This is a genomic window from Streptomyces sp. NRRL S-37 (assembly GCF_000721605.1).
Taxonomy (GTDB): Bacteria; Actinomycetota; Actinomycetes; order Streptomycetales; family Streptomycetaceae; genus Streptomyces.
The window spans coordinates 1-42,108 of sequence record NZ_JOIZ01000034.1 but is presented as its reverse complement, the minus strand read 5'-3'; the positions used below and the strand labels follow the sequence as shown (position 1 = coordinate 42,108).

General features: G+C 72.2%; 40 protein-coding genes. 23 read left to right on the top strand and 17 right to left on the bottom strand.

Translation table 11 applies throughout. From position 1 onward, the window contains the following. Positions 1-586 precede the first annotated feature (586 nt). A complete protein-coding gene (locus IH50_RS0134610; protein WP_234328307.1) occupies positions 587-2,050 on the bottom strand; it encodes an endo-1,4-beta-xylanase in 1,464 nt (487 codons plus the stop codon). Positions 2,051-2,584: 534 nt separating this feature from the next. After that, complete coding sequence (locus IH50_RS0134605) at positions 2,585-2,995, bottom strand: FKBP-type peptidyl-prolyl cis-trans isomerase (RefSeq protein ID WP_037873434.1); 411 nt, start codon at positions 2,993-2,995, stop codon at positions 2,585-2,587. Positions 2,996-3,500: 505 nt separating this feature from the next. Here IH50_RS0134605 and IH50_RS0134600 point away from each other — a divergent pair. Both IH50_RS0134600 and IH50_RS0134595 read left to right on the top strand, forming a co-directional pair. Further along, the gene (locus IH50_RS0134600; RefSeq protein WP_030871679.1) at positions 3,501-3,863 is read left to right on the top strand and encodes a hypothetical protein; all 363 of its coding nucleotides are present in this window, start codon (positions 3,501-3,503) and stop codon (positions 3,861-3,863) included. Further along, positions 3,860-4,519 (top strand): nucleotidyl transferase AbiEii/AbiGii toxin family protein, encoded by a 660-nt coding sequence (locus IH50_RS0134595; RefSeq protein WP_030871677.1) that lies wholly within the window; start codon positions 3,860-3,862, stop codon positions 4,517-4,519. The genes IH50_RS0134600 and IH50_RS0134595 overlap by 4 nt, the downstream gene beginning before the upstream one ends. Positions 4,520-4,955: 436 nt before the next feature. Here IH50_RS0134595 and IH50_RS0134590 read toward each other — a convergent pair whose 3' ends face one another. Beyond that, on the bottom strand, positions 4,956-6,344 hold the full coding sequence (locus IH50_RS0134590) for a hypothetical protein (RefSeq protein WP_037873433.1): 1,389 nt from the start codon (positions 6,342-6,344) through the stop codon (positions 4,956-4,958). A gap of 554 nt (positions 6,345-6,898) precedes the next feature. On the opposite strand from IH50_RS0134590, the gene panD reads away from it, so the two are divergent. The 3 genes from panD to IH50_RS0134575 are packed head-to-tail and all read left to right on the top strand — an operon-like array spanning position 6,899 to position 7,915. Beyond that, positions 6,899-7,321, top strand: coding sequence for an aspartate 1-decarboxylase (panD, locus tag IH50_RS0134585; RefSeq protein WP_030871672.1), 423 nt, complete (start codon positions 6,899-6,901; stop codon positions 7,319-7,321). A 28-nt stretch (positions 7,322-7,349) separates the two neighbouring features. Beyond that, entirely contained in the window at positions 7,350-7,700 is a 351-nt protein-coding gene (locus tag IH50_RS0134580; RefSeq protein ID WP_324617162.1) for a GNAT family N-acetyltransferase, read from the top strand. Positions 7,701-7,705: 5 nt separating this feature from the next. After that, complete coding sequence (locus IH50_RS0134575; protein ID WP_030871667.1) at positions 7,706-7,915, top strand: hypothetical protein; 210 nt, start codon at positions 7,706-7,708, stop codon at positions 7,913-7,915. 386 nt (positions 7,916-8,301) lie between these two features. Here IH50_RS0134575 and gndA read toward each other — a convergent pair whose 3' ends face one another. Next, positions 8,302-9,741, bottom strand: coding sequence for an NADP-dependent phosphogluconate dehydrogenase (gene gndA / locus IH50_RS0134570; RefSeq protein ID WP_030871664.1), 1,440 nt, complete (start codon positions 9,739-9,741; stop codon positions 8,302-8,304). A 366-nt stretch (positions 9,742-10,107) separates the two neighbouring features. Between gndA and IH50_RS0134565 the strand changes: the two genes are divergently transcribed. Further along, positions 10,108-11,382, top strand: a complete 1,275-nt coding sequence (locus IH50_RS0134565; RefSeq protein ID WP_030871661.1) for a transglycosylase family protein — start codon at positions 10,108-10,110, stop codon at positions 11,380-11,382. Here the strand turns inward: IH50_RS0134565 and IH50_RS0134560 are convergent. After that, positions 11,372-12,493 (bottom strand): DMT family transporter, encoded by a 1,122-nt coding sequence (locus IH50_RS0134560; RefSeq protein ID WP_030871658.1) that lies wholly within the window; start codon positions 12,491-12,493, stop codon positions 11,372-11,374. The two genes, IH50_RS0134565 and IH50_RS0134560, sit on opposite strands and share 11 nt — an antisense overlap. Before the next feature lie 210 nt (positions 12,494-12,703). On the opposite strand from IH50_RS0134560, the gene IH50_RS0134555 reads away from it, so the two are divergent. The 7 genes from IH50_RS0134555 to IH50_RS41345 all read left to right on the top strand — a co-directional run bounded on the left by IH50_RS0134555 (position 12,704) and on the right by IH50_RS41345 (position 22,646). Next, the gene (locus IH50_RS0134555; RefSeq protein WP_234328306.1) at positions 12,704-13,459 is read left to right on the top strand and encodes a (2Fe-2S)-binding protein; all 756 of its coding nucleotides are present in this window, start codon (positions 12,704-12,706) and stop codon (positions 13,457-13,459) included. Positions 13,460-13,498: 39 nt separating this feature from the next. Beyond that, positions 13,499-14,650, top strand: a complete 1,152-nt coding sequence (gene glgA / locus IH50_RS0134550) for a glycogen synthase (RefSeq protein WP_030871653.1) — start codon at positions 13,499-13,501, stop codon at positions 14,648-14,650. A gap of 51 nt (positions 14,651-14,701) precedes the next feature. Continuing rightward, positions 14,702-15,922 (top strand): glucose-1-phosphate adenylyltransferase, encoded by a 1,221-nt coding sequence (gene glgC, locus IH50_RS0134545; protein WP_030871650.1) that lies wholly within the window; start codon positions 14,702-14,704, stop codon positions 15,920-15,922. Positions 15,923-16,128: 206 nt separating this feature from the next. Next, positions 16,129-18,759 carry a glycoside hydrolase family 2 gene (locus tag IH50_RS0134540; RefSeq protein WP_030871646.1) on the top strand — a complete coding sequence of 877 codons (2,631 nt, stop codon included), beginning with the start codon at positions 16,129-16,131 and terminating at the stop codon, positions 18,757-18,759. Positions 18,760-18,993: 234 nt separating this feature from the next. Continuing rightward, positions 18,994-20,421, top strand: a complete 1,428-nt coding sequence (locus IH50_RS0134535) for a wax ester/triacylglycerol synthase family O-acyltransferase (protein WP_030871644.1) — start codon at positions 18,994-18,996, stop codon at positions 20,419-20,421. A 106-nt stretch (positions 20,422-20,527) separates the two neighbouring features. Next, positions 20,528-22,021 carry an SDR family NAD(P)-dependent oxidoreductase gene (locus IH50_RS0134530; protein ID WP_030871642.1) on the top strand — a complete coding sequence of 498 codons (1,494 nt, stop codon included), beginning with the start codon at positions 20,528-20,530 and terminating at the stop codon, positions 22,019-22,021. A gap of 451 nt (positions 22,022-22,472) precedes the next feature. Then, positions 22,473-22,646, top strand: coding sequence for a hypothetical protein (locus IH50_RS41345; protein WP_107062220.1), 174 nt, complete (start codon positions 22,473-22,475; stop codon positions 22,644-22,646). A gap of 29 nt (positions 22,647-22,675) precedes the next feature. Here the strand turns inward: IH50_RS41345 and IH50_RS0134520 are convergent, their stop codons facing one another. Together IH50_RS0134520 and IH50_RS0134515 are read right to left on the bottom strand one after the other, a co-directional pair. Then, positions 22,676-23,071, bottom strand: coding sequence for a VOC family protein (locus IH50_RS0134520; protein ID WP_030871639.1), 396 nt, complete (start codon positions 23,069-23,071; stop codon positions 22,676-22,678). A 207-nt stretch (positions 23,072-23,278) separates the two neighbouring features. Beyond that, positions 23,279-23,926 carry a MerR family transcriptional regulator gene (locus IH50_RS0134515; RefSeq protein WP_030871637.1) on the bottom strand — a complete coding sequence of 216 codons (648 nt, stop codon included), beginning with the start codon at positions 23,924-23,926 and terminating at the stop codon, positions 23,279-23,281. An 87-nt stretch (positions 23,927-24,013) separates the two neighbouring features. On the opposite strand from IH50_RS0134515, the gene IH50_RS0134510 reads away from it, so the two are divergent. Next, positions 24,014-24,448: a DUF3291 domain-containing protein gene (locus IH50_RS0134510; RefSeq protein ID WP_030871635.1), complete on the top strand. Its 435-nt coding sequence runs from the start codon at positions 24,014-24,016 to the stop codon at positions 24,446-24,448. A 103-nt stretch (positions 24,449-24,551) separates the two neighbouring features. On the opposite strand, the gene IH50_RS0134505 is transcribed toward IH50_RS0134510, so the two are convergent. Then, a complete protein-coding gene (locus IH50_RS0134505) occupies positions 24,552-25,253 on the bottom strand; it encodes a FadR/GntR family transcriptional regulator (protein ID WP_030871632.1) in 702 nt (233 codons plus the stop codon). 121 nt (positions 25,254-25,374) lie between these two features. Here IH50_RS0134505 and IH50_RS0134500 point away from each other — a divergent pair, with 121 nt between their 5' ends. The 4 genes from IH50_RS0134500 to IH50_RS0134485 are packed head-to-tail and all read left to right on the top strand — an operon-like array spanning position 25,375 to position 29,343. Next, the gene (locus IH50_RS0134500) at positions 25,375-26,775 is read left to right on the top strand and encodes an enolase C-terminal domain-like protein (protein ID WP_051767566.1); all 1,401 of its coding nucleotides are present in this window, start codon (positions 25,375-25,377) and stop codon (positions 26,773-26,775) included. After that, complete coding sequence (locus IH50_RS0134495; protein WP_030871626.1) at positions 26,772-27,527, top strand: SDR family NAD(P)-dependent oxidoreductase; 756 nt, start codon at positions 26,772-26,774, stop codon at positions 27,525-27,527. The genes IH50_RS0134500 and IH50_RS0134495 overlap by 4 nt, the downstream gene beginning before the upstream one ends. Beyond that, entirely contained in the window at positions 27,524-28,504 is a 981-nt protein-coding gene (locus IH50_RS0134490) for an aldo/keto reductase (RefSeq protein WP_030871622.1), read from the top strand. The genes IH50_RS0134495 and IH50_RS0134490 overlap by 4 nt, the downstream gene beginning before the upstream one ends. After that, positions 28,501-29,343: an amidohydrolase family protein gene (locus tag IH50_RS0134485; protein ID WP_030871620.1), complete on the top strand. Its 843-nt coding sequence runs from the start codon at positions 28,501-28,503 to the stop codon at positions 29,341-29,343. Before IH50_RS0134490 ends, IH50_RS0134485 begins: the two co-directional genes overlap by 4 nt. On the opposite strand, the gene IH50_RS0134480 is transcribed toward IH50_RS0134485, so the two are convergent. Next, positions 29,331-30,752, bottom strand: a complete 1,422-nt coding sequence (locus tag IH50_RS0134480; protein WP_030871617.1) for a lipase maturation factor family protein — start codon at positions 30,750-30,752, stop codon at positions 29,331-29,333. The two genes, IH50_RS0134485 and IH50_RS0134480, sit on opposite strands and share 13 nt — an antisense overlap. Positions 30,753-30,886: 134 nt before the next feature. Between IH50_RS0134480 and IH50_RS0134475 the strand changes: the two genes are divergently transcribed. After that, a complete protein-coding gene (locus tag IH50_RS0134475; RefSeq protein WP_030871614.1) occupies positions 30,887-32,983 on the top strand; it encodes a SpoIIE family protein phosphatase in 2,097 nt (698 codons plus the stop codon). A 188-nt stretch (positions 32,984-33,171) separates the two neighbouring features. Here IH50_RS0134475 and IH50_RS0134470 read toward each other — a convergent pair whose 3' ends face one another. The 3 genes from IH50_RS0134470 to IH50_RS0134460 all read right to left on the bottom strand — a co-directional run bounded on the left by IH50_RS0134470 (position 33,172) and on the right by IH50_RS0134460 (position 35,180). After that, on the bottom strand, positions 33,172-33,825 hold the full coding sequence (locus IH50_RS0134470; RefSeq protein WP_030871611.1) for a zf-HC2 domain-containing protein: 654 nt from the start codon (positions 33,823-33,825) through the stop codon (positions 33,172-33,174). A gap of 151 nt (positions 33,826-33,976) precedes the next feature. Next, positions 33,977-34,498: a hypothetical protein gene (locus IH50_RS0134465; protein WP_030871608.1), complete on the bottom strand. Its 522-nt coding sequence runs from the start codon at positions 34,496-34,498 to the stop codon at positions 33,977-33,979. Positions 34,499-34,634: 136 nt separating this feature from the next. Beyond that, entirely contained in the window at positions 34,635-35,180 is a 546-nt protein-coding gene (locus tag IH50_RS0134460) for a sigma-70 family RNA polymerase sigma factor (RefSeq protein ID WP_030871605.1), read from the bottom strand. A 211-nt stretch (positions 35,181-35,391) separates the two neighbouring features. Between IH50_RS0134460 and IH50_RS0134455 the strand changes: the two genes are divergently transcribed. Beyond that, on the top strand, positions 35,392-36,546 hold the full coding sequence (locus tag IH50_RS0134455) for a CapA family protein (protein ID WP_030871604.1): 1,155 nt from the start codon (positions 35,392-35,394) through the stop codon (positions 36,544-36,546). A gap of 6 nt (positions 36,547-36,552) precedes the next feature. Here the strand turns inward: IH50_RS0134455 and IH50_RS0134450 are convergent, their stop codons facing one another. Next, on the bottom strand, positions 36,553-37,026 hold the full coding sequence (locus tag IH50_RS0134450) for a MarR family winged helix-turn-helix transcriptional regulator (protein WP_030871600.1): 474 nt from the start codon (positions 37,024-37,026) through the stop codon (positions 36,553-36,555). Between the two features lie 57 nt (positions 37,027-37,083). On the opposite strand from IH50_RS0134450, the gene IH50_RS0134445 reads away from it, so the two are divergent. Continuing rightward, positions 37,084-37,908, top strand: a complete 825-nt coding sequence (locus IH50_RS0134445) for an alpha/beta fold hydrolase (RefSeq protein ID WP_030871596.1) — start codon at positions 37,084-37,086, stop codon at positions 37,906-37,908. A 33-nt stretch (positions 37,909-37,941) separates the two neighbouring features. Here the strand turns inward: IH50_RS0134445 and IH50_RS0134440 are convergent, their stop codons facing one another. Next, positions 37,942-38,403 carry a universal stress protein gene (locus IH50_RS0134440; protein WP_030871593.1) on the bottom strand — a complete coding sequence of 154 codons (462 nt, stop codon included), beginning with the start codon at positions 38,401-38,403 and terminating at the stop codon, positions 37,942-37,944. A gap of 146 nt (positions 38,404-38,549) precedes the next feature. Here IH50_RS0134440 and IH50_RS0134435 point away from each other — a divergent pair, with 146 nt between their 5' ends. Then, complete coding sequence (locus tag IH50_RS0134435) at positions 38,550-39,392, top strand: polysaccharide deacetylase family protein (protein ID WP_030871590.1); 843 nt, start codon at positions 38,550-38,552, stop codon at positions 39,390-39,392. 30 nt (positions 39,393-39,422) lie between these two features. Here IH50_RS0134435 and IH50_RS0134430 read toward each other — a convergent pair whose 3' ends face one another. Further along, positions 39,423-40,091: a class F sortase gene (locus IH50_RS0134430; RefSeq protein WP_030871587.1), complete on the bottom strand. Its 669-nt coding sequence runs from the start codon at positions 40,089-40,091 to the stop codon at positions 39,423-39,425. 334 nt (positions 40,092-40,425) lie between these two features. Here IH50_RS0134430 and IH50_RS0134425 point away from each other — a divergent pair, with 334 nt between their 5' ends. Next, the gene (locus tag IH50_RS0134425; RefSeq protein WP_030871584.1) at positions 40,426-40,923 is read left to right on the top strand and encodes a hypothetical protein; all 498 of its coding nucleotides are present in this window, start codon (positions 40,426-40,428) and stop codon (positions 40,921-40,923) included. A 101-nt stretch (positions 40,924-41,024) separates the two neighbouring features. On the opposite strand, the gene IH50_RS0134420 is transcribed toward IH50_RS0134425, so the two are convergent. Both IH50_RS0134420 and IH50_RS43235 read right to left on the bottom strand, forming a co-directional pair. Beyond that, entirely contained in the window at positions 41,025-41,789 is a 765-nt protein-coding gene (locus IH50_RS0134420; protein ID WP_107062217.1) for a DUF4239 domain-containing protein, read from the bottom strand. A 36-nt stretch (positions 41,790-41,825) separates the two neighbouring features. Further along, positions 41,826-41,954, bottom strand: a complete 129-nt coding sequence (locus IH50_RS43235) for a hypothetical protein (RefSeq protein ID WP_037873435.1) — start codon at positions 41,952-41,954, stop codon at positions 41,826-41,828. Positions 41,955-42,108: the final 154 nt, after the last annotated feature.

The following is a 42,108-nucleotide window of genomic DNA, read 5'->3' as shown; positions in this document are numbered from 1 at the left end:
ACCGCCCCCTCACGGAACTCGGCGTCGTAGATGCGCTTCCTGGATGCCATGACCCCCAACTATCCCTCCGGTCACGGTCTCCACAGTAGGAGGGGAGATACAGGAAGCAGGGGCCACGCAACGGAGCCGACAGCCCGCAGCGCTGGGACGGGGTGTCGGACTACAAGTCCAACGGCTGCATCAAGCTCCACCCCCACCACATCGCCCAGCTGTTCAGCTACATGAACAAGCACGGGCGCGCCGCCCTGCTCACGGTGCGCTGATCCGCGCGCAGCCCACGGCACGGTTCACCGAACGCTCCGTCCCCGGAGGCCTCGACATCCGGGGACGGAACGTCTTGGGTTCGCCCACCTCACGTCCTGGCGCATCCTGACCGAGATCCGCACGAACGCCCGCCACGCGACCACCCTCCTGCGGGCCCTCCTCGTCCTCGCGGACACCGGGTCCAGAGGTGACCGACGATCACCCCCGCAGTGATCATGATGCTGACCGGCAGGAATCCGTCACTCCCAGACCACACCAGCCCCCGCGAACCGCGGAATCAGGATGAAACGGTCCCCTTGGTCGTCCGCGGTGTTCGCCGTACCTATCCAGTACCTGAGCGGCGAGCGTCGTCCAAGACGTCACGCAGTGCCCAGTAGGCGGGTTTCACCTCGTACGCCGCGTCCCAGGGAAGAGCGTTTCCCGGACTCGGGGGATAGTGCCGCAGGTCGGCCGTGGAGCCGTACTTGTCGGTGAAACCCCAGGTCGAGAACGAGGTGCAGTTGGGTTCTTCGACGCAGACCGCGAGTTTCCCCGCCAACTGGCGGGCCTGGATGTCCTCTTCGTCCTCGTCGACGAGGACGTCCGCCTCCGAGACCCGGGCCTTCAGGCCGAGCCCGGCCAGAGCCCGGACCTTGCGCCGGAAGACCTCGGGATCGGTACGGTCGCCGACGGCGTACTCGTGGTCCTGGAAACCGACGCCATCGATCGGAACGCCCCGCTCCTTCAACCGGATCAGCAGCGCGTAGAGGGCATCCCAGCGTGGACCGTCCTCCTCCACCCCGTACTCGTTGAGGTACAGCACCGCGTGCGGGTCGGCCTCGCGGGCCGCGTGGAAGGCGATGTCGATGTACTGCTCACCCATCGCTTCGAACCACAACTGCGGCCGCACGCCCCGGTTGCCGTTGGAGTAGTCCTCGTCCTCGTCGGACATGGGCTCGTTCACCACGTCCCATTCCGCCACCTTCCCCCGGAAGTGGCCCGCCACCGCGCGTATGTGCTCCACCATGACGCGCCTGCGCTGCTCGTGTGTCATCTCGGCGCGCATCCATGCGGGCAGGGCTTCGAACCAGACGAGGGTGTGGGCGTGCACCTTCATCCTGTTGGCCTCGGCGAAGTCCACCAAGACATCGCCTTCCGCGAACGCGAACACGCCGCGTCGAGGCTGGACGAACTGCGGCTTGAAGTCGTTCTCCGGCGTGAGCATGGAGAACTCCTCACCCGCCGTCCGGCGGTAGGCGCTGTCGGTCAGCAAGGGGCCCGCGGCCAGGGCGGTTCCCATACGGATCGGGCGTGGGAGAACCGCCGCCAGATCACGCATCGCATCGCTGGACCGGGGCACTCGCAGGCCAGGCGCGTCCACGACGGACATCCGGCCCCGTCCCAGTGACCGCGCGTGGAGATCGCTGAGGATCCAGCCCTTCCCGCGGGCTCCCGCATCCGCGCCGAACCAGATGCGGCCGCTGCCGAAGACGTCCCGCGCGGGAACGGTCCCCACGACCCTGCCGTCGGCCTCCAGCACAAGCCTGTCCGCGCGGACCTCGACGGCGAGGCGGACTTCGCGCCCCAGGCCGCTCCCGAAGGTCCGGGTCGCCGCGGGTCTGTCGGAGTCCCCGTCCCAGCGGTCGATCCGGAGCCTCCCGCCGACCACGCCGATGCGCACGCCGCGCCGTTCGTAGCGCCATTCGTCGTAGACGACCGGCGTCTCACCGTACAGATGCAGATAGGCATCCGTGTCATCCGTGCGCCGCAGGCCGGCTTCGATCCGGACATCCCCTCGGAACACCATGTGGGGACCGCGCAGGTTCACCGGTGGGTTCGGCTGTCCGCCGGTGCCGTCCTGGTGTGTGATGCGCCGGTCGAGGGGTGTGATCCGTACCCCTGTGTGCGTGGGCTTCCCGCCGGCGAAGTGAGCCCAGTCCCTGCCGTTCAGGAGGTCCTCCACAGGTCCCCCCGCGGGCGCGGAGGTGCCGGCACGGTCCCCCGAGACACCAGCGACCAAGGCACACGCGACCGCGATGACAGCGCTCTTCCGAAACCGCATGAACAGCAGCACTCCGTATCCTCAGCCCGTCCTCCGACGGCATCGCCGCCCTCGGCCACACCGTCGCCGAGCACCGCCCTCCCCAGCCGCGGCAGGAACGGCGCGCAGTCGATCGCGCCGCCCCGCTGTGACTGATCGTCATTGTTTCAGCTCGAAGACCTCCGGGGCCGGCTCGCCGACGCGGACTGGTACGAGGACGAGGGCTGCACCGCGTACGGGCCCACCTCCCGGCAGATCGAAGAACTCGAGGCGAGGGTGCGGAGACAGGAACGGTCCGGGTCAGCGGGCGTTGCTCCAGCCGCCTGTGCCGGCGGAGTACGAGTCGAGCAGGTCCACCACGAAGACCAGGGTCGAGCCCGCCGGTATCAACGGCGAGGGCGACTGGTTGCCGTAGCCGAGACGCGGGGGAACGACGATCTCACGCCGACCGCCGACCTTCATCCCCCTCAACCCCCGGTCCCAGCCCTTGATGACCCTGCCGCTGCCCAGGGCGAACTTGAACGGCTGGTCACGGTCCCAGGAGGAGTCGAACTCCTTCCCCGTCCCAAAGGTCACCCCGACGTAGTGGACCTTGACCACCGTGCCCGGCTTCACCTCGGCCCCGTCCCCGACGACCAGGTCCCGGACGGTCAGCTCGGCAGGCGCGGCACCCTCCGGGACGTCGACCTCGGGCTTCGTCAGTTCACTCATCGCAGTTCCGTCACTCTCCGTCGCAGACCCTCGTGCGGGCCGACCCGGCCCATGGACACTCCATGCGGCAGGGGATCACGCTAACGCGCATGCCGGTTTCCGGAGCGCACCGGATCAGCGGCCGCGCACGGCGGTCCGCCGCACGGCCGGCGCACGAGCCCCTGCCTCGCACAGAAGCCCAGGCGGGAAGCCTGCTCGGTACGGTGCACGATGTTCTGCGAGGTCTTCGACCGGGAGGCGTGCCCGTGTACGGTGAAGACCGCCCTTGACTTGCACAAAGCAGGCAGGGAGCCGTCTTTCGGGAGTCCGACATGCTGCGCACCATGTTCAAGTCCAAGATCTAGCCTTCGGGCGTTTCCGCAGGTCAGAGGCTTAATGGTCCCACTCGGGTCAGCAAACGGTCAGCGTCGGGCGCGGGAGCGCCCCAGCTTGCTGACCAGGCGACCGCCATGATGGGGAGTCCGTATCCGCCATGCCGTCGCCTCCCAGCAGCGATACTGGATGCATGGACACGACGATCACCGCACCCCGCGCCGAGGTGCTGCGGGACCGCTACCGCAGCCGACTGCCCGAGCGCTTGCAGGAGCTGGCCGGCCCCGTCGAGGGCAACGTGGACCTGCCGCTCCACATCGTCTGGTCCGGGCGGACGAGCTACAGCCTGGACCGTCCGAAGTCCCGCATGACGATCTACCGGACCGTCCTCGCCGAAGGACTGAGTGAGGACCTGGTGACCCTTCTGCACCACCGGCTGCTCACCGAGCAGTGGCCCGTGCTGCGGCGCCTGATCAGTCCCTACATCCGCGAGGTCTGGGAGGACGCCTTCCCCGAGCTGCTCCGTACCGATACGACCAGCGCGACCGCCGCGTGAAGCTCACTCCGCTCCACGAGCGTCTCCTCGCCGACATCCTCGACCTCGGCTCCCCCTACCCTCTGGTCCTCACTGGCGGATACGCCGTGCAGGCCCACGGTCTGGTCGACCGCTTCAGCCGTGACCTCGACGTCGCCACCGAGAACCCCGCCCCGATGCAGGAGATCGTCGCCTCACTCACAGCAGGGCTCAGCGCGCGCGGATGGCGGATCACGCATGTCCAGACCGATCCGCTCAGCGGCCGGTTCCTCGTCACCGATCCGGACACCGGCGAGGAGTGCGAGGTCGACGTTCTCAAGGAGGCGTTCTGGGCTCCGCCTGCCCAGACCCCCTACGGCCCCGTTCTTTCCCTCGACGACGTGATCGGCACCAAGGTCCGTGCCCTCGCCGACCGCGGCACCGTCCGCGACCTCATCGACGTCCAGGCCGCCTCCCGCCACCGCTCCACCGCCGATCTCGAATCCCTGGGTCGCCGTCGCGCCTACGACGAGTTCAGCCTCGAAGACCTCCGGGACCGGCTGATCGGCGCGGACTGGTATGAGGATGAGGACTACACCGCGTACGGGCTCACCTCCCGGCAGATCGAAGAACTCAAGGCGTGGGCGCTGGAGTGGGCGGAGGATCTGGGTGCGCGGATCCATGACGAGAACGCCTGAGAGGCGGTCGTCGCGTCCATCCCCTCTACCGCCGTTGCAACCAGAGGATGCGGTGTGGCCAGCAGGTTCCAACCCGGATTCGTCCACGGTGGGTGGCTGCCCTGCACGACGGATGTGCATGGCGGCCGCGCGATACCCCGCAGTGGACTCACGGCGAAACCGGGCTGCGGTAACGGTCAAACACTGCATCCCGCTCCCACTCCCAGGTCCAGTCCGGGCTTCAACGGTGGAACTCGGTAACGGCCACCTTGAAGAATTGGTCGGAAGGCTTCCGGCTGGATCCGCTGCCGTCCTTCGGGGCGGGTGAGCAAGACTATGCTCTGCATCGCCCGCTCCTACACCGTCACCGAGAGTCGAGGCCCACGCTGCTGGCCGTCATGTGGTTTGGTCGTCCGCCCAGAGGCCGTCTGGACGGAACTGTCGTCTCGGCGGTGCGTCAGCGAGACGAGCACGCGCAGGGTTCCTCGTTCTGCCCCGGCAACAGCCGCAGGGCGAAGACAGAGCCGTCGGCGTGGACGGAGACCGGACCGCCCCAGTCCTCGTCGAAGGTGAGGCGGGGGCGGACGTGGCGGCTCGCGTGGACGAGGGCGCGGTACTGCTCGATGTCGCCCCTGGCGAGAAGTCGGAAGACCCCCTCGTCCACACCGGAGAACGCCTCGACGCGGGGGCCGTTGAGGCGGAAGACGTGGTCGGTGCCGACGTACTCGTTGCCGAAGAGGGTGTGGGCGGCGTCCTGGATGCTCATGCTGGCCGCGTGTTCGAGACCGGTGAAGCGTTTGCGGCCCTGCCGGTCGGTCAGGTGGCGGGCGGTTGCGTGGCCCGAGCCGGTGAAGGTCATGAGGCCCGCTGCCGTGGTGTGGGCCAGGGTCTCCTGGAACCAGGCGTAGTCCTTCGGCTGCACGTGGCAGCCCCGTACGGGCTCCGGTGTCACCAGGCCCTCGGCCGGCGGGTGGATGTCCGGCATCACGTTCGCCTGGAACGGCGGGGCGTTCAGGTTCGCTTCCCGGCCCTCTGCCGGGGACAGCCGACCGCCACTGCCCGGCGCCTGGAGGGCGTGGACGGTCATTGTGCTGCCGTCTGTTGGGAGCTGCGTGCTGAACAGCAGGCTGGGGGTCTCGTTCCACGCGCCGATGTGGACCGCTTCGGCGTGGGCCGAGGCGGAGGCCAGTTGCTCGGCGGAGGTGGCGGATTCGCCGTGGTTGCCCTTGCAAGCGAGGGGGATGGCAAGGGACGGCTCGCCCGGCCGCCAGACCTCGGCGAAGTACTGCGGACGATAGCGGTACTTCACCTTCTCGCCCTTGTCCCTGCTGGTGAGGGCCCAGCCAGCGCGTAACGCCGTGTCGGCGGGGACGATCGTCACCGAATGGTCGGGGAAACGGCTGCGCAGCATGTGCTCGGTGAGCGTGAGCGCGAAGCCGATGCCGAGCTCGCCGGACTGCAGCGACTTGTAGTGGTCCGCGATGCGGTGGCCTTCGTCGGTGAGGCCGAGGAAGGAGTCCCGACCGCCGGCCAGGGCCTGGGTGTACTTGAGTGCGCCCCAGTGCTCCGCCAGCCCCCGGCCCGCACCACGCCACGACAGGGCAGTGGCCCGGGCGAGGGTGTGGAGCACGTCCCAGAGGGTCACTTCGAACTGCCGGGGCAGCTCCCTCGGCAGGATCGGGACGAGGGTGGGCTTCCGGCGGAGCGGCTCGTCCTCATTCTCCTTCCGCTTCTCGTCGTCCGCCGCGATGGCGGCCCTCACCTTCCCGACGAGCGCGTCGTCGGAGTTGACGGAGACGTTCGAGGGCTGGGTCAGGTCCTGGAGCACTTCCTCGGTCGGCTTCAACAGCTCTCCTTGACGGTGTGCGAGGGCGGTTCGCCATCGGCTGGACCGTACGGAGGGGAGGAGCGGCGCACACAAGTGCGCAGGGGCGCGTGACCTGGGCTTCGGCCCGGGCGGGCCGGTGTCGGCGCCTTGACCCCGCCTCGCTCGTGAGTTCCACGCTGTCAAGGAGCCCTGGACGGGCGGCAGGCAGCGAGCCGGCTTCCGGGGCGTCGACCGGCCTGATGGCAAGGGGCCGTGTTCCATGAACCGGAGTGCTGTCGGTGTTCGACAGGTCAGTGGTGCGTGGACGCACGTCGTCCGTGTGTACAGAGAGGGTTCCCACATGTTGATGGCTCATCAGGCAAGTCAGCATCCGGTCAGCATGAGTCGCCGGGCCTTCCCGAGGGACTTCCTGTACAGGAGCCGATGACGGAGCGAAAGCCCAGGCAGGAAGTCGTCTCGCCTGACCGGAGCGATGTTCTTCACAAACATCGAGTGGGGGTGTCGGTGTAAGGTCGAGAGGGCCCTTGACCTGCAAAAAGCAGGCAGGGAGCAAACAAAACAGGAGTTTGTCCATGCTGCGCACCATGTTCAAGTCCAAGATCCACCGCGCCACCGTCACCCAGGCCGACCTGCACTACGTGGGATCCGTGACGATCGACGCCGAGCTGCTCGATGCCGCCGATCTGCTGCCCGGTGAACTCGTGCACATCGTCGACATCACCAACGGGGCGCGGCTGGAGACGTACGTCATCGAGGGGGAGCGCGGGTCCGGGGTGATCGGGATCAACGGGGCCGCCGCCCATCTCGTCCAGCCCGGTGATCTGGTGATCATCATCAGTTACGCTCAGGTGACCGACGCCGAGGCGCGGGCGCTGGAACCCCGGGTGGTGCACGTGGACGGTGACAACCGCATCGTGTCCCTGGGGGCCGACCCGTCCGAACCGGTGCCGGGGTCGGACCAGGAGCGCAGCCCGGGGGCCGTCACCACGGCCTGACCGGCGCGGACCGAGGCAGGAGCGTGACGTGGCCATGGGTGACATCGAGATCCGTGACGACCGGGCGGCGGGCCGGCTCGAGGCGGTGGCGGACGGCGAAGTCGTCGGGCGGATCGAGTACTTCGTCCTCGACGCCCCCGAGCGCGCGCTCGTGCCGGTGCACACCGTCGTGGAGCCCGCCCACGAGGGCAAGGGCATCGCGGGCTCCCTCGCCCGCGAGCTCTACGCCGTCGCCGCCCGCGAGGACAGCGCCGTCGCCCCGCTCTGCCCGTACGTCGCCGCGTGGACCGAGCGCCACGCCGACGACGCTCCGGCGGCCGGGCCGGAGCTGATCCGGGCGGCGAAGGAGTGGCTGACGGCGCATCCCGAGCGGTTCTGAGGACCGTGCCCGCACCGCCGCACACCTCGCCCGTCCACGTGCCCGTCCTCGACGCGCCGCGCGACGAGGATCACCCCGGGCCGGAGTCGCGGCACCCCGTCGCCGAGGACGTGTCGGAGCGCACCCGCTCCGACGGCCACGCGGCGGCCCGCCTGTGCCACCCGGCCCCGCTCCGGTCACCCGGGCGGGTGACTGGAGCGGCGGCCGCCGGGTAGGCGGGGGAGTAGTCCAGAGCCGACGTCGACCGACAGGCCGGAGGACACGCGCCATGACGAACCCGTACCCGGACCCCGTTCCGCCGGGCCCCACACCGGGACCCACCCCCGGCCCGGACCCCTCGCACCCCGAGCCCTACCCGGACCCCACCCCTGTGCCCCCGCCGCCGGGACCGGGCCCGGAGCCGACCCCGCCCCCGCCGGGCCCGGGACCGCAGCCGCCCCCGCCGCACCCGGTTCCCCCCGAGCCGTCCCCCTCGCCGATCCCGCCGGGCCCCGAGCCGGTGCCGAACCCGGAACCCGGCCCGCCGCTGAGCTGACCGGACGCGGCACGGAACAGGGCGGTGGACGACCGAAGGCCGCCCACCGCCCTGTCCTGCGGGGTGTTACGCCGTCACCTCCGAGCGGTCCCCGCCCCACAGCGTGTGGAACGAGCCGTCGCGGTCCGTGCGCCGGTAGGTGTGCGCGCCGAAGTAGTCGCGCTGCCCCTGGGTGAGCGCGGCCGGCAGACGCTCCGCGCGCAGGGCGTCGTAGTAGGCGAGGGCCGCGGCGAAGCCGGGGGCCGGCACGCCCTGGCGGGTCGCCGCGATCAGCACCTCGCGCCAGTCGTCCTGGGCGTCGGCGATCTCCCGCGCGAACGTCTCGTCCGACAGCAGGCTGGGCAGGTCCGCGCGGGCGTCGTAGGCGGCGCGGATGCGGTCCAGGAAGGCCGCGCGGATGATGCAGCCGCCGCGCCAGATCGCGGAGACCGCGCCGAGGTCGATGTCCCAGCCGTACTCCTCGCTGCCGGCCGCGACCTCGTGGAAGCCCTGCGTGTACGACACGATCTTCGACGCGTACAGCGCCTGCTCCACCCGGTCGGCGAACGCCGCCGCCTCCGCCTCGCCCAGCGGCGCCGCCTTCGGACCGGCCAGGGAGCGCGACGCCTCGCGCAGCGCCGCGTGACCGGACAGGGAGCGCGCGAAGACGGCCTCGGCGATGCCGGACACCGGCACGCCCAGGTCGAGCGCGATCTGCACGGTCCAGCGGCCCGTGCCCTTCTGCTCCGCCTGGTCCACCACCACGTCCACGAACGGCTTGCCCGTGGCGGCGTCCACGTGCGACAGCACCTCGGCGGTGATCTCGATCAGGTAGGAGTCCAGCCGGCCGGTGTTCCAGGTGCGGAAGATCTCCGCGATCCGCGCGGGGGAGTACCCGGCGACATCGCGCAGCAGCTGGTACGCCTCACCGATCAGCTGCATGTCGGCGTACTCGATGCCGTTGTGCACCATCTTCACGAAGTGTCCGGCGCCGTCCGGGCCGACGTGCGTGACGCAGGGGGAGCCGTCCTTCGCCTTCGCGGAGATCTTCTCCAGCATCGGGCCGAGCGAGTCGTACGACTCCTTCGGGCCGCCCGGCATGATGCTCGGCCCGTTCAGCGCGCCCTCCTCGCCGCCGGAGACGCCCATGCCGACGAAGTGGATGCCCTGCTCCCGCAGCGCCTTCTCCCGGCGGCGGGTGTCCGCGAAGTGCGCGTTGCCGCCGTCGATGATCATGTCGCCGGGCTCCAGCAGGGGCGCGAACTCCTCGATCACGGCGTCCGTCGGCTCACCCGCCTTCACCATCACGACCAGCCGCCGCGGCCGCTCCAGCGCCGCCACGAACTCCTTGGCCGTTTCGGCCGCCACGAAGCTCCCCTCGTGCCCGAACTCCTCCACCAGCGCGTGCGTGCGTGCCGCCGTTCGGTTGTGCACCGCGACCGTGTAGCCGTTGCGGGCGAAGTTGCGCGCGAGGTTGCGGCCCATGACCGCGAGTCCCGTGACGCCGATCTGCGCTGAACTGCTCATTGGGGTGGCTCCTCATGAACGTGGTATCGGTACTGCCGGGGCCCGGTGCTGCCGGTCGGTGCCCGCCAGTCCTGCCGTCGACCATCCTGACGTGCCGCACTCGTGTGCGCACGCGCGGCTCGTCGTGACACTGCTCAGGCACATACGCGCGGATGCCCCTCGCGCACTCAGTGGGCGCACGCCCCCGCACGCCCCCGCGGACGGACACACCCGCCCGCGCACGCTCCCCACGGAGCACCAAGGGGGGCGCAACAGGCGAAAGCTACCGGCCACTTGGCGCATCCGTGCGGCCGATAGCCGTCTTGTCACGGCCAGTTCGCAACGCTTACTTTTGCCCCTCCTGACGCATTGTCGAGGGGGATTTCCATGGCCGTGCGCGGCCGGCACCGCCGGTATCAGCCGAACAGGATCAACCGGGCCTCGCTCACCGTCACCGCGGGCGGCGCCGGAATGGCGCTCCCGCTGCTGGGCGCCGGCTCCGCCCAGGCGGCCGACGTGGAGACCTGGGACAAGGTCGCCGCCTGCGAGTCCACCAACGACTGGGACATCAACACCGGCAACGGGTACTACGGCGGGCTCCAGTTCACCCGGTCGACCTGGGAGGCGTACGGCGGCACCCGGTACGCGCCGCGCGCGGATCTGGCCACCAAGGAGCAGCAGATCGCCGTCGCCGAGAAGGTCCTCGACGGACAGGGACCCGGCGCCTGGCCGGTGTGCTCGGTACGGGCCGGACTGACCCGGGGCGGCGACACCCCTGATATCCGGCCGGCCACCGACAAGCCGGACGGAAACGAGAAGAGCGGCAAGAACGGCAGGGGAGACAAGGGCGGTACGAAGTCCCGCGGGTCCTCCGTCGAGGACGTCGCACCGCAGACCACACCCCAGTCCCGCGCGGGCCGCGCCGAGATGTACACCGTCGTCCGCGGCGACACCCTCTCCGGCATCGCGTCGGGTGAACGGGTCGGCGGCGGCTGGCAGAGGCTGTACGACGCCAACCGCTCCACCATCGGCGGCGACCCCGACCTGATCGTTCCGGGCCAGCGGCTCGCCCTGCCCGACGGGACGACGAAGACGGCCGGGAAACCGGCCGGGCCGGACGGGGGGAAAGCCGGAAAAGCCGAGAAGGCCGAAAAGAAGACCGAGAGGAAAACCGAGAAGAAGACCGGGGAAAAGGCCGAGAGGAAGGCCTCCCCCCAGCGCACCGAGGACCGTGCGGACCGCGCCGCCAAGTCCACCGGCGGCCTGGTCGCCCCGGTCAGCGCCGCGCTCGGCACGCCGTACCACAAGGCCGGATCCGCCTGGTCGAAGGGCTACCACACGGGCGTCGACTTCCCCGTCCCCACCGGCACGGCCGTGAAGTCGGTCGGGGCCGGCACCGTCGTCAGCGCGGGCTGGGAGGGGTCGTTCGGCTACCAGGTGGTGGTCCGGCACGCCGACGGCCGCTACAGCCAGTACGCGCACCTGTCGGCGATCTCGGTGAAGAGCGGGCAGTCCGTCGGCGCGGGCCAGCGCATCGGCCGTTCCGGCTCGACCGGGAACAGCTCGGGCCCGCATCTGCACTTCGAGGTGCGGACGGGGCCCGGTTTCGGATCGGACATCGACCCGGTCGCCTACCTGAGGGCGGGCGGCGTCAGGATGTGACCCGCGTCCCGCGCCGGCCCGCCACCGCCACCACCGGCACGTACGGGCCGCCGTAGAAGGGCGCGTACGACACCAGCGGCACCGGGACGGGACCCGCGTCGTCCGGCGCGCCGCCCGGTGCCGGCACGGGGGCCGGCATCCGAACGTCCTCGGGGAGTTCGAGCGCGGCCAGCAGCCGCTCGGCGGGGTCGGGGGCCGGCAGCTCGCCGGCCCCCGCGGCAACTTCCCCGGGAGCGGGCTCCGGTACGGAGCCCTCCGCCGTCCGCGCCTCCTGGTGCTCGCGTGACAGCCGCTCCGTCGTCAGCAGGATCAGACCGCCGGCCGCCACCACGCCACAGCTCAGCGCGAGCGCCGTGCCCGTCGCGCCGTAACGGAAGGTCTCGCCGAACATCGTGATGCCGACCGCGGCCGCCACCACCGGGTTCACCACCGTCAGCGTGGCCAGCGGGGCCGCGAGGCCGGCGCCCCGGTAGGAGGCCTGGGAGAGCAGCATGCCGGCCGTGGCCAGGACGCCGATCACCGCCAGGGACGGTACGTCCGCCGCCGAGACCCCGCCGGTCCAGTCGACCGCGACGGTCTTGGTGAAGACGGAGGACATGCCGAACGCGACACCGGACGCGGTGGCCAGCAGGATGCTGCGCACCGCCGGATGCCGGTGCGCGGCGCGGGCCGCGGCCATCAGCGCCACGACCGCCCCGGCCGTCCCCAGCGCCGCCGCCACCCGCTGCGCGGTGTCCAGCGACCGCACGTCGGACGCGCCGACCAGGGAGAGCAGCCCCGCGAGGCCCACCGTCGCCATGACGGCGCCGCGCCACGCGGTCGCCCCGGCCTTCCGGCCGACGAACAGCGCGGCCATGGGCAGGGCGAAGACGATGGTCAGCGCGCCCAGGGGCTGGACGAGGCTGAGGGGGCCGTAGGCGAGCGCCACCACGTGGAGCAGTCCGCCGAGGCCGTTGAGCGCGACCGCCGCCCACCAGCCCGGCCGGCGCAGCGGCGCGTACTGCTGCGTGCCGGGCGAGGAGACCGCGACCTGCTCCTGCACGATCGCTCCCCCGGCGTACGCCACGGCGGAGACGAACGACAGCAGCACGGACAACGCGAGGGCGCTCATCGGCTGCTCCTCTGCGTGAGGCCGGGGCGCTGGGCCCGGCACGGCGAACGGTCGGCTTCCATAACCAACACGATGCCGTGTCAGAGTGTTCCCGTCGTCGTCCCTGAGCACTCAATGAGTCCTACTGCCGATGGAGTACGGCGGCGCCCCCGTCATCCCCAGGGTGGGTGCCCCGGGGTGGAGGGCCCCTGGTCCCGCCCCCTAGGGGCCTTGGTACTACTGCACGTCGTGGACCTCGACCCGTCTCTCACCGCCCTTCACCGCCTCGGTGGTTTCTTCGTCCTGCGCACGGCGGGAGCGGCCGACCGCCGCCTGCCCACACTCGCCCAGGCATACGAACCGCGGCCCCCGGATGTTCAGGACGACTTCCTGACCTCGCGGATCCACCGGGTCGCCGGCGCCCTGCGCACCCACGAGGCGAGGGTCGCCGCGTCGGTGGCCCAGCAGGGGCTCGCCGCCCGCCTGTGGTCCGTGGCCCTCGGCTCCGCCGCCCTGTACGGCGCCGTCCCCGACCTCGCCCCGTCGTTGCTGCGCTGGGACCCCGAGGGCAGCGCCCCCGACGACCTGTGGCTGACGGAGGTACGGCCGCTGCCCGGCGACGCGGCGACGATCGCGGAGCTGGTGCCGCACGGCCACCTCGAACCCCTCGCCGCGGCCCTGCGCTCCCGCCACCGCCTCGCACCGGGCCTGCTGCGCGGCAACGCCGCCTCCGCGCTCGTGGGCGCCGCCCGGGAACTGGACCGCTGGGGGCGCCGCCACGGCCGTACGGACGTCGCCGCCCGCGCCGTCTTCCTGGCGGCCGAACTCCTCGCGCACCCCCTGCTCACCGGGACCGGAACCCTCACGGGCACCGCCTTCCGGCGCCGTAGCTGCTGTCTGTACTACCGGGTGCCCGGCGGGGGCGTCTGCGGCGACTGCTGCCTCGTACGGCCGCCCCGCTCTTCCCCGCGCGCCCCGTCCGGGTGACCATGAAGGTCGACGTCCGCTCAGACAGGGGGTTCACGGGTGCGAGTGGGACTGCTGACACGGGAGTACCCCCCGGACGTGTACGGCGGCGCGGGAGTCCATGTGGAATTCCTCGCCCGGGAGCTGCGGCCGCTGGTGGACCTGGAGGTGCACTGCTGGGGCGAGGGCAAGGCGGACGGCGTGCTGCGCCACCGCCCCTGGTCCGCGCTCGACGGCGCCAACGACGCGCTGCGCACCTTCTCCGTGGACCTCGCCATGGCCGCCGCCCTCCAGGGCCGCGACCTCGTCCACTCCCACACCTGGTACGCCAACCTCGGCGGCCACCTCGCCAAGCTGCTGTACGGCGTCCCGCACGTGATGACCGCCCACTCCCTGGAGCCGCTGCGCCCCTGGAAGGCCGAGCAGCTCGGCGGCGGCTACGCCCTGTCGAGCTGGGCCGAGCGCACCGCCGTGGAGGCGGCCGACGGCGTGATCGCCGTCTCCGGCGCCATGCGCGACGACATCCTCGCCTCCTACCCGGCACTGGACCCCGCCCGGGTGCACGTCGTGCACAACGGCATCGACACGGACCTGTACCGTCCCGATCCCGGCACCGACGCGCTGGACCGGATCGGCCTCGACCGTTCCCGCCCGTACGTGCTGTTCGTCGGCCGGATCACCCGGCAGAAGGGCGTGCCCCAGCTGCTGCGGGCGGTGCGCGGCATCGACCCGGCCGCGCAGGTCGTGCTGTGCGCCGGCGCCCCGGACACGCCCGGGATCGACCGGGAGTTCCGCGAGCTGTACGAGGAGCTGAGCCGGGCCCGCGCGGGTGTGCACTGGATCCCGCGGATGCTGCCGCGGCCCGAGGTGATCCAGCTTCTGACGCACGCCGCCGTGTTCGTCTGCCCCTCGGTGTACGAGCCGCTCGGCATCGTCAACCTGGAGGCCATGGCGTGCGGCACCGCCGTGGTCGCCTCCCGGGTCGGCGGGATTCCCGAGGTCGTGGCGGACGGCGACACCGGGGTACTCGTGGACGCGGACGACGACTTCGAGGCGGGCCTCACACGGGCGCTCGACTTGGTCCTCGGCGACCCGGAGGCGGCACGGCGGATGGGAGAGGCGGGCCGGGAGCGCGCGGTCTCGGAGTTCGGCTGGGGCGCGGTGGCCCGCCGTACGGCCGGGCTCTACGAGGAGATCCTCGAACAGGCTTAGTCCCGCCCGTCCGGGGCAGTCTTGGGAAAATTCGGCGTGAGGGGAGCGGCCATGCGTCGTGGTGGTCCTTCGGTCCTGGGAATCGTGCTCGCGGGCGGCGAGGGCAAGCGCCTGATGCCCCTGACGGCGGACCGCGCCAAACCGGCGGTCACCTTCGGCGGCACCTACCGCCTGGTCGACTTCGTGCTGTCCAACCTGGTCAACGGTGACATCCGGCGCATCTGCGTGCTCACGCAGTACAAGTCGCACTCGCTGGACCGGCACATCACCACCACCTGGCGGATGTCCAGCCTGCTCGGCAACTACGTCACCCCGGTCCCCGCCCAGCAGCGCCTCGGCCCGCGCTGGTACCTGGGCAGCGCCGACGCGATCCTGCAGTCCCTGAACCTGATCTACGACGAACGGCCGGAGTACGTGGTCGTGTTCGGCGCCGACCACGTGTACCGCATGGACCCGCGCCAGATGCTCGCCCAGCACATCGAGAGCGGGGCCGGGGTCACGGTGGCGGGGATCAGGGTGCCGCGCTCGGAGTCCGCCTCCTTCGGCGTGATCACGCCGGGCTCGGACGGACGGTCCGTGGAGCGCTTCCTGGAGAAGCCCGCCGACCCGCCCGGACTGGCCGGCGACCCCGAGTGCGTGTTCGCCTCCATGGGGAACTACGTCTTCTCCACCAAGGCGCTCATCGAGGCCCTCCACCGGGACGCCGAGGACGAGGAGTCGGTGCACGACATGGGCGGTTCGATCCTGCCCCAGCTCACCGAGCGGGGCGAGGCCGCGCTGTACGACTTCAGCACCAACCACGTGCCCGGCGAGACCAGCCGCGACCAGGGCTACTGGCGGGACGTCGGCACGCTGGACGCGTACTTCGAGGCGCACATGGACCTGATCGCCGAGCGCCCCGCGTTCAACCTCTACAACCGGCAGTGGCCCATTTACACGCACTCCGGCCAGCTCTCCCCGGCCCGCTTCAACGCGGGCGGCATGGCGAGCGAGTCGATCATCAGCGCCGGCTGTCTGATCCGGGGCCAGGTCACCCGGTCCGTGCTGTCGCCGGGCGTGGTCGTCGATCCGGGGGCGGTGGTGCAGGGCTCGGTGCTGCACGACAACGTGCACATCGGGCGGGGCGCGGTGGTGCGCGGCGCGGTGCTCGACAAGAACGTGGAGGTGCCGCCGGGCGCCACGATCGGCGTCAACCCCGAGCGGGACGCGGAGCTGTACACGGTGTCCAAGGGCGGGGTGATCGCGCTCGGCAAGGGACAGCTCGTGCCGTAGTGACGCGAAGGAGGGCCCCGGTCGGCGTGCGTGACCACCGGGGCCTTTGTCATGTCCCTGGACTCGTGACGGAATCCGTGCTGTTATGCCACGTACTGTTCTTTGACAACGTTGTACTGACGAGTGCAACGCACAGAACAGAACATGCAGAGCCAGAGACACGTACTGAGCAGCGAGCCGTCTCCTTCCTCACCGACGGAGGTTCCGTGCGCACCAGACGACTCAGAAACCGATTCGCGCTTCTGCTGGCCGCTGCGCTGGGAGTCACCGGACTTACCGCCATCGGCCCGGCCGCGACCGCCGCGGAGGACGACCCGGCGGAGATCCACGGCCTGAAGGGCGAGTACTACACCCAGTCCGCCCCCGGCGCCTTCGACTTCCACGAGCTCAAGGCCACCGCCTTCGACTCCGACCTCGACTTCGACAACCTGGAGCCGCGCCTGAACCTCACCACCGGCCGGTCGGACGACGTCAGCGTCCGCTGGACCGGCAAGATCGTGCCGGAGAGGACCGGCGCCCACACCTTCTCGGTCAGCGCCGACAACGGCTTCCGCCTGTGGATCGACGGCGAGATCGCCATCGACCACTGGATCGACGACTGGGACCGCGAACAGACCGCCCAGCCCGTCGAGCTGACCGCCGGCCGCGCCCACGACATCAAGGTCGAGTACTTCGAGCACTACGGCGGCTCCAACTTCCACCTGCGCTGGACCGAGCCCGGCGGCACCAAGGAACCCGTACCGCAGTCCGCGTTCCGCCTCCCCGACGGCTTCGACTACGACGGCGCCCTCGCCGCCACCGTCCTCGCCTCCGGCCGCACCCTCAAGCTGGACTTCCCCCGGCCGCTCGCCGCGCCCCCGGCCGGATTCACCGACCACTTCGACGCGGTGATCGGCGGCGCCGACTGGCCCGTGACGTCGGCGAAGCCCGACCCGGCCGACCCGAAGGCGCTGCTCGTCACGCTCGCCGAGCCCGTCGTCGGCAACAAGACCGGCACGGCCCGCGGCAGCGCCGACATCCGCTACGACGGACAGGGCGGCCTGACCGCCGCCGACGGCGACCCCGTGGACGCCTTCCTGAGCAGCGGCCCCAACCGCTCCACCTACGAACTGAGCACCGAGTGGGCCGACGAGGTCGGCCCGGACAACGCCCTGCCCGAGTACCCGCGCCCGCAGCTCACCCGTGAGCAGTGGCGCAATCTGAACGGCCGCTGGCAGTTCGCCGCCGCCGAGGAGGGCGAGCAGCCGCCCGTCGGGAAGACGCTCAAGGAGCGCATCCTCGTCCCGTACCCGGTGGAGTCCCAGCTCTCCGGCCTCCAGCGGCACGAGGACCGCATGTGGTACCGCCGCACCTTCACCGTGCCCCGCGACTGGCGCATCGGCTCCGCCAAGCGGCTGAAGCTCAACTTCGGCGCCGTCGACTGGCGCTCCGAGGTGTACGTCAACAGCGTCAAGGTCGCCGACCACGAGGGCGGCTACGACAAGTTCAGCGCGGACGTCACCGACGCGCTGAAGCCCGGCCGCACCCAGGAACTCATCGTCGGCGTCTACGACCCGACCGACGCCGCCGACGCCGAGAACCCGCCGCTCGGCAAGCAGCGCCTGGACCCCAGCGGCATCTGGTACACCCCCAGCTCCGGCATCTGGCAGACCGTCTGGATGGAACCCGTCGCCCGCGACCACGTCGACTCCCTCAAGCTGATCCCGGACGTGCCCGGCGAGCGGCTCACCGTGGAGGCGAAGGGCGTCCGGGACGGCGTACCGGTCAGGGCGACCGCGTACGAGGGACGGCGCAAGGTCGCCACGGCCACCGGCCGCACCGGCGAGCCGCTCACCCTCAAGATCCACGACCCGCGCCTGTGGTCGCCCGACGACCCCTTCCTGTACCGGCTGAAGGTCACCGTCGGCGCCGACCGCGTCGGCAGCTACTTCGGCATGCGCTCCATCGCCGTCGAGAACATCGACGGCGTGCCGCGCACGGTCCTCAACGGCGAGCCCGTCTACCTGATGGCCACCCTCGACCAGGGCTTCTGGCCCGACGGACTGCACACCGCGCCCACCGACGAGGCCCTCGCCCACGACCTGAAGGCGCACAAGAAGCTCGGCTTCAACTCCGTGCGCAAGCACATCAAGGTCGAACCGGACCGCTGGTTCTACTGGGCCGACCGGCTCGGACTGCTGGTCTGGCAGGACATGCCCGCCATGACGGCGGGCAAGAACCCGGGCACCGAGGCCCGCGCCCGCTACGAGCGCGAGATGAAGCAGATGATCGACGAGCACATCAGCAGCCCGTCGATCGTCATGTGGGTCACCTTCAACGAGGGCTGGGGCCAGTACGACATCGGCCGGATCGCCGAACAGGCCAAGGCGTGGGACCCCAGCCGGCTGGTCAACAACCAGTCCGGGCTCAACCTGGGAGCCGACGGGAACGCCGGCGACATCATGGACGAGCACGGATACCCCAGCCCCGCGCTGCCGCCCCGCCCGGACGGGAAACGCGCCCTGGTCAGCGGCGAGTACGGCGGCCTCGGCCTCGCGGTGCCCGGACACGCCTGGTCCGTGCAGCAGAGTTACGTCGACGTGGACCCGGCGACCTACACCGACGACTACCTCACCAAGCTCGACGAGGTGCGCGCGCTGATGTGCCGGGGCGGCAACGGCGCCGTCTACACCCAGATCACGGACGTCGAGGGCGAGCTCAACGGTCTGCTCACCTACGACCGGCGCGTGATGAAGCCGGACGTGGCCCGGGTGAAGGCCGCCCACGAGGCCCTGATCCGGGACGCCTCCCGGGCACAGCCCGCGGGCTGCCCGACCGCGGAGGGCGCCGCGCGATGAACCGTTCCGCCGGAGGGTTGCGCCCGTCCGGGTGGCGTCCGTCACCCATGAGGCGCTGATCGCGCCGCACCAGCCCCCTCCGTCACTCCCGTCTTCGCCCCTTCCGCCGCACCGGCGAGAGGGGCGAAGACGTCACATGCTGTTAACTATGTGTAGCCAGATCGTACTTGACCGTAATCGGCCGGGAGCGATTGACTGCTGATCCGTTCCCGTCGTCGACGCGAGGCCCCGCCCATGACCGCAGATCCGCTCGCCCCTCTCGACCTGGCGTTCTGGAACATCGAGTCCGCCGGTCATCCCATGCACCTCGCGGCGCTCGGCGTCTTCTCCGCGGGCTCGCCCTCCGCGGCGGCCCACGCGGCCGACCTGCTGGCGTCCCGCGCCGCCGCCGTGCCGGGGCTGCGCATGCGCATCCGCGACACCTGGGAGCCGCTCACCCTGCGGCGCCCGCTGGCGGCGCTGCGCCGCGCCTGGCCGGCGCCCGGCGAGCCCCTGGCCGCCGCGCTGCGGCAGCCGCTCGCCTCCGCCCTGCGCCGCTCGCTCGCCTTCGGCGGCGCCGCCCGCGAACCCGACCCCGGCTTCGACCCCCTCGACCACGTACGGCTGCACCCCCCGGCCGCCGACTTCCACGCCGCCGCCGGACGCCTCATGGGACGCCCGCTGCGACGCACCCGGCCGCCCTGGGAGGCCCATGTGCTGCCGGGGGAGGACGGCACCTCCTTCGCCGTCCTGTTCAAGTTCCACCACGCGCTCGCCGACGGGCTGCGCGCCCTCACCCTCGCCGCCGCGCTGATGGACCCGATGGACCTCCCCACGCCCCGGCCCCGCCCCGCCGAGCCCCCGCGCGGGCTCCTCCCGGACGTGCGCGAGGTGCCCGGCCTCGTGCGGGAGGCCCTGTCCGACGCCGGCCGGGCCCTGGACATCGGCGCCGCCGTCGCCCGCTCCACCCTCGACGTGCGCTCCTCACCCGCGCTGACCTGCGCGTCCAGCGGCACCCGCCGCACCGCCGGCGCGGTCGTCGACCTCGACGACGTGCACCGGATCCGCAAGAGCGCCGGCGGCACCGTCAACGACGTACTGATCGCGGTCGTCGCGGGCGCCCTGCGCCGCTGGCTCGACGAGCGCGGCGACGGCAGCGAGGGCGTCGTGCCCCGCGCCCTCATCCCCGTCTCCCGGCGCCGGCCGCGCACCGCGCACCCCCAGGGCAACCGGCTCTCCGGGTACGTGACACAGCTCCCCGTCGACCAGCGGGACCCGCTCGTGCGGCTCGCGCTGGTGCGCACCGCCATGGACCGCAACAAGGACGCCGGCCCGCACCGGGGCGCGGGCGCCGTCGCCCTGCTCGCCGAGCATGTGCCGCCGCTCGGCCACCGGCTCGGCGGACCGCTGCTCGGCCAGGCGGCCCGGCTCTGGTTCGACATCCTGGTCACCAGCGTGCCGCTGCCCGGCTTCGGCCTGCGGCTCGGCGGCGACCCGCTCGGCGCCGTCTTCCCGCTCGCGCCGCTGGCCCCCGGCCACTCCCTCGCGGTCGCGGTCTCCACCTACAAGGGGCGCGTCCACTACGGCCTGGTCGCCGACGGCGCGGCCGTCCCGGACCTCGACCGGCTGGCCCGCGCGCTGACCGAGGAGGTGACGGCGCTGACCGCCGTCTGCGACCGCTGACGTATCCGGTTTGGTGCCACGGCCCGCCGCTGAAGTAAAATCCGCCGTTCGAACAGCGTGCGCGAACGGAGCGCCGCGAGAAGCGAAGCGGGAAACGGCAGCGGCGATGACGGTGACACAGGACGGCCCCGAGGCCATGGACGCGGTGGCGCACGGGCCCGGCATCGACCCGGAGCGGCTGGCCGTCTGCCTCGACGTGCTGCGGGAACTCGACGAACTCGACGTCGACCACCCGGACGCGATCCTGGTCCGCCGGGCCACCTCGCACATCTACCGCACGGTCAAGCAGCGCCGCCGCCAGGAGCGCCGGGCCGCCAAGACCGCCCACGACAAGGCCGTCACGGAGGCCACCGCCACCGGCTCCGCCGAGCGCATCGACGACGAGACCGAGGGCATCCTGCCGTCCTCCCGCGTCGAGCCCGGCAGGATCGCGGGGATACTCCAGCGCCCCCGCTCCTGCTACACCTGCAAGACCCGCTACACCGAGGTCGACTACTTCTACCACCAGCTCTGCCCGAAGTGCGCCGCCGAGAACCGCGCCCGGCGCGACGCCCGCGCCGACCTCACCGGCAAGCGGGCGCTGCTCACCGGCGGACGTGCCAAGATCGGCATGTACATCGCGCTGCGGCTGCTGCGCGACGGCGCCCACACCACGATCACCACCCGCTTCCCCAAGGACGCCATCCGCCGCTTCACGGCCATGGACGACTCCGCGGAGTGGATGCACCGCCTGGAGGTCGTCGGCATCGACCTGCGCGACCCCGCCCAGGCCGTCGCGCTGGCCGACCGGGTCGCCGAGCAGGGCCCGCTCGACATCCTGATCAACAACGCCACCCAGACCGTACGCCGGCTGCCGTCCGCGTACGCCGCGCTCGTCGAGGGCGAGGGCGCGCCGCTGCCGGCCGGTGAGCTGCCCGCCCACCACGTCATCGGCGCCTTCAACTCCGGCGCGGTCGACGGACTGGCCGCGCTGCCCGTCGGCGTCAGCGGACTCGAGGCGCAGAAGGTGGCCGACCTCGCCCTGGTCGCGGGCAACGCCAGCGTGGTCCGGCACCGTGAGGGCACCGCCATCGACGCGGGCGGCCTGCTCCCCGACGTCGTCGACACCAACACCTGGGTCCAGACCATCGAGCAGATCTCCCCGGTGGAGCTGCTGGAGACCCAGCTCTGCAACTACACGGCGCCGTTCATCCTGATCAGCAAGCTGCGTCCGGCGATGGCCGAGGCCGCGCGCCGGGCGTCCGCGGGGCGCGCGTACGTCGTCAACGTCTCCGCGATGGAAGGGGTGTTCGACCGCGGCTACAAGGGCGCGGGCCACCCCAACACCAACGCCGCCAAGGCGGCCATGAACATGGTGACGCGGACCAGCGCGCAGGAGATGTTCGACACCGACCGCATCCTGATGACCTCGGTCGACACCGGCTGGATCACCGACGAGCGCCCGCACTTCGACAAGCTGCGCCTCGCCGACGCCGGTTTCCACGCCCCGCTCGACCTGGTCGACGGCGCGGCCCGCGTCTACGACCCCATCGTGCGCGGCGAGGCGGGCGAGGACCTGTACGGCGTCTTCCTGAAGGACTACGCGCCCGGCCGGTGGTGAGGGCGGGCCGCCGGTCGGTCGGCGGCGGACCACGTCGCGTACCGGCCGGCGGGACCTGAACCGCACCCCCGGCCACGCGGCCCGGTCGAAAACGCCGACGCCGCTGTACCGCGAACGGGTGACCACAGTCGGTCACGCTCATCCGGAAATAGGAGTACATTCCGTTCTATTCGGTACCGTCCGACGCGAGATCGTTACCGTCGGTTTTGAGCCCCATCGAGCGAGGGGCCGCTCATTTGGTTACTCTGATCCGGACGGACAGCAGTTCAGGGTTCCACCCGCACCCACGGTCCGTCATGGGACCAGCCGGTTCACCACGGCCCGCTCTCCCTCGAGTCGCCGACGCCACCGCGTCCGAACGGTTTTCCCACAGACCCGAGCGGACGCCGGGCGCCAGGCCCAGGGCCGGCGCGGTACGTCCCGAGGGTGACCGACACATAAGGAGTGCGCGGTGACACCGGAGCAGACGAAAAGCGATCAGCGCCCCGAGGAACGCACGGAACGCGCCGCCCGCCGGCCGGGGGAGCTCGGCATTCTCGACGTGTGGGCCCGTTCGGCCCCGATCCGCCTCGCGGGCTACGAGGACGACCTCGCCGAGCCCCACATCCTCCCCAGCGTCGACTGACGGCACGTGCGGGCGGGCGCGCCCCGTCGCTACGGCCGGGCGTAGGGCCGGGTCATGATCTCCATGTTGTGGCCGTCCGGGTCGTCGAAGTAGGCGCCGCGTCCGCCGAAGAGGTCGTTGACCCGGCCGGGCTCGGTGTGGCCCGGGTCCGCGTAGTAGGTGATCCCGGCCGCCTCCAGGCGCGCGATCATGGCGTCGAACCGCTCCTCGGGCACCAGGAACGCGTAGTGCTGGCCCTGGACCGGCTCGTCCCGCTTCTCGTAGTAGTCGAGGGTCACGCCGTTGCCCAGGTCGACCGGCAGGAACGGGCCGAACGGGGCGCCGACCTCCAGTCCCAGTATCCCGGCGAGGAACTCGGCGGAGTACCGGCGGTCGCTGGCGTAGACGGCGGTGTGGTTCAACTGGACATGCTGTACTGCGGACATGGCTGGATTCGTCTCCGGTGTCGGTTTCGGTGAGGGAAGAGAACACGCGGAGAAGAGGCGGGCCACGGGCGCGCGCGAGCGGGGGCGCGCCCCGCACCGGCCTCACGCCGAGGCCGGGAGCGCCTCACATGAATGGCCCACGGCCGACCCGGCAGTCACCCGGCCGACCCTAGCCCCCTGCGGCCGATCACCGCAATGCCGTCGCGGTCAGGCCGGGGTGTGCCCGTCCCCGCCGTGGCGCGCGGTCGACTCGTTCTCCTGGGCGAGCCGGCGCAGGGCCATCAGCGCCGGTTCCAGGAGGAAGGTCAGCAGCACCGCCCGCTCGGCCTTCTCCAGCGGGTCCGTGACCGTCTCCAGGTGGTCGAGGTCGTACCGGGCCGTCCGTTCCGCGAGCTCGGCATAGGGGAGGAGCGCTTCCCAGTCGTACGCGACGTCCAGTGAGCGCAGGGTCCGCAGCGTCTCGTCGATGACCCGCCGGGCCGGGTTCCGGGCGGAGACCGACCAGCCCATCGCGTCGACCAGGGCGGCGGCCTCGGGGTTCGCCTCGGTGAGGTCCTCGTCCTCGGCCGGTGCGCCGTCGTCGGGCGGCCGGATGCCGAAGGCGATGCCGAGCAACTCGTGCGTGTCGCCCCGGTGTTCGGTCATGGCGTCCAGGACCTGCTTGGCCGAGGCGACGGACAGGCCCCGTACCCCCGTCAGCGCGCGGATCAGGCGGAGTCTTCTGAGGTGGATCTCGTCGTACTCGGCCTGGGTCGCCGCGGTCGCCCGGCCGGGCGGCAGCAGCCCCTCACGCAGGTAGTACTTGATCGTCGCGTTGGGCACCCCGCTGCGGCGGCTGAGTTCCGAGATTCTCACGTGCTTTCCCCTTCTCCCTTTTGCATTGGGTAGTGGCACTGTCTAATATGGATAGCGTCACTACCCAACCATGGAGGCGAGACTACCGTGCCTACTCTTCCCTGGGTCACGCCGAACCCGGTGGGCCCCGACACCACCCACGCCTTCGTCATGGCCTCCCGCTTCGAGGTGCGGTCGCTGAAGGACGTCCCGCGCTTCTTCCGGAAGTCCCTCTCCGCCTGGGGCCAGGTCCGCAAGGCGCCCGGCGCCCTCGGCGCCTCCCTGGAAGCCCGGCCGTTCGGCAAGGTCTTCTACACGCTGTCCGCGTGGGAGAGCCGGGACGCGCTCTACACCTATGCCCGGACCGAACCGCACAAGAGCGTCATGACCGGCATGCGCGAGACGATGCGCGACTCGACGTTCACCTTCTGGGAGGTGCCCGTCGACGGGCTGCCGGTCGACTGGGACGACGCCAAGCGCCGCCTGGAGGCCCAGGCGCGGGCACAGGCCGGTGCCCCGGACGGACACGGCGTCGCCCACTGAACGGCGGCCCGGTGCGGGCGGGCGGTCGCCGGGGTCCGTACCCCCGGTGACCACCCGCCCGCACCTTTGTCCACCTCCGGAAGCCGGGCCGGGCCTGACCGGCTCAGTCCTCCAGGCGGGCGCGCAGCCACTCCTCCACCGCGCCCACGTGCGCGGCCGCCGCCGCCCGCGCCGCCTCCGGGTCGCGGGCGGCCAGGGCGCGGTGGATCGCGGCGTGCTCGCGCCGGGTGCGGGCGAAGGCGCCCTCCTCCTGGTACCCGCGCCGGACCCGGGCCCGGAAGGTGCGCGAGGACAGGCTCTCCAGGATCGCGGCCGTCGTCCCGTTGCCGGCGGCCGCCGCGATCTCGCGGTGGAAAGCCAGGTCGTGGGCGAGGATCTCCTCCGGATCGTCGGTGGCGTTCATCGCCGCCAGATGCTTTTCGACCTCGGCCAGCCGGTCCGGGGTGATCCGGGCGGCGGCCAGGGCGGTCGCGTGCGACTCCAGGACGCGGCGCACCTCCAGCAGCTCGACCAGTTGCCGCCCCCGGGACAGGTCCGCCACCACCCCGAACGTCTCCAGCAGGTCCCCGGCCTCCAGCCGGGTGACGTAGATGCCCGAGCCGTGCCGGGCCTCGACCACCCCCAGCACCGTGAGCGCGCGGATCGCCTCCCGCATCGAACTGCGGGAGATGCCCAGCCGGACGGCGAGCTCCCGCTCGGTGGGCAGCCGCTCACCGGGCTCCAGTTCACCCTCGCGGATCATCGCCGTGATCCGCTCGATGGCGCGCTGCGTCACCGTGCCCTTCTGCGGGGCCGTCTCCTCCACGCACTCCTCCACTCACCGGATGCGCCGCAGTCTAACGACGGAAATGGTCGGACCACATTCGGCGGAAAGACGGGTTCGGTGCGTCCGGAGGGTGTTCCCATCGGTGAGTGGTCTGATAAATATGCGATTTCCGGCCCTCGTCGAAAGGTCCTCCGTGCCCCCGCGACCCGCCCGCATCACCGCCGTCGACACCTACGACGTCCGGTTCCCCACCTCGCGCGAACTCGACGGCTCCGACGCGATGAACCCCGACCCCGACTACTCGGCGGCCTACGTCGTGCTGCGCACCGACGCCGCCGACGGACACGAGGGGCACGGGTTCGCCTTCACCATCGGGCGGGGCAACGACGTCCAGGTCGCCGCGATCGAAGCGCTCCGCGACCATGTGGTCGGACGGTCCGCCGACGAACTCTGCGCCGACCCCTCCCTCCTGAACCGCGACCTGACCGGCGACAGCCAGTTGCGCTGGCTCGGACCCGAGAAGGGCGTGATGCACATGGCGGTCGGGGCCGTCGTCAACGCCCTGTGGGACCTGGCCGCCAAACGCGCGGGCAAGCCGCTGTGGCGGCTGCTCGCCGAGGCCGACCCCGCCTGGCTGGTCCGCCAGATCGACTTCCGCCACCTCACCGACGCCCTCACCCCCGAAGAGGCCCTCACCCTCCTGCGCCGCGGCCGGGAAGGTGCCGAGGAGCGCACCACCCTGCTGCTGGAGCGCGGTTACCCCGCCTACACCACCTCGCCCGGCTGGCTCGGCTACGACGACGGGAAACTCACCCGGCTCGCCACCCGGGCGGTCGCCGACGGCTTCCGCCAGATCAAGCTCAAGGTCGGCGCCGACCTCGACGACGACCTGAGGCGCTGCCGGGCCGCCCGCGCGGCCGTCGGACCGGACGTGCGCATCGCGATCGACGCCAACCAGCGCTGGGACGTGGACGAGGCGATCCGCTGGACCAAGGCCCTCGCGGCGTTCGACCCGTACTGGATCGAGGAACCCACCAGCCCCGACGACATCCTCGGCCACGCGGCGATCCGCCGCGCCGTCGCCCCGGTGAAGGTGGCCACCGGCGAACACGCGCAGAACAGGATCGTCTTCAAGCAGCTCCTCCAGGCCGGCGCCGTCGACATCGTCCAGATCGACGCGGCCCGCGTCGGCGGGGTCCCCGAGAACCTGGCGATCCTGCTGCTCGCCGCCAAGTACGGCGTCCCCGTGTGCCCGCACGCCGGCGGGGTCGGCCTGTGCGAACTCGTCCAGCACCTCTCGATGTTCGACTACGTGGCCCTCACCGGCACCACCGAGGACCGGGTCATCGAGTACGTCGACCATCTGCACGACCACTTCCTCGACCCGGTGGTCATCCGCGACGGCCACTACACGGCACCCCTCGCGCCGGGCTTCTCCGCCGCCGTGCGGCCGGAGTCCCTGGCGCGTTACACCTATCCCGACGGCGGCTTCTGGGCCACCGACCCGGACACGCGGAAGAACAAGGACAAGAACGACAAGGACAAGGAGCAGGCCGTATGAGCGACTTCGAGGGACTGACGGCCCTGGTGACCGGTGGCGCCTCCGGCATCGGCCGGGCCACGGCGGAACTCCTCGCCGAGCGCGGCGCCCGGGTGGCCGTCCTCGACCTCGACCCGTCGACGGTCGGCGAGCCCCTCACCGGGCATCGCGCCGACGTCACCGACGACGCCTCGGTGCGCGCGGCGGTGGCCGCCGCCGTCGACGGCCTGGGCGGCCTCGACGTACTGGTCAACAACGCCGGCATCGGCGCTCAGGGAACGGTGGAGGCCAACTCCGACGAGGAATGGCACCACGTCTTCGACGTCAACGTCCTCGGCATGGTCCGTACCGCCCGCGCCTGTCTGCCGCACCTGCGCGCCTCCGCGCACGCGGCGATCGTCAACACCTGCTCCATCGCCGCCACCGCCGGCCTGCCGCAGCGGGCCCTGTACAGCGCCACCAAGGGCGCCGTGTACTCCCTCACCCTCGCCATGGCCGCCGACCACGTCCGCGAGGGCATCCGCGTCAACTGCGTCAACCCGGGCACCGTCGACACCCCCTGGATCGGCCGGCTGCTGGACGCGGCCGACGACCCGGCCGCCGAACGCGCCGCCCTGGAGGCCCGCCAGCCCACCGGCCGCCTGGTCTCGGCCGCCGAGGTCGCCGGTGCCGTCGCCTACCTGGCGAGCCCGCTGTCCGGCGCCACCACCGGCACGGCCCTCGCGGTCGACGGCGGCATGCAGGGACTGCGGCCGCGCCCGGAGAACCGGTGAACCCCCGCCGGCTCGGCCGCAGCCGCGTCGAGGTCACCGCCCTGGCCTTCGGCGCCTCCGGCGTCGGCAACCTGTACACCGAGGTCGGCGAGGAGGCGGCGTACGAGACGGTGCGGGCCGCCTGGCAGCGCGGCATCCGCTACTTCGACACCGCCCCGCACTACGGCCTCGGCCTGGCCGAGCGCCGCCTCGGCGCGGCCCTGCGGGAGCACCCGCGCGACGCGTACACGGTGTCCACGAAGGTGGGCCGCCGCCTCGAACCCGTCGCGCACACCGGCGGCGACGACCTCGCCCACGGCTTCGCCGTCCCCGCCACCCACCGCCGCGTCTGGGACTTCAGCGCCGACGGCGTACGCCGCACTCTGGAGGCGAGCCTGGAACGCCTCGGCCTGGACCGTGTCGACGTCGTCTACCTCCACGACCCCGACGACCACGCCGAGCAGGCTTTCCGCGAGGGCTACCCGGCCCTGGAACGGCTCCGCGCGGAGGGCGTCGTCGGGGCGATCGGCGCCGGCATGAACCAGACCGCGATGCTCACCCGCTTCGTCCGCGACACCGACGTCGACGTCGTCCTGTGCGCCGGCCGCCACACCCTGCTCGACCAGAGCGCCCTGACCGATCTGCTGCCCGCCGCCCGGGAACACGGCAGATCGGTCGTCGTCGGCGGCGCCTTCAACTCCGGTCTTCTCGCGGACCCGAGGCCGGGGGCCACGTACGACTACACCCGCGCGCCCGCCGACCTGCTGGACCGCGCCCTGCGGCTGAAGGAGGCCGCCGAACGGCACGGCACCACCCTGCGCGCCGCCGCCCTGGCGTTCTGCGCCGCCCATCCGGCGGTCGCGAGCGTCCTCGTCGGCGCCCGCTCGGCCGCCGAAGTCCACGACTGCGCCGACCAGTTCGCCACCCCGGTCCCCGACTCCCTCTGGCGGGAACTGCGCGACACCGGCCTGCTGCCGCCCGAAGGAGAGCCGGCGTGACCGTCGTCGACGCGCACCACCACGTCTGGGACCTCACCGTCCGCGACCAGGACTGGATCACCGGTCCCGGACTCCGCCCGCTGCGGCGGAACTTCACCCTGTCCGACCTCGCGCCCGAGGCGAGGGCGGCCGGAGTCGGCCGTACCGTCCTGGTGCAGACCGTCACGGTCCCCGAGGAGACCCCCGAGCTGCTGGCGCTCGCCGAGGCCCACGCATGGGTCGCCGGGGTCGTCGGCTGGACCGACCTCACCCGCCCCGACGCCGCCGACGAGCTGGCCCGGCTGCGGGAACTGCCCGGCGGACGGTATCTGAAGGGCGTCCGCCACCAGGTCCAGGGCGAACCCGATCCCGAGTGGCTGCTGCGCCCGGACGTACGGCGCGGACTCGCCGCCGTCGCCGACGCGGGCCTGGTCTACGACCTGGTCGTCCTGCCGCACCAGCTGCCGGCCTGCGCGGCGGCGGCCCGGTCGCTGCCCCGGCTCACCTTCGTCCTGGACCACCTGGGCAAGCCGCCCGTCGCCTCGGGCGCGCTCGAACCCTGGGCGTCCGGTGTCCGCGCCCTGGCCGCGCTGCCCAACACGGTGTGCAAGCTCTCCGGCCTGGTCACCGAGGCCGACCGGACCTCCTGGACCGTCGACGACCTGCGCCCGTACGCCGACGTCGTGCTGGACACCTTCGGCCCCGGCCGGCTGATGTTCGGCTCGGACTGGCCGGTGTGCACCCTCGCGGCGGCGTACGGCGACGTCCTCGCCGTCGCGCGGGAGCTGACCGGGGGCCTCGACGCCACCGGACGCCGTCAGCTCTTCGAGACCACCGCCACCCGCGTCTACGGCCTCTGAGCCGGCCCCGTCAGCCGGGTCGGCGGCAGGAACTCCCGCACATACGTCCGCTCCCAGCACGCGCCCGTCTCCCGCAGCTCCCGCCACGTCGTGTAGCGGTAGCGGAAGAGGCGGGCGCGGATGTGCCGGGGCGGCGCGTCCGCGGGGAACGGGGAGCGGCGCAGCAGCCTCAGCGTGTCCCGGTCACCCTCCAGCAGCCGCTCCACCAGCGCGCCGAACCACGGACTCGCGTACGCGGGCGACAGCGCGGCGAACCACATCAGCCAGTCGAGCCGCAGATGGTACGGCGCGAACTGCCGCGGCCAGCGCCGCGGATCGCCCGGCTTGCCCTTGAACTCGTACTCCCGCCAGCCGGCGTCCTTGCGGGGCACCTCGTCCGCCGTCCCCTCCACGACCACCTCGTACCGGATCCGGCTGACGCTGCCGAACGCCCCGTAGGTGTTGACCAGGTGCAGCGGGTCGAAGGAGCGGTTCATCACCTGGCGGCGGGAGAGCATGTTGCGCACCGGCCGATGACTGAGGCCGAGCAGCAGCGCGGACACCGCGAGGACGACCACCACGTACCACAGCGGCGCGCCGGACACCGCCGGCGGATCGGCGGGGAACGCGACCGCCGGCAGGGCCAGCACGATCGTGATCCAGTTCAGCCACGCGAAGTTGCCGGACAGCACCAGCCAGAGCTGGGTGACGATCATCAGCGAGGCGGCCACCGAGGCCACCGGCTGCGGGGTGAACAGCAGGAACGGCACGACGAGCTGGGTGACGTGGTTCGCGGCCACCTCGACGCGGTGCAGCGGCTTCGGCAGATGGTGGAAGAACCAGCTCAGCGGCCCCGGCATCGGCTGGGTCTCGTGATGGTGGTCCAGACAGGTCAGCTTCCGCCAGCACTCGTCGCCGCGCATCTTGATCAGTCCCGCGCCGAACTCCACCCGGAACAGGGTCCACCGCAGCAGGAACAGCACCACGACCGGCGGCGCCACCTCGTCGTTGCCGAGGAACACGGCCAGGAACCCGACCTCCAGGAGCAGCGACTCCCAGCCGAACGCGTACCAGGTCTGCCCCACGTTGACGACCGACAGGTACAGCGCCCACGGCACCAGCCACAGCAGCATCCCGCCCCACAGCGGGAGCAGCGAGTCCAGCCCCGCCAGCAGCGCCGCCGACACCGCGCAGCCCGTCCAGGCGCACCCCGCGAAGAACCGGTCCGAGTAGTACCGGTGGAACAGGCTCGGCGACCTCTTGAACGGCACCCGCTCCACGAAACGCGGCACCGGCAGCATGCCGCGCTCCCCGATCAGCGCACGGAACTGCAGCGCCGCCGTCAGGAACGCGACCAGGTACAGCCCGGCCAGCGCCCGCTGGAAGACCAGCCGGCCCGTCCAGTACTCGGACGCGGTGAACCACTCCACGGCCGCACGCTCCCTCCTGCCTCGTCCCGCCGGAACCTCTGTGACTCTCCGTATACCACCGGGCGGACCGCGCGACCCGCGGGCGGACGGCGCCAGCGGTCGAGGATTCGCGTGAATCCTGGCAAGGTGGGCCCATGGCTGATCGGGGAGCGAGCCCCCCGTCTCTCCCGGACGACTGGCCGGACCACCCGGATCCGATCCTGGCGCTCAACCGCATGGGCAGTTTCGACTGGGACCTGGACGCCGGGGTGATGCAGATGGACGCCCAGGCGCACGAGATCTTCGACCTGCGCCCCGACGAGTACGACGATCACCCCGAGACCCTGGGCGGCCGGGTCCCGCCCGGTGAGGCCCGGCGCCTGGACACCGTCGTGTCGCAGGCGCTGAAGGCCGGCAGCGAGAACTACGGCGCCTACTTCCGCGTCCGCTGCCGCGACGGCTCCCTGCGCTGGACCCACACCCAGGGCTACATCCGCCGGGACGAGTCCGGCCGGCCCCGCCGCATCATCGGCATCGTCCGGGACGCCACCCAGGAGCTCCGCGACAGCGAGGCCCGGCGCGATCAGGCGCTCCAGGAGGACAACCGCCGCCGGCAGACCAACGTCGTCCAGCTCACCACCGCCGCCCTCGCCCACGCCCGCACCGTGCAGGACGTCATCGACGTCCTCAAGGACACCCACGGCCTCACCCATCTGGGTGCGACCAGCCTCGTGATGGGCCTGGTCGAGGCGGGCAGGATCCGGCTCATCGCGGAGGGCCCCGCGGGCAGCTTCGTACCGGGCACCGACGTCACCGGGATCGACGAGCCGTACCCGATGAGCGAGGCGGTGCGCACCCTCAGCCCGCGCTTCATCGAGTCACCGGAGGAGTTCGCCGAGCGCTACCCGGGGCTGTGGCAGGGCATCACCGGGCTGAACATCACCTCGGCGGCCTATCTGCCGCTGATCGTCCAGGCCCGTCCCATCGGCGCGATGGGGCTGCTCTACAGCGACCGGCGCGGCTTCACCGCCGAGGAGCGCAACATCCTCGTCGCCCTGGGCAGCAGCATCTCCCAGAGCCTGCAGCGCGCGATGTTCTACGAGCAGGAGACGGACCTCGCCCAGGGGCTGCAGCAGGCCATGCTGCCGCGCACCATCCCCAGCGTGCCCGGCGCCGGCCTCGCCGTGCGCTACCGCGCCGCCACCATCGGCGGCTCCTTCGGCCGGGACATCGGCGGCGACTGGTACGACCTGATCCCGCTGCCGGGAGGCCGGGTGGGCGCCGTCATCGGAGACGTCCAGGGCCACGACACGCACGCCGCCGCCGTCATGGGCCAGTTGCGCATCGTGCTGCGCGCCTACGCGGCCGAGGGCCACCCGCCGGCCACCGTGATGGCCCGCGCCTCCGTCTTCCTGGACGAACTCGACACCGACCGCTTCGCGACCTGCCTCTACGCCGAGGCCGACCTGTCCACCGGTGTGCTCCAGGTGGTCCGGGCCGGCCACCTCGACCCGCTGGTGCGCCGCACCGACGGCTCCTGCCGGCGCGTTCCCGTCCCCGGCGGGCTGCCGCTCGGCCTGTCCGCGGAGTTCGGGCGGCTCGACTACCCGGTCGGCACGATGGAGCTCGATACCGGCGACACCCTGCTGCTGTGCACCGACGGCCTGGTCGAGCGGCCCGGCGCCGACCTCGACGACGGCATGGAGAGCCTCTCGGCGCTGGTCGCCGCGGGCCCCGACGACGTACACGGTCTCGCCGACCGGCTCATCGACGTGGCCGGGGAACGCGGCGGCGGCGACGACGTGGCGTTGCTCCTGCTGTGCCGCCGTGCCCCGGACGGCGCGCGGCCCGGCGGCCGGCTCAAGCGGCTGGTGACGCCCGGCGACCCGGAGGCGCTCGCCGAGACCCGGCGCATGATCCGCACGGCGGTGGGCGCCTGGGGCGCGGGGGAGCGGGCCGACGAGATCGAGCTGGTCGCCGACGAGATGATCACCAATGTGCTGATGCACACCGAGGGCTCCGCGACCGTCACCCTGCGGGCCCTCACCGGCGGCGAGCGGCGCGTGCGGGTGGAGGTCGAGGACTCCTCCAGCGCCCTGCCGCGCCGCCGGGAGGCGGGCGAGTCGGGTGTCTCCGGGCGGGGTCTGCTCCTGATCGAGACGCTCACGGACGTCTGGGGCGTGGAGGCACGCGGCGGCGGCAAGTGCGTATGGAGCGAGTTCGTGGTGGTGAAGGACCCCGGCCCGGCCTGAGCACGCGGTCACCGCACCGCCGGCGCGGTGCCGGCGGCGTGGGACGGTGCCGTGCCGGGGCGCCCCGTCGCGCCCGCCGCGGTGCCCGGGCGGCCTGACCGCCGGTGCCCCGGACGGCACTCCCGACGTGTGCCGGAACCACTCTCCCGCGACGGCGGACGCCGGCAGCTCAAGGACTCCGCGGGGCCTCAGCGGAGCTTCAGCGTCACCAGGTTGTCGTTCTCCCGCGTACGCACCTCGTAGCGGGCGATGTCCTCGGAGCGCAGGGCGGAGCCGCCGAGCACCGTGTGGGGGCGGGCGTCGAGACGGGGCACGCTCCAGCTGGCCACCGTCTCCTCGGAGCCGTCCCGGCCGATCGCCACCAGACGGCAGGTGTGGGGGCCCGCGCCGTCCTTGACCTCGATCTCCACGGTGCTGCCCCAGGCCTCGTCCTCGGTGGTCACCTGCGCCCACACCCCGGACCGCTCGTCGGTCGCCGAGACGCTCACGGCGCCCCCGCCGTCGTCCCGCGCCAGCACCGTGACCACCGGCGCGGACACCGCGATCACCACCGAGGCGGCCAGCGCCAGCAGCAGCCGACGGCGCCCCGCCCGTTTGCGGGCCGCCACCTGGGACAACAGCCGGTCCAGCATCCTCGGGCCGGGCTCGGCCAGCGGGTGCACCAGCCGCGGAGTGGAACTCCGGTACAGCATCAACTGGCGTGCCGCGGGACCGAATTCGGTCACCTGGACAGCGCACTGGGGGCACTCCATGAGGTGGTCCTCGAAACGGAACGCGTCCGCCTCGTCCAGCACGCCGAGCGCGTAGGCGCCGACGTCGCGATGCCTCTCCAGGGACCTCATGCCGAATCCTCGTGCCGTTGGGTGCGGGTGGGGTTACTCCTTGCTCCCACCGGTACGCACCAAGCGGCCGAATCACTCAAGCCAGGTGCCGAATCGTAACCAAGGGATTCGGAGCGGACCGGCCCCCGGATTGGTCGGATCGGCGAGGAATCTAGAAAAGATGGATGGCGAGGTGACCGAGCGGCAGTCCGAGCTGCCACGCCGGTGTCCACACCTTGGGTCCCTCGTCCTCACCGGTCACCGCGCCGCCGCCCGGCACCGCGTTCAGATCGGGCGCGAGCAGCTCCGTCTCCCGCAGCCAGCGCCAGGCCTCCCGGGCCAGCTCCAGGTCCGGATCCGGCGCGTCCCGGCCGGCCGCGGCGGCGTCCGCGGTCAGGTCCCGCAGGCGCCCCTGCACCCACTCCTGCCACGGCTGGTCGTACGCGGTCAGCGACAGCCAGGTCTCCAGCTGGGTGACCACCCGGATGCCGGACAGCTCGCCGTCGGTGTCGGACAGGAACACGGTCAGTGCCAGCGCGTCCCGGCCCGCGCGGAACTCGAAGGACGTCGGCGGCATCAGATCGCCGCTGCGCAGCAGTTCGTCGGCGATGTACTCGGCGTACAGCCAGGCCATGGGGACGGTCAGTTCACCGTCGCCGGTGCCGTCCGTGTTCTCTCGACCTCTGTGCAGCATCCCTTCCTGCCTTCCTCCGGTGCGTGCGCGTCGCCCGAACCCGGGCCCCCGGTCCGGAACACGGATGAGGACAGCCGATTACTCAACCGGGGTGGTCGGCAAGGCGCTTTGCGAAGGTTTGACTCTGCCTTCGGTTTCATCGCATGTCGGAGGCGTATCCGGGGAGCACCCGGCGCAGGGCGCGCAGGGCGTAGTACGCGCGGGACTTCACGGTACCGGGCGGAATCCCGAGGGCCGTCGCCGCTTCCGCCACACTCGCCCCCTGGAAGTACACGAGCACCAGGACGTCACGGTGCTCGGGAGTGAGTGTCTTCACAGCCTCGCGGACGTCGAGTGCGGCCGCGGCCCGTTCGGCGTGGTCGGAGATCACCCGGGCGTTCTCCAGCACGGCGTCCCCGACCTCGGCCGGCCGGGCCTGCCGGGCCCGTCGCGCGTCGATGGCGAGCCGCCGTCCCACGGTGAGCAGCCAGGGCCGTACGGAGTCGAAGTTCTCGGCGCGCAGGGCCTCGGGGTGCTGCCAGGCGCGCACCAGGGTCTCCTGGACCAGATCCTCCGCGCGCTGCCGGTCCCCGTCGCAGAGCCGGAGCAGCAGCGCGAAGAGGGGCCGGCCGTGCTCGCGCTGCAGTGCGGCGAGCTCGTGCTCGGCGGTCGTCCCGTTCATGAGTGTGGTTCCGGCCGTCATGGCCGTATGGCAGCGCACGGCGCGACGCGGGGACAGGGCGCGCACAGGGGCGTGCGGCGGACGGTCGATCGCGTCGACGAACGGTTCGACGAACGGTCGGGGCGGCCGTTCGCGCACGCCGGACGGCCTAAAAGGCGTGTCGGAACGGCGACGGGCAGGATGCCGCTTCTTACCTGTTTATCCACAAATACGACTAGAACGGGGTGGAGTGATGATCACACGCAGTCGGAAAGTGGCCCTGGTCCTGACCGTCGTCCTCGCCGCGGGCGCCGCCTGCCAGGCCCGTGACCACCGGCCGCCGGAACCGGGGCGTCCGGCCCCTTCCGCCCCGGGGTCCCGCGGCTTCACCCTGGTCGCCTCGGGGGACGTGCTGCCCCATGACTCGGTCATCGAACGCGCCCGCTACGACGCGGGCGGCACCGGGTACGACTTCCGGCCGATGCTCTCCGGCATCCGCTCCGTAGTCGAGTCCGCCGATGTGGCGCTGTGCCACATGGAGACTGTGTACGGCGCAGGCGGCGACTACACCGGCCACCTCCTCTTCAAGTCCCCGCCCGAAGTGGCCGCCGGCCTCGCCGCCACCGGCTACGACGGCTGCTCCACCGCCTCCGACCACTCCCTGGACGACGGCACGGAGGGCATCCGCCGCACCCTGGACGCCCTCGACCGGGCCGGTGTGCGCCACGCCGGCTCGGCACGCACCGAGCGGGAGGCCCGCACGGCGACCGTACTGCGCGCGGGCTCGGCGCGGATCGCCCACCTCGCCTACACCCACGACACCGGCGGCCTCCCGCTGCCGCCGGACGGGCCCTGGGCCGTCAACCTCGTCGACGAGGCGCGGATCGTCGCCGACGCGCGGGCCGCCCGGAGGGCCGGAGCCGACGTCGTCGTGGTCTCGCTGCACTGGGGCACCGCATGGCAGGAGGTCCCCGACGGGCGGCAGACCGCCCTCGCCCGTTCGCTCACCGCCTCGGCCACCGGGGGCCGCCCCGACATCGACCTGATCCTCGGCACCCACGCCCATGTCCCGCAGGCCTACGAGAAGGTCAACGGCACCTGGGTGATCTACGGCATGGGCGACCAGATCGCCGGCGAGACGACCGACCACGAGGGCGTCCGGGACCCGCGCGGCAACCAGTCCACCCTGGGCCGCTTCACCTTCGCCCCGCCGAAGCGCCCCGGCGGACGCTGGGAGGTGACCCGGGCCGAGTTCGTCCCGCAGCTCTTCGACGTGGACGCCGGCCGGGTCGTCAACCTCAACCGGGCGCTCGCCCGGGGTGCCGAGGTGCGGTCCGTACGCGACCGGATCCGGAACGTGGTGCTGAGCCGGGGCGCCGCGCGGGACGGGCTCGTGATGGGGGAGTGAGGACCGTCAGCCGAGGTCGACGTGGTCGAGCGCCGTCAGCAGTTCGCCCAGCACCCGCAGACAGGACGTCACTTCGGCGTCCGTGAGGCCACCGCCGACCTTTCGCAGGAGCAGGTGTTCGCGCTCCAGGACGGCGGAGATCACCGCGGAGCCCTTCTCGGTCGGGCGGATGAGCGACGACCGGCGGTGGGCGGGGTTCGGGACGGCCTCCACCAGGCCCTGCGCCGCGGCGTCGTTCACCATGCGCTGCACGAACTGCCGGCTGATCGCCTGTGCCCTGCCCATCTGCGGCACGGTCATCGGCCCGTTGCGGTGCAGCAGGGTCAGCACGGCACGTACCCCCACGGACAGGCCGTCGTTGTCCAGCCCCTGCTCCACGCTGCGCTGGGCGCGCCGGTAGAGAGGGCCGACCAGGTCGTACACCTCGGTGAGGCGACGGCCGAGCTTGTCCGGGGGGAGGGGGGCGTCGATGTCTGTCACCACCCCATCATGACACCTGAGTTGCCAAATCCGGCTCAGGGTGACACCTTGGTTGTCATGACTGGTGCTTCGGATCTGCGCTTCTTCCCCTCCGCCGACGGCGACCTCGCCTACCTCGACACCGGCTCCGGCGACCCGGTGGTCCTGCTCCACTCCGGCTTCGCCGACCACCGGGTCTTCGACGCCCAGATCCCCGCCCTGGCCGCCGGGTACCGGGTGATCGCACCGGACGTCCGCGGCCACGGCGCCTCGGCCAACGCCACCACGCCGTTCCGCTGGGCCGACGACCTCGCCGCCCTGCTGCGCCACCTGGACACCGGTCCGGCCGTGCTCGTCGGTGTGTCGATGGGCGGCGCCATCGCCACCGACACGGTGCTGGAGTACCCGGAGCTGGTACGCGCGGTGGTGGCCTGCGGTGCGGCCACCAGCGACTTCCGGTACACCGACCCCTGGGTCCGCCAGGTGCTGGCCGAGCAGGCCGCGGCCCTGGGCGCGGGCGACGTGGAGGGCTGGCTCACCGCGTTCCTGCGCTACGTGCCCGGCGAGCACCGCACCGCCGCCGGCATCGACCCGGACATCCTGGGCCGGCTGCGCGGGATGGCCCTGGGCACCCTCGCCAAGCACACCCCGGACGAGGAGGACCACCACGTGCCCATGACCGGCACCTGGGCCCGCGTCCCGAAGGTCGACGTCCCGGTCCTCACCGTCAACGGCGCCCTCGACGCCCCCGACCTGATCGCCGAGGCGGAACGGTTCGCCCGTACCGTCCGCGACGGCCGCTCCGTGATCGTCGACGGCACCGCGCACTACCCCAATCTGGAGCGGCCCGAGGAACTGAACAAGATCCTGCTGGACTTCCTCGGCTCCCTCCGCGCCCGCTGACGGCGGACCGCACCAGGGCCCGCCCGTACAGGACTACGGCACCACCGTCACCGGCCACCGCCCGGCCTTCACCAGCCGCACCGCGACCGACCCGACGAACCGGTGGCCGGCCTGCTCGGAGGCGCCCACGACCACCGCGTCCGCCTTCAGGTCGTCGGCCGCCTTCACCAGCCCGCCGTAGGGGTCGCCGCGGAAGGTGTGGAACTCCCAGCGGACGTCGAAGGTGCCCTTGACCCGCTCCATCGCCTCCCGGACCTGCGCCACCAGGTCCTCGGCCACCTCCTCGGTCGCGTCGGCCACCGGCGCGCCGAGCGCCGCTCCCGCGGCCAGCACCGGCTGCACGTACACGAGGGCGAGCAGCGCCCCCTGGCGGCGTGCCAGGCCGGAGGCGTACGCCGCCGCGCGCAGCGAGGAGTCGGAGCCGTCCACGCCGGCCACGATCACCTTCGGGCCGTCCGTGCCCCGTTCGAACCCTTGGGACCGCTGTTCCGTCACGACGGCGAGGCTATCGGAGCCCGGTGCACGGGCCTTCACGCACCCTCCGGGATCCGCCGCCCCGCACTGCGCCGACCGGGTGAAATCGTGCCGCCGCACCGGTGTCGCCGAGGTGCGTCGGCCCTCCGCGGGGCGACTGATGAGTCATGCAGAAGGATCACTTGCTCACCCGGCGCCGGGCGCTGCTCGCCGGTGCCGTCTCCCTGGGCGCCGCCGGTGTGGCCGCGGCGTTCGTGCCGGGCGCCGGGAACCGCGCCGCCCCCGCGCCGCCCCCGCCGGCCGCCGGCGCCCGGGCGGCCCGCCGCCCGCTCAGACCCTCCGAGTACCGCCTGCGGCCCCTGACCGGCTACGGGCCCCCGCGCACCCCGCGCGGCAGGACGCCCGTACGGCGCGAACCGCTGCTGAGCGTGCCCGGACACGGCCGCACCATGGTGCTGAGCTTCGACGACGGCCCCGACCCCCGCTACACCCCGCACATCCTCGACACCCTGGCCCGGTACGAGGTGCGGGCGATGTTCTTCGTGTGCGGGGAGATGGCGGCCTACAACCGGGACCTGCTGGCCCGGATGGCCGACGAGGGGCACGTGGTCGGCAACCACACCTGGTCCCACCCCCTGCTCACCCGGCTGCGGCGCGCCCGGATCCGCTCCGAGATGGAGCGCACCAGCGACGTCGTCGAGCAGGCGTACGGCGAACGCCCCGAGTGGTTCCGCGCACCCTACGGCGCCTGGAACCGCGCCGCCTTCCAGCTCGGCGCCGAGCTGGGCATGGAACCGCTGGCCTGGACGGTCGACACCCTCGACTGGACCGAGCCCGGCACCCGCACCATCGTCGAGCGGGTGGAGGACGGCGCCGCCCCCGGCGTCGTGGTGCTCTCGCACGACGCCGGGGGCGACCGCTCGCAGAGCGTACGGGCCCTGCGCGCCTACCTGCCCGAACTGCTGGACTCCGGCTACCACGTCACCGTGCCCCGCCGGCAGTACGTCTGAGCGGCCCCGCCCGCCCGGACGCGGGACCGCTCAGCGGACCTCGGCCAGGCGGGCGAAGACGACCACGTTCCCGTCGTAGCCGTTCTGCGGGGAGAAACCGCCGCCACAGGTGATGACCCGCAGTTCCGCCGCCCCCTTGGAGGCGTAGACCCGGTCGCCGGGGAAGTCGTTCTTCGCGAAGACCTCGATGCCGTAGATCTCGAACACGGCGGTCTTCCCGTCCTGGCGGACGATCTCGACGCGGTTCCCCTTCTTCAGCGCCCCGAGCCCGTAGAACACGGCCGGCCCCTGGGCGTTGTCGACATGGCCGACGACGACCGCCGTGCCCTTCTCGCCCGGTGAGACGGCGCCGGTGAACCAGCCCGCCAGATTGGGGTCCTGGGGCGGCGGCGCGTCCACCCAGCCCTGCGCGTCCAGGCCCACCGGAATGACGGGTGCGTCCACCTGGATCCCCGGGATCACGACCCGGTCCGGGACCGCGTACGGCAGTGGCGGCACCGCGTCGAACGTGACGGTGCCGGGCACCCGGCTGTCGGCGGCGGCCGCGCCGGCCGGCTGCGGCGGGCCCACGTCGAATTCCCCCGAACCGTTCCGGATGAGCGCGAGGCCGGTGAGCAGAACCAGCGCTATCACGCCCCACGGGGCGCGCTTTCTCCGCCGTGCCTCCCATTCGGCTTCGTCCGGCTCGAAAGCAGACATTCGCCTTCCCCTCTCGACACGGCCGTCGCCGTACCACTCGCGCATGGGGAAAACGCTAAATGCCGGGTGCGCGACCGGCGACGGGGCGGCGGCGAACGGGTGGCCCCGGCGCGACCGGGTGCGCCATCCGAGGCGGTACCGGACGAAGATTTTCTGACGGTCCGTGACCTGCGGTGATACCCCCTTTCGCGGTTTTCCGCGCGGGGTTCGCCTCACCGGTACGGACCATTCCCGAAATGCGGGCGTGCGCAAGGCAACTGAGGGTCTATCCAGGAGACGCTTTCTCGCCGATCGACCGGGAACGGGACCCGGGGCGTCTTCCGCGGAGGATCACATGCGCAGTTCACGTGCCCTGGCGGCCGCCGGCGCCGCGGTCGCCGTCCTCGGACTTGCCGCCCCGGCGGCGGTCGCGGACGGCGGCCGGGTTCCCAACCCGTCCAACATCGTCGCCCTGCCCAGCGTCATCGCCCGCGGCGGTCAGCTGACCATCACGGTCGACGGCTGCCCCCACGGCGGCACGGCGACCTCCAACGCCTTCCCCCGCACCGACCTGACGCCCATCAGCGGTGCCAACGACACCTCGAGGGGCACCGCCACCGTCGACGCCGACGCCCGTCCCGGTTCCTACGACATCACGGTCCACTGCTCCGGCCGGACCCTGACCCGGCCGGCCGCCTTCACCGTCATCGGCGGTGTCCGCGGCGGCATCGGCGGCAGCAGCACCAGCGGGGCGACCCCGACCGACATCGCCATCGGCGGGGCCCTGGTGGCCGCCGCGGTCGCCGGCAGCGGCGTCTTCTGGATGCGCCGCCGCGCCGAGAAGCGGATCTGAACCGCTGTCCGCCCCGGGCCGCCGCTCCGCACGGATTCGCACACCGTTCGCCCCGGATCCCGTGGGATCCGGGGCGGCGCTCCGCTCTCCCGCGGACGGTCTCAGCCCTCGACGTGCGGGAAGAGCCGCAGGAACGGGTCCGCCGACGCGGCGAGGCCCCGGCCGAAGGGCGCGTCGAAGTCCCAGATGAGGAAGAGCAGGAAGGCGATCAGCGCCGAGAACAGCCCGGCGAGGACCATCTCCCGGGTGGTGCGCCGGATCTGCAGCGCGAAGATCATCCCGATGGTGACGACGGCCCCGGTGATCAGCCCGAACCACACCACGCCCGGCATGGTCTCCCCGGTCGACTCGGCCCGCGCGCTGCGCGCCTGGTCGGCGGCGGCCACCTGGTCCACGAGGGGCTGGTAGGCCTGCGCCTCGAAGTCCGTCCGCGGCTCGTAGTCGGTGACGTCCCGGCGGACCCGGTCGAGGAGTTCGGTGCCGCGTCCGGTGACCTGTCCGTCGTCGGCCATGGCCCGCCACTCGGTGGTGACGACGTGTCCGACATAGGTGTTGACATCGTCCCGGATGCGGTCACGCACCTCGGCGGGGTAGACCCGTACCCGTTCCGAGATCTCGTGCAGGGCCACCGCCTCCGCCCGTACGTGCTCCTGGGCGGCGCCGCGTCCCTCCCAGACGCCGGCGATGGCGAGACCCAGGACGATGGCGTACACCACGCCGATCCACATCGTCATGTACTCGATGACGTCCGGGGTCTCGCTGGGGTCCTCGTCGTCGGCCGCCCTGCGGTGCCGTACGAGGGTGATGACCACCACGACGGCACAGGCGGCGAGCATCGCGAGGGTGAGAACAAGCCATTCCGACAAGAGGTGCCTCCAGAAAGGGGTCGGGCCGGTCCGGCCTCAGCGCGGACGCAGCGCGGCGATCGCGACCACCGCGGGAACCGTGATGAGCAGGACGAAGGTGAGCGGTGACGTGGCACCGCCGGAGGACCGCCGGACCGGGGCCGCGCGGTACCGCGGGTAGTGCACGGGCGTCACGGACGGACGCGGCTTCGGTGTGGCCGACGGAGTCGGCGTCGGGGACGGGGACGGCGGTGGCGGCGGCCGGCGCGGGCGCGGCGGCGGGGCGGGAGCCGGCGTCGGACGGGCGGCGGGCGGTGCCGGACGGGCGGCGGGCGGGGGA

Bases quoted from the DNA above. Each gene is read 5' to 3' on its own strand.
- gndA (WP_030871664.1), bottom strand. From the start codon at position 9,741: ATGAGCAGTTCAGCGCAGATCGGCGTCACGGGACTCGCGGTCATGGGC.
- IH50_RS0134500 (WP_051767566.1), top strand. From the start codon at position 25,375: ATGCGATTTCCGGCCCTCGTCGAAAGGTCCTCCGTGCCCCCGCGACCC.
- glgC (WP_030871650.1), top strand. From the start codon at position 14,702: ATGCGTCGTGGTGGTCCTTCGGTCCTGGGAATCGTGCTCGCGGGCGGC.
- IH50_RS0134560 (WP_030871658.1), bottom strand. From the start codon at position 12,493: ATGAGCGCCCTCGCGTTGTCCGTGCTGCTGTCGTTCGTCTCCGCCGTG.
- IH50_RS0134565 (WP_030871661.1), top strand. From the start codon at position 10,108: ATGGCCGTGCGCGGCCGGCACCGCCGGTATCAGCCGAACAGGATCAAC.
- IH50_RS0134445 (WP_030871596.1), top strand. From the start codon at position 37,084: ATGACTGGTGCTTCGGATCTGCGCTTCTTCCCCTCCGCCGACGGCGAC.
- IH50_RS0134465 (WP_030871608.1), bottom strand. From the start codon at position 34,498: ATGCTGCACAGAGGTCGAGAGAACACGGACGGCACCGGCGACGGTGAA.
- IH50_RS0134610 (WP_234328307.1), bottom strand. From the start codon at position 2,050: ATGGTGTTCCGAGGGGATGTCCGGATCGAAGCCGGCCTGCGGCGCACG.
- panD (WP_030871672.1), top strand. From the start codon at position 6,899: ATGCTGCGCACCATGTTCAAGTCCAAGATCCACCGCGCCACCGTCACC.
- IH50_RS0134605 (WP_037873434.1), bottom strand. From the start codon at position 2,995: ATGAGTGAACTGACGAAGCCCGAGGTCGACGTCCCGGAGGGTGCCGCG.
- IH50_RS0134425 (WP_030871584.1), top strand. From the start codon at position 40,426: ATGCGCAGTTCACGTGCCCTGGCGGCCGCCGGCGCCGCGGTCGCCGTC.
- IH50_RS0134495 (WP_030871626.1), top strand. From the start codon at position 26,772: ATGAGCGACTTCGAGGGACTGACGGCCCTGGTGACCGGTGGCGCCTCC.
- IH50_RS0134600 (WP_030871679.1), top strand. From the start codon at position 3,501: ATGGACACGACGATCACCGCACCCCGCGCCGAGGTGCTGCGGGACCGC.
- IH50_RS0134435 (WP_030871590.1), top strand. From the start codon at position 38,550: ATGCAGAAGGATCACTTGCTCACCCGGCGCCGGGCGCTGCTCGCCGGT.
- IH50_RS0134535 (WP_030871644.1), top strand. From the start codon at position 18,994: ATGACCGCAGATCCGCTCGCCCCTCTCGACCTGGCGTTCTGGAACATC.
- IH50_RS0134460 (WP_030871605.1), bottom strand. From the start codon at position 35,180: ATGACGGCCGGAACCACACTCATGAACGGGACGACCGCCGAGCACGAG.
- IH50_RS0134455 (WP_030871604.1), top strand. From the start codon at position 35,392: ATGATCACACGCAGTCGGAAAGTGGCCCTGGTCCTGACCGTCGTCCTC.
- IH50_RS0134475 (WP_030871614.1), top strand. From the start codon at position 30,887: ATGGCTGATCGGGGAGCGAGCCCCCCGTCTCTCCCGGACGACTGGCCG.
- IH50_RS0134530 (WP_030871642.1), top strand. From the start codon at position 20,528: ATGACGGTGACACAGGACGGCCCCGAGGCCATGGACGCGGTGGCGCAC.
- IH50_RS0134520 (WP_030871639.1), bottom strand. From the start codon at position 23,071: ATGTCCGCAGTACAGCATGTCCAGTTGAACCACACCGCCGTCTACGCC.
- IH50_RS0134430 (WP_030871587.1), bottom strand. From the start codon at position 40,091: ATGTCTGCTTTCGAGCCGGACGAAGCCGAATGGGAGGCACGGCGGAGA.
- IH50_RS0134470 (WP_030871611.1), bottom strand. From the start codon at position 33,825: ATGAGGTCCCTGGAGAGGCATCGCGACGTCGGCGCCTACGCGCTCGGC.